This is a genomic window from Psychrobacter sp. JCM 18900 (assembly GCF_904846625.1).
GTDB lineage: Bacteria > Pseudomonadota > Gammaproteobacteria > Pseudomonadales > Moraxellaceae > Psychrobacter.
Window position 1 is genome coordinate 115,343 of the sequence record NZ_CAJHBL010000006.1, and the last position, 57,671, is coordinate 173,013.

General features: G+C 42.6%; 48 protein-coding genes, 2 tRNA genes and 1 pseudogene (2 of these 51 running past the window's edge). 29 read left to right on the forward strand and 22 right to left on the reverse strand.

Translation table 11 applies throughout. From position 1 onward, the window contains the following. Together JMX96_RS11815 and JMX96_RS11820 are read left to right on the forward strand one after the other, a co-directional pair. Positions 1–136, forward strand: partial view of a hydrolase or metal-binding protein gene (locus tag JMX96_RS11815; RefSeq protein WP_201569243.1) — the final stretch only. 776 nt of this gene lie to the left of the window's left edge; 136 of the gene's 912 nt are visible here — the last part of the coding sequence; the start codon falls outside the window, past its left edge; it ends in the stop codon at positions 134–136. A gap of 168 nt (positions 137–304) precedes the next feature. Then, entirely contained in the window at positions 305–595 is a 291-nt protein-coding gene (locus tag JMX96_RS11820; protein ID WP_227677038.1) for a helix-turn-helix transcriptional regulator, read from the forward strand. Between the two features lie 98 nt (positions 596–693). Here JMX96_RS11820 and JMX96_RS11825 read toward each other — a convergent pair whose 3' ends face one another. Further along, entirely contained in the window at positions 694–864 is a 171-nt protein-coding gene (locus tag JMX96_RS11825; protein WP_201569247.1) for a hypothetical protein, read from the reverse strand. Positions 865–1,159: 295 nt separating this feature from the next. On the opposite strand from JMX96_RS11825, the gene JMX96_RS11830 reads away from it, so the two are divergent. The 12 genes and pseudogenes from JMX96_RS11830 (at position 1,160) to JMX96_RS11885 (ending at position 16,164) form a co-directional block, all read left to right on the forward strand. Next, positions 1,160–1,981, forward strand: coding sequence for a hypothetical protein (locus JMX96_RS11830; protein WP_201569250.1), 822 nt, complete (start codon positions 1,160–1,162; stop codon positions 1,979–1,981). A 117-nt stretch (positions 1,982–2,098) separates the two neighbouring features. Then, on the forward strand, positions 2,099–4,543 hold the full coding sequence (locus JMX96_RS11835) for a type I restriction-modification system subunit M (RefSeq protein ID WP_201569251.1): 2,445 nt from the start codon (positions 2,099–2,101) through the stop codon (positions 4,541–4,543). Positions 4,544–4,779: 236 nt separating this feature from the next. Next, positions 4,780–6,240 carry an ATP-binding protein gene (locus JMX96_RS11840; protein ID WP_201569253.1) on the forward strand — a complete coding sequence of 487 codons (1,461 nt, stop codon included), beginning with the start codon at positions 4,780–4,782 and terminating at the stop codon, positions 6,238–6,240. 5 nt (positions 6,241–6,245) lie between these two features. Next, the gene (locus JMX96_RS11845) at positions 6,246–7,535 is read left to right on the forward strand and encodes a restriction endonuclease subunit S (RefSeq protein ID WP_201569255.1); all 1,290 of its coding nucleotides are present in this window, start codon (positions 6,246–6,248) and stop codon (positions 7,533–7,535) included. A gap of 37 nt (positions 7,536–7,572) precedes the next feature. Then, positions 7,573–7,809: a helix-turn-helix domain-containing protein gene (locus JMX96_RS11850; RefSeq protein WP_201569257.1), complete on the forward strand. Its 237-nt coding sequence runs from the start codon at positions 7,573–7,575 to the stop codon at positions 7,807–7,809. 92 nt (positions 7,810–7,901) lie between these two features. After that, positions 7,902–8,048, forward strand: a complete 147-nt coding sequence (locus JMX96_RS11855; protein ID WP_201569259.1) for a hypothetical protein — start codon at positions 7,902–7,904, stop codon at positions 8,046–8,048. A 134-nt stretch (positions 8,049–8,182) separates the two neighbouring features. Continuing rightward, positions 8,183–11,230 carry a type I restriction endonuclease subunit R gene (locus tag JMX96_RS11860; protein ID WP_201569261.1) on the forward strand — a complete coding sequence of 1,016 codons (3,048 nt, stop codon included), beginning with the start codon at positions 8,183–8,185 and terminating at the stop codon, positions 11,228–11,230. Positions 11,231–11,242: 12 nt separating this feature from the next. Then, positions 11,243–12,784: a restriction endonuclease subunit S gene (locus JMX96_RS11865; RefSeq protein ID WP_201569263.1), complete on the forward strand. Its 1,542-nt coding sequence runs from the start codon at positions 11,243–11,245 to the stop codon at positions 12,782–12,784. A 10-nt stretch (positions 12,785–12,794) separates the two neighbouring features. Continuing rightward, entirely contained in the window at positions 12,795–13,298 is a 504-nt protein-coding gene (locus JMX96_RS11870) for a tetratricopeptide repeat protein (protein ID WP_201569265.1), read from the forward strand. 219 nt (positions 13,299–13,517) lie between these two features. Continuing rightward, a pseudogene (locus JMX96_RS11875) lies at positions 13,518–13,778 on the forward strand (DNA polymerase V subunit UmuC); the annotation flags it as partial. A gap of 103 nt (positions 13,779–13,881) precedes the next feature. Continuing rightward, positions 13,882–14,733, forward strand: a complete 852-nt coding sequence (locus tag JMX96_RS11880) for a hypothetical protein (protein WP_201569267.1) — start codon at positions 13,882–13,884, stop codon at positions 14,731–14,733. Positions 14,734–15,444: 711 nt separating this feature from the next. Then, on the forward strand, positions 15,445–16,164 hold the full coding sequence (locus JMX96_RS11885) for a hypothetical protein (RefSeq protein WP_201569269.1): 720 nt from the start codon (positions 15,445–15,447) through the stop codon (positions 16,162–16,164). 95 nt (positions 16,165–16,259) lie between these two features. Here JMX96_RS11885 and JMX96_RS11890 read toward each other — a convergent pair whose 3' ends face one another. The 8 genes from JMX96_RS11890 to rsmH all read right to left on the reverse strand — a co-directional run bounded on the left by JMX96_RS11890 (position 16,260) and on the right by rsmH (position 26,467). Beyond that, complete coding sequence (locus JMX96_RS11890; protein WP_201569271.1) at positions 16,260–16,556, reverse strand: hypothetical protein; 297 nt, start codon at positions 16,554–16,556, stop codon at positions 16,260–16,262. A 378-nt stretch (positions 16,557–16,934) separates the two neighbouring features. Next, positions 16,935–17,882 carry a putative RNA methyltransferase gene (locus JMX96_RS11895; protein ID WP_201569273.1) on the reverse strand — a complete coding sequence of 316 codons (948 nt, stop codon included), beginning with the start codon at positions 17,880–17,882 and terminating at the stop codon, positions 16,935–16,937. 139 nt (positions 17,883–18,021) lie between these two features. Continuing rightward, positions 18,022–19,140, reverse strand: a complete 1,119-nt coding sequence (gene mraY / locus JMX96_RS11900; protein WP_201569275.1) for a phospho-N-acetylmuramoyl-pentapeptide-transferase — start codon at positions 19,138–19,140, stop codon at positions 18,022–18,024. A gap of 3 nt (positions 19,141–19,143) precedes the next feature. After that, positions 19,144–20,589, reverse strand: a complete 1,446-nt coding sequence (locus JMX96_RS11905) for a UDP-N-acetylmuramoyl-tripeptide--D-alanyl-D-alanine ligase (RefSeq protein ID WP_201569277.1) — start codon at positions 20,587–20,589, stop codon at positions 19,144–19,146. 82 nt (positions 20,590–20,671) lie between these two features. Continuing rightward, on the reverse strand, positions 20,672–22,387 hold the full coding sequence (locus JMX96_RS11910) for a UDP-N-acetylmuramoyl-L-alanyl-D-glutamate--2,6-diaminopimelate ligase (RefSeq protein ID WP_201569279.1): 1,716 nt from the start codon (positions 22,385–22,387) through the stop codon (positions 20,672–20,674). 66 nt (positions 22,388–22,453) lie between these two features. Then, on the reverse strand, positions 22,454–24,544 hold the full coding sequence (locus JMX96_RS11915; protein ID WP_201569281.1) for a peptidoglycan D,D-transpeptidase FtsI family protein: 2,091 nt from the start codon (positions 24,542–24,544) through the stop codon (positions 22,454–22,456). Beyond that, positions 24,541–25,023, reverse strand: a complete 483-nt coding sequence (locus tag JMX96_RS11920; protein ID WP_201569283.1) for a cell division protein FtsL — start codon at positions 25,021–25,023, stop codon at positions 24,541–24,543. The genes JMX96_RS11915 and JMX96_RS11920 overlap by 4 nt, the downstream gene beginning before the upstream one ends. A 409-nt stretch (positions 25,024–25,432) precedes the next feature. Beyond that, positions 25,433–26,467, reverse strand: coding sequence for a 16S rRNA (cytosine(1402)-N(4))-methyltransferase RsmH (gene rsmH, locus JMX96_RS11925; protein WP_370587242.1), 1,035 nt, complete (start codon positions 26,465–26,467; stop codon positions 25,433–25,435). A 367-nt stretch (positions 26,468–26,834) separates the two neighbouring features. On the opposite strand from rsmH, the gene gltX reads away from it, so the two are divergent. The 6 genes from gltX to JMX96_RS11955 all read left to right on the forward strand — a co-directional run bounded on the left by gltX (position 26,835) and on the right by JMX96_RS11955 (position 30,945). Continuing rightward, positions 26,835–28,358, forward strand: a complete 1,524-nt coding sequence (gene gltX / locus JMX96_RS11930; protein WP_201569287.1) for a glutamate--tRNA ligase — start codon at positions 26,835–26,837, stop codon at positions 28,356–28,358. A 210-nt stretch (positions 28,359–28,568) separates the two neighbouring features. Continuing rightward, the gene (locus JMX96_RS11935) at positions 28,569–29,087 is read left to right on the forward strand and encodes a hypothetical protein (RefSeq protein WP_201569289.1); all 519 of its coding nucleotides are present in this window, start codon (positions 28,569–28,571) and stop codon (positions 29,085–29,087) included. Between the two features lie 116 nt (positions 29,088–29,203). Further along, positions 29,204–29,569 (forward strand): hypothetical protein, encoded by a 366-nt coding sequence (locus JMX96_RS11940; protein ID WP_101205977.1) that lies wholly within the window; start codon positions 29,204–29,206, stop codon positions 29,567–29,569. A 122-nt stretch (positions 29,570–29,691) separates the two neighbouring features. After that, positions 29,692–29,767, forward strand: a tRNA-Ala gene (locus JMX96_RS11945). 156 nt (positions 29,768–29,923) lie between these two features. Continuing rightward, positions 29,924–29,999, forward strand: a tRNA-Glu gene (locus JMX96_RS11950). A 292-nt stretch (positions 30,000–30,291) separates the two neighbouring features. Then, a complete protein-coding gene (locus JMX96_RS11955) occupies positions 30,292–30,945 on the forward strand; it encodes a LysE family translocator (protein ID WP_201569291.1) in 654 nt (217 codons plus the stop codon). Positions 30,946–31,042: 97 nt separating this feature from the next. Here the strand turns inward: JMX96_RS11955 and JMX96_RS11960 are convergent, their stop codons facing one another. Then, complete coding sequence (locus JMX96_RS11960; protein WP_201569293.1) at positions 31,043–33,880, reverse strand: aconitate hydratase; 2,838 nt, start codon at positions 33,878–33,880, stop codon at positions 31,043–31,045. Positions 33,881–34,176: 296 nt separating this feature from the next. Further along, a complete protein-coding gene (locus JMX96_RS11965; protein WP_201569295.1) occupies positions 34,177–35,247 on the reverse strand; it encodes a DUF3025 domain-containing protein in 1,071 nt (356 codons plus the stop codon). Positions 35,248–35,373: 126 nt separating this feature from the next. Here JMX96_RS11965 and JMX96_RS11970 point away from each other — a divergent pair, with 126 nt between their 5' ends. Together JMX96_RS11970 and JMX96_RS11975 are read left to right on the forward strand one after the other, a co-directional pair. After that, positions 35,374–36,090, forward strand: coding sequence for a metal-dependent hydrolase (locus JMX96_RS11970; protein WP_201569297.1), 717 nt, complete (start codon positions 35,374–35,376; stop codon positions 36,088–36,090). A 59-nt stretch (positions 36,091–36,149) separates the two neighbouring features. Then, entirely contained in the window at positions 36,150–36,737 is a 588-nt protein-coding gene (locus JMX96_RS11975; RefSeq protein WP_201569299.1) for a YchJ family protein, read from the forward strand. A 7-nt stretch (positions 36,738–36,744) separates the two neighbouring features. Here the strand turns inward: JMX96_RS11975 and JMX96_RS11980 are convergent, their stop codons facing one another. The 5 genes from JMX96_RS11980 to JMX96_RS12000 form a co-directional block, all read right to left on the reverse strand. Continuing rightward, a complete protein-coding gene (locus tag JMX96_RS11980; protein WP_201569301.1) occupies positions 36,745–37,212 on the reverse strand; it encodes a type II toxin-antitoxin system VapC family toxin in 468 nt (155 codons plus the stop codon). Beyond that, complete coding sequence (locus tag JMX96_RS11985; RefSeq protein WP_201569303.1) at positions 37,209–38,375, reverse strand: AAA family ATPase; 1,167 nt, start codon at positions 38,373–38,375, stop codon at positions 37,209–37,211. The genes JMX96_RS11980 and JMX96_RS11985 overlap by 4 nt, the downstream gene beginning before the upstream one ends. A gap of 75 nt (positions 38,376–38,450) precedes the next feature. Then, positions 38,451–39,371 carry a class II glutamine amidotransferase gene (locus JMX96_RS11990; protein ID WP_057762068.1) on the reverse strand — a complete coding sequence of 307 codons (921 nt, stop codon included), beginning with the start codon at positions 39,369–39,371 and terminating at the stop codon, positions 38,451–38,453. Next, positions 39,372–39,701 carry a hypothetical protein gene (locus tag JMX96_RS11995; RefSeq protein WP_227677039.1) on the reverse strand — a complete coding sequence of 110 codons (330 nt, stop codon included), beginning with the start codon at positions 39,699–39,701 and terminating at the stop codon, positions 39,372–39,374. Positions 39,702–39,773: 72 nt separating this feature from the next. Next, positions 39,774–40,937, reverse strand: coding sequence for a homoserine kinase (locus JMX96_RS12000; protein ID WP_201569305.1), 1,164 nt, complete (start codon positions 40,935–40,937; stop codon positions 39,774–39,776). Positions 40,938–41,122: 185 nt separating this feature from the next. Here JMX96_RS12000 and hisF point away from each other — a divergent pair, with 185 nt between their 5' ends. From hisF to glmS, 7 genes are all read left to right on the forward strand, one after another. After that, entirely contained in the window at positions 41,123–41,905 is a 783-nt protein-coding gene (hisF, locus tag JMX96_RS12005; protein ID WP_101205985.1) for an imidazole glycerol phosphate synthase subunit HisF, read from the forward strand. A 185-nt stretch (positions 41,906–42,090) separates the two neighbouring features. Then, on the forward strand, positions 42,091–42,612 hold the full coding sequence (gene ribE, locus JMX96_RS12010; RefSeq protein ID WP_201569307.1) for a 6,7-dimethyl-8-ribityllumazine synthase: 522 nt from the start codon (positions 42,091–42,093) through the stop codon (positions 42,610–42,612). Positions 42,613–42,828: 216 nt separating this feature from the next. Continuing rightward, complete coding sequence (gene nusB / locus JMX96_RS12015) at positions 42,829–43,671, forward strand: transcription antitermination factor NusB (protein WP_201569309.1); 843 nt, start codon at positions 42,829–42,831, stop codon at positions 43,669–43,671. Positions 43,672–43,679: 8 nt separating this feature from the next. Continuing rightward, a complete protein-coding gene (gene thiL, locus JMX96_RS12020) occupies positions 43,680–44,711 on the forward strand; it encodes a thiamine-phosphate kinase (RefSeq protein WP_201569312.1) in 1,032 nt (343 codons plus the stop codon). A gap of 3 nt (positions 44,712–44,714) precedes the next feature. Then, positions 44,715–45,320, forward strand: coding sequence for a phosphatidylglycerophosphatase A (locus tag JMX96_RS12025; protein WP_201569314.1), 606 nt, complete (start codon positions 44,715–44,717; stop codon positions 45,318–45,320). A gap of 169 nt (positions 45,321–45,489) precedes the next feature. Next, positions 45,490–46,866 (forward strand): bifunctional UDP-N-acetylglucosamine diphosphorylase/glucosamine-1-phosphate N-acetyltransferase GlmU, encoded by a 1,377-nt coding sequence (glmU, locus tag JMX96_RS12030; protein ID WP_201569316.1) that lies wholly within the window; start codon positions 45,490–45,492, stop codon positions 46,864–46,866. Between the two features lie 182 nt (positions 46,867–47,048). Then, positions 47,049–48,893: a glutamine--fructose-6-phosphate transaminase (isomerizing) gene (gene glmS, locus JMX96_RS12035; RefSeq protein WP_201569318.1), complete on the forward strand. Its 1,845-nt coding sequence runs from the start codon at positions 47,049–47,051 to the stop codon at positions 48,891–48,893. A gap of 302 nt (positions 48,894–49,195) precedes the next feature. Here the strand turns inward: glmS and ahr are convergent, their stop codons facing one another. The 6 genes from ahr to recG all read right to left on the reverse strand — a co-directional run. After that, positions 49,196–50,197 (reverse strand): NADPH-dependent aldehyde reductase Ahr, encoded by a 1,002-nt coding sequence (ahr, locus tag JMX96_RS12040; protein WP_227677040.1) that lies wholly within the window; start codon positions 50,195–50,197, stop codon positions 49,196–49,198. A 279-nt stretch (positions 50,198–50,476) separates the two neighbouring features. Next, complete coding sequence (locus tag JMX96_RS12045; RefSeq protein WP_201569320.1) at positions 50,477–51,412, reverse strand: DMT family transporter; 936 nt, start codon at positions 51,410–51,412, stop codon at positions 50,477–50,479. Positions 51,413–51,501: 89 nt separating this feature from the next. Further along, on the reverse strand, positions 51,502–52,212 hold the full coding sequence (locus JMX96_RS12050) for an AraC family transcriptional regulator (protein WP_201569322.1): 711 nt from the start codon (positions 52,210–52,212) through the stop codon (positions 51,502–51,504). Positions 52,213–52,340: 128 nt separating this feature from the next. Next, positions 52,341–55,430, reverse strand: a complete 3,090-nt coding sequence (locus tag JMX96_RS12055; RefSeq protein ID WP_201569324.1) for an efflux RND transporter permease subunit — start codon at positions 55,428–55,430, stop codon at positions 52,341–52,343. Then, positions 55,427–56,719, reverse strand: a complete 1,293-nt coding sequence (locus JMX96_RS12060; RefSeq protein WP_201569326.1) for an efflux RND transporter periplasmic adaptor subunit — start codon at positions 56,717–56,719, stop codon at positions 55,427–55,429. Before JMX96_RS12060 ends, JMX96_RS12055 begins: the two co-directional genes overlap by 4 nt. Positions 56,720–57,209: 490 nt before the next feature. Then, on the reverse strand, positions 57,210–57,671 hold the 3' end of the coding sequence (gene recG, locus JMX96_RS12065) for an ATP-dependent DNA helicase RecG (protein WP_201569328.1). Its footprint extends 1,890 nt past the window's final position; 462 of the gene's 2,352 nt are visible here — the last part of the coding sequence; its start codon lies beyond the right edge, outside the window — the gene reads right to left on this strand; it ends in the stop codon at positions 57,210–57,212.

A 57,671-nucleotide genomic window follows, 5' to 3' on the forward strand; every position in this document is an offset into this window, starting at 1 on the left:
AGTGGACGAGTTTTATCCTGTGGAGATAGATGATGATGGTAATGATCAGCAGGGTGACTATCAGAATGGGTTAGTAACTAATAACGTGACCAGTATTGAGCAAGGATTACGACAGAGTGTGACGGCTGTGAGCTAGCACGGTTAAAGCAACAGAAAAGCATACGAAAAGAGCTGATTATTCAGCTCTTTTTTTTATGGCTTCAATTAAGGCTAACAGTCGGACTGCATGGGATGCGGTAAAAAAATATAGGACTCGATAAGTATATGAGGGGAAATGCTCTCATTCACTTACCAGGAGATAATCATGAAAAAATTAAATATCAACGATCAGAATAGCAAAGCAAACCTTAGTAACGATCAGAATAGCAAAGCAAACCTTAGCGATGGATATGTACCAAGAATGCTGCCTTTGAAAATAGTGACTTACCACACTGGACTGAGTAGTACTACTATTTACGACATGCTAGATAAAAAATCAAAGCGCTACGACTGCACCTTTCCTATTCAGGTTAAGCTATCAAAAGGACGTGTGGCATGGGTTGAGAGCGAGGTTGCAAAATGGTTAGATGATAAAATAGCTGCTAGGTTTCAGTAGAACAATAAAAAAAATAAGCCGCGTAGAGCGGCTTATTTTTTTTATGTAAAATTATTTATATCTTCGAAAGATAAAGCAGTCTTCTTAAAGTACATAAATCAATCATAACTATCTACATCGATAAATGCACTATAATCTACGCCATCTGGAAAATCTTCGCGAGTTACCCCTTGCTTACGCATCTCACGATCTAAATCCTCTTCCATTTGTCGCTCAGAGTCACTTAACCCTTGGTACCTATCATTATCATCGCCATATGGATCAGACATCGCACTCTCTCTATTTCTTGGTAACTAGGTTAATGCTATTTGGTTTTAATCTGCTATATCAAGAGACTTGTCATCAATATACAAGATTATATTTTTTATGGCTAAGGTAAATTCTGTAAATGAACTTCGACTGATAAGTAGTTATTGATTACTATAAACAAAGATCAATACATGAGCTTTTTATTTAAAATTTTAGTAAGATATAACACGACATATACTGACGTATTGTTTTACTAAGTCCTTGAGGAGTCGAGTTTATTTACTCATAATAAATTATCTTAAAAAGGACACACTCTTGGATTCCTCAACAGCTTCTACACTTTCTATAATACTAGGTATTATTCCATTGGCCATCGGTATGGTTAAATTTCTTTTTTCTACTTTAAAGAAAAAAGGTTTATTAAATCATTATGTAAAAATTGATATTGACAATATTCGACATATTCTAGAAAACTCTAAGTTGAGTGCTCTAGAGCGAAATTCACTAAACGAAAGTCTAATACAGGCCGAGTTTAAACAGGTATATGGAATACCGTTTAATAAATATAACAGGCAAAGAATTATCCGTGCTGAAACATTATCATTGAGGAAGTTAACTCATCATGACTTCCGTAAAGCAAAGGGTAATATATTAGTAAATGGGAATAATATTGTTTTTAATAAGCCACTTTTTTTCTCTTATGAAGCCTGGTCTAATATACAAAAGTTAGGTAAGCGCTTATCCGTTTTCGTTTCAGTCCTTATATTCATTTATCTTTCAGGCTACATCATTGTGCAAGCAACAAAAACTACAACTTTGAATGAAACATTCAGTCGCACCTTTGGTTCAGAACAGTATCTCTTTTTGATATTCATGTTTATAGTTTATGTTTGTTTAGCAGTGTTTATGAATCAGTTATACTTCAATACAGAATCTACAATCAAAGTTAAGAAGTATCTTGATCGCACTAAAAATATGATCATACGTGATTCATTACTAGTTCTACCCAACGTAAACATTATTTATCTTATAAGTCCTCATAGTCTAAAATTCAAAACAGTTGGGCATAAATTATTTTGCTCTAAAATAGGTAATCCATCTGTTTATACTGCCTGTCATTATGCTAACTACAACTAGCAACTATATCTTTATTACTTCCGTCGAGTATATGGTCAACTCTCTATTTGCTTTAACACAGACCAACTCCTTATACTAGACCGTTTGAACCACTTATTCTAAAAACCGAGTAATTCCATGAGTCAACAAGCCCACAAGCAATTACAAACTGTTCATAACAAACTGATCGCCTTTATCTGGTCTATCGCTGATGACTACCTCAGAGACGTGTACGTCCGAGGTAAATACCGTGATGTCATATTGCCCATGGTAGTACTACGCCGCTTAGATAGCTTGCTTGAGCCAACCAAAGAAAAGGTATTGAAAGAGATCAGCCAACAAAAAGAAGAAGGTTTTGATGAAGAAGACGAATTTGGTTTAAGAGATGCTTCAGGCTACGTATTTTATAACACTAGTAAATGGACATTAAAAAGCCTTAGTGAAACAGTCAGTAATAGTCAGCAAATTCTACTGGCAAATCTTGAAGAATACTTGCATGGCTATAGCGATAACGTCAAAGAGATCATTCAGTGTTTTGAGCTGTTTGCCCAATTTGAACATATGGCAAAAAAAGAAGTGCTATATGGCGTGCTTGAACAGTTCGTCTCTCCTTACATGAACTTTTCGCCCAATGAAAAAGTTGATCCTGATGGCAATAAAATCCAAGGCTTAAGTAACTTGGGCATGGGCTATGTGTTTGAAGAGCTGATTCGTAAGTTTAACGAAGAAAACAACGAAGAGGCAGGAGAACATTTTACCCCGCGTGAAGTCATTGAGTTGATGACTCACCTTATCTTTGATCCCCTAAAAGGCAACCTACCGCCAAGCATTACCGTATATGATCCTGCTTGCGGTAGTGGCGGTATGCTCACCGAGTCGCAAAACTTCATTATCGAGAAGTACCAAAGCGAAGACTACGAGCGCAGTATTTATTTGTATGGTAAAGAGATCAATGATGAGACTTATGCTATCTGTAAGTCGGATATGATGATCAAGGGCAATAACCCTGAAAACATCAAGGTCGGCTCTACCCTATCGTCTGATAGCTTTGCGGGTAAATCTTTTGACTATATGCTATCCAACCCACCATATGGCAAAAGCTGGGCAAATGAAAAGCAGTACATTATGGACGGTAAAGAAGTAGGCGACAACCGCTTTACCGTTAAGCTCGCGGACTATTGGGACGTGATCAGTACCGAACCTGCAATCCCAAGATCAAGCGACGGTCAGCTGTTATTCTTAATGGAAATGGTCGATAAGATGAAATCGACCGATAGCGGTAGCCAAGGCTCACGCATTGCTTCGGTACATAACGGTTCAAGTCTGTTCACAGGGGATGCAGGATCAGGTGAAAGCAATATTCGCCGGTACATTATCGAAAATGACTATCTCGAAGCCATCATTCAGATGCCTAACAATCTGTTTTACAATACAGGCATCACCACCTATATCTGGCTGCTATCCAATAACAAACCCAAATCACGTCAAGGCAAAGTACAACTGATCGACGCCAGCCAAATGTATCGCAAACTTCGTAAAAATTTGGGCGATAAAAACTGCGAGTTTAGCCCAGCCGATATCACCGCCATTACTCAAACCTACCTTGATATGGCAACCGTGACGTGTCAGCCCGATGACTTCAACGACAAAGGCGACCCTATCGGTATCGCCAGTCAGGTTTTTGATAATCAGGACTTTGGCTATTATAAAGTAAGTATCGAACGTCCCGACCGTCGTCATGCGCAAATGCGTGATGATCTCATCGCAAGCTTGCGCTTTGATAATCAAATCAGCGATGCTATGAGCCAAGTGTACGATGAGTTTGGTGACGAGCTCTACGATAAAGCTTTCTTTACCAGTCAAAAAGACGTGCTAAAGGAGTGGTCAGAAAAAGAAGCGTTTGGACTGTCTGCCAATCAACGTAAAAAACTGATTAACTTTAGTACATGGCAAGATCAGCGTGCGATACTGGACTATGCCACCGTCATTCGTGATGCGATCAGCGATGATCTAAGTCACGAGTACAGCGCAGATACGCTCTATACTGACTTTAATGTGTTTACTGATTTAGTAAAAAGCACGCTTAAAGCCAATGACATTAAGCTTAAAGCCGCTGAGCATAAACAAATACTCAATGCGGTCAGCTGGTACGATGAGAGCGGCGCAAAGGTAATCAAATCCATCAGTACCCTTAAGTCTGACAAGCTTGACGCATTAACCACGCATTTAGGCTGTAGCATCAATGACTTGCCCGACTTTGGTTATTGTCCTGCCGCAAGCGCGGGGATTGAGGATTCCAAGCCCAACCAATACGTGGTCTATGAATCAAACTCAGATCTGCGTGATTCTGAGTCGATACCACTTGGTGACAGCATTCATGAGTATTATCTCAATGAGGTCAAGCCGCACGTCGATGAGGCATGGATAGATGGTGATAGCGTCAAGATCGGCTATGAGATCAGTTTTAATAAATATTTCTATCAGCATAAGCCGTTACGTTCACTGAGCGAGGTAGCAAATGAACTGGTCGAGCTTGAGAAGCAGGCAGATGGTTTGATTCAAGCCATATTGTCTCATCATTGATTTGCTTGACTGTTGCTTGACTGGTTGGCTATCAAATGACTAAATATAAGTACAAAGGCTAATAAGTATAAGGGTTTACGCTTATCAAAATTGCTTGACCGTTGCTTGACCGTTGCTTGACTAACAAGCTCTCAACTTGCTAAATATAGACAGAAAAGCTTATAGCTAGGCGGGTTTGTGCTTATCAAAATTGCTTGATCGTTGCTTGACTACAATCTATTAATAATGAGAAAACCATGCTTGAAAAAATGGATAAATTGCAATCTTTAACGGTTGAGCTAGCAAAACTACCTAGTGAAACCGAATGGGTAGAGTTTAAGGTAAATAATGAAGACCCTGATATGATAGGGCAAAATATCTCTGCCTTATCCAATACGTCAGCGCTTATTGGCAAAAAACAATCTTATATGGTTTGGGGACTTGATGATAAAAGTCATGACATCGTCGGTACAACCTTTACGCCAAGCCAAACACGAAAAAAAAATCAAGAACTAGAAAGCTGGTTATTACAAAAGCTGACACCAAAACTTAACTTTCGGTTTTATGAATTTGAGCTTGATGCAAAGCCAATTGTTATTTTGGAGGTCCAATCTGCTTTGACCACCCCTGTGCGTTTTGACGGTGTGGAATACGTAAGAATAGGCTCTTACACCAAAAAGCTACGCGACTTTCCAGAAAAAGAACGGGAGCTATGGCGCGTTTTTGATAGAACGCCTTTTGAAGAGCAAAGTGCAATGCACCAACAGAGTAAAGAGCAAGTACTGAGTCTGCTCGACTATGCCAGTTACTTCCAATTGCTTGATGCGCCCTTGCCCGAAAACCACGACGCTATTATAGAAAATTTTGCGGACGACAGTCTTATCAAAAAGACAGATTCTGGATCGTGGGATATTACTAATCTAGGCGCTGTATTATTCGCCCATAAGTTGTCTGATTTTAAGAGTTTAGCGCGCAAAGCGTTACGTATCATCGTTTATCAGGGTAATAACAAGTTAAAGACAGTTCGTGAAATCACTTCAGATAAAGGCTATGCCATTGGTTACGAAGGGGTCATAGAAAACCTGAAACTGATCCTACCCAGTAACGAGATCATCGGCGATGCGTTTCGACGAGAAGTGCCCATGTATCCTGAATTGGCGCTTAGAGAGCTGGTGGCCAATGCTCTAATACATCAAGATTTTAATATTACAGGCACAAGCCCTTTAATCGAAATTTATGCACACCGTATCGAAATCATTAATCCAGGCTCTTCTTTGATTGCCATCGATCGCTTGATGGACAAGCCACCACGCAGTCGCAACGAGGGTATCGCCTCGCTAATGCGGCGTATTGGTATTTGTGAAGAGCGTGGCTCTGGTATTGATAAAGTCGTCGCTGAGACTGAGTTTTATCAACTGCCTGCCCCTTTGTTTGAAATGTCAGATGAGTTTACCAAGATAACTTTGTTTGCGCATCGAGAGTTTAAGGACTTGGATAAAGAGGAACGTATTCGAGCCTGCTATTTACATGCGTCATTAAAATATATCAGCCATGAAGCGATGAATAACTCTACGCTGCGAGAGCGATTTGGGATTGATGTAAAAAATAGTGCCATGATCAGTCGGGTTATCAAACAAGCCATCGAAGCTGGCGTGATAAAAATGTATGATCCAACGGCGGGTACTCGGTCTGCCAGATATGTGCCACATTGGAGCTAACCATAATGAAAATGATAGATGATTTAACACAAATGGATTACCCGCAATATAACAGCTATAAAGACAGTGGCGTGGATTGGTTGGGCGAGATTCCTGAAGAATGGCATACTGAAAAAGGGAAATGGTTATTTAATAAAATGGATCGACCTATTAGAGAAGATGATGGAATCGTAACTTGCTTTCGTGATGGCGAAGTCACTTTAAGGTCTAACCGTAGAACTGACGGCTTTACAAATGCATTAAAAGAACACGGTTATCAAGGTATCCGAAAAGGTGATTTAGTTATTCATCAAATGGACGCTTTCGCAGGTGCAATTGGAGTTTCGGATTCTGAAGGAAAGTCCACACCAGTCTATTCAGTATGCGTTCCTAAAAAACCTGATCAAATATCACCGCACTATTACATGTATTTCATGCGTAGTATGGCTTTACGTGGCTTCATACTTTCTCTTGCTAAAGGAATACGAGAACGTTCAACGGATTTTAGATATAACGATTTTGCTAAGCTAGATCTACCTCTGCCGCCTTACAACGTTCAGATTAAAATAAGTAAATTTATTGAATCAAGAACAACCCAAATCGACCAAGCCATTACTTTAAAACAACAGCAGATCGCTAAGCTTGAAGAGTATAAGCAAATCGTTATCCAAAATGCAGTGACCAAGGGACTAAACCCTGACGCACCGATGAAAGATAGCGATGTGGATTGGATTGGCGATATTCCTGAGCATTGGGAAGTTAAAAGACTGATGTTTGTAACCGAAAATTTTAATAAAAAGGTGTTAGGTTCTGAATCAAAGCTACCTTATCTAGGTATGGAGAGTATTGAGTCGAAGACAGGACAACTATCTAACGAAACTTCAGAAGCAGAAGGTTTAGCATCTTATTTTAAAGAAGATCAAATATTATTCGGAAAACTAAGACCTTACCTAGCAAAAGTGTATCTAACTACTTTTGAAGGACTTTGTTCTACGGAGTTCATGGTAATGTCAGTACGTTCTGAAATCTCAAATACTTTTTTAAAATATCAATTACTATCTAATCGTTTTATCGCACAAATTAATAGCTCAACGTATGGTTCTAAAATGCCAAGAGCAAGTGCGGAATACATTAAGAGGCAGTCAATTACACTACCTCCAACAGAAGAGCAAAAGCTCATTGTAGATTATATTGACTCAATAACTAATAAAGTAAATAAAACCTTATCTAGTTATAACTCGCAAATCGACCGCCTAAAAGAATACAAAACCATCCTGATCAACCAAGCGGTGACAGGTAAGTTAAAGGTCAGCTAACGTCGTTACTACCAACATAGACAGCCAAGTGACCCTCATGCCCAATGCCATCAACCAATTATCTGAGCTGCTTGAGACCAACGAAAACGAAGTCGTTGAATTTAAAGAAGCCAAGACGCAGCATGACTTTAAGAAGTTATGCAAATATTTCTCAGCGCTCAGCAACGAAGCCAACCTAAAGGCTAAGGATTGCGCGTGGCTGGTATTGGGCGTTAATGATGACAAACACATTGTAGGCACACAAGCCTACGCGGAAAGCAAACTGACGAGATAGCAAATTACATCAAGAACAAAGGACTTGATAACCAGTATTATAAGGACATGATCTTACAGTGTATTGGAAGCTTTGAAGCAGTAAAGCGTTCTGTGATTGATGATCTTCTTTTTGATAAACTGCCAGACGTGCTGTCAGAGCAGCAAAAAAAAGCCAAAGTACGAAACCTGCTACAAAGCTTACGTAAAGAGAATAAGATCACGGCAGAGGGTAAGACTTGGATGTTAACAGATGAATAAACGGTTTTGTGTGATTTAGACATTTAGAGTAGCTTTTAAACATTCAGGTTTAATTTTAGACATTTAGATATAGTTTTAGACATTCGTGATAATGCTCTACCCAATCACATTGATAATAATAAAAAGGATCTTACATGGCAAACCAACCTACTACATTTAGCGAACGTGAGCTTGAAGAGCATATCGTCAAAAGCATGGTTAACATGGGCTACATTCAAGGTGACTACAATGACTATGATAAGCAGTTCGCAATTGATAGAGTGCTGTTTTGGCAGTTCTTACAAGACACTCAGCAAAAAGAGCTGGATAAAATTATCAAATTTAACCCGCACGGTTGGCAAGATAAAATCCTGCATAGGCTTGACCGTGTCATCAAAAACAATGGTGTTTTGCATATTCTAAAACACGGCTTATCCGTCGATGACGCCACCTTTAATTTGCTCTACCCTGCCCCACTTGCTAGTAGTAGCCAAAAGATCAAAGATAACTACCAAACAAATATATTTAGCATTACCCGCCAAGTATATTACTCAGCCGATGAACCGCGCAAATCTATTGACCTTGTGCTGTTTATTAATGGCTTAGCCCTTATTACCTTTGAGTTGAAAAGCACGCATAAGAGTCAAACAGCACGGTTTAATGCCCTCAAGCAATATCAAAACGACCGTGACCCAAAAGAGCCGTTATTTAACTTTGCACGCTGCGCGGTACACTTTGCTTTAGATAATCAAGAAGTCTATATGACCACACGTCTGGCGGCTGCCAAGACGTTTTTTTTGCCGTTTAATAAAGGCAACAACGGTGGCAGTGGTAATCCGCTTAATCCTGGTGGCTTTAAGACTTCTTATTTGTGGGAAGAAGTGCTAGCACAAGACAGCTTAATCAATTTACTTGGTCATTTTGTTCGTTTAGGCTGTGACGATCCTGATATCAAAAACCCTAAGATAAATGATAAAACGCTGTACTTTCCGCGTTACCATCAAATGAACGTAGTCAGAAAACTGATGGCTGACGTACAAGATTACGGTGTGGGTAAGCGTTACCTTATCCAGCATTCAGCAGGTTCAGGCAAGTCCAACTCTATTACATGGCTGGCGTATCAACTTATCGAAGCCTATCCCAACCCAAGCGATGATTACAATTCTATCAACGCACTAGATATCGAAAAGCCGCTCTACGACTCCATTATCGTAGTCACTGACCGTAGGCTATTAGACAAACAAATCCGAGATAACATCAATCAATTTAGTGAAGTCAAAGGCATCATTGCCCATGCTCAGCGATCTCGTGATCTGCGTAACGCCCTTGAGTCAGGTAAAAAAATCATCATCACTACTATTTTTAAATTTCCATTTATATTGGATGAAATCAGCGAGATGGCAGATAAAAAGTTTGCCATCTTGATTGATGAAGCCCACAGCTCTCAAGGCGGTTCAGTCAGCGATGACATGAATAAAGCGCTTGGAGTACAAGGTGATAGTGCTGATGAAGCCGACAATTCTAGTGATAATGAAGTAGAAGATAATCAAGATAAGATTATCAAAGCCATTGAAGCCCGAAAAATGCAAGGGCATGTCAGCTACTTTGGCTTTACTGCTACGCCAAAAGATAGCACGCTTGAGAAGTTTGGCATTAAGCAAACCGATGGTAGCTTTGAGCCATTTGATCTGTACTCGATGAAGCAAGCCATTCAAGAAGGCTTTATTCTTGATGTTATTGCTAACTACACTACATTTAAGTCTTATTATCAGATTCAAAAGACCATCAAAGACGATCCTAAGTTCGACACCAACAAAGCACAAAAGGCACTAAAGGCTTACGTTGAGCATACTGAGCAAACCATCAATACCAAAGCTGCGATCATGCTCGATCACTTTATGGATAATATTTATGGCAAGAATCGATTAAACGGTCATGCTAAGGGTATGGTCGTCACGCAAAATATTCCAATGGCGATTCGCTATTATCAGGCACTAACTAAACACCTAAAAGAAAAAGGCAATCCTTTTAAAATCCTGATTGCTTTCTCTGGTAGCAAAAAGGTAGACGGTATTGAATATACTGAACCTACTATGAATGGCTTTGAAGAATCTAAAACTAAAGACAAGTTTGATACCGATGAGTATCGCCTATTGGTTGTGGCCAACAAATATCTAACAGGGTTCGACCAGCCTAAGCTTACTGCTATGTATGTTGATAAGAAGCTCAAAGGTGTACAAGCAGTGCAGACTCTCTCACGTCTTAACCGCTCAGCACCAAAGTATGGTAAGAAAACTGAGGACTTATTTGTACTCGACTTTTATAACACCACCTCAGATATAAAAGCTGCCTTTGATAGATACTACACAGCGACCACCTTATCTGAAGCGACTGACATCAATGTCTTGCATGAGATCAAAGACAATCTAGACAGCAAAGGCGTGTATGAGACGCATGAGGTAATAGAGTATGCCGACCTATTTTTTGGTAACGAGCCTATGGATGTGCTAGAGCCAAAGATAGATGTTTTTGCCGATCGCTTTAATGATACGCTGAACCTAGCAGATGAAACTAAGATCGAATTTAAAATGCAAGCCAAGCAGTTCGTTAAGCTCTACGGTAGAATTGCGGCAATCATTCCATTTAACATGGTCGATTGGGAGCGCCTGTATTGGGCACTAAAGCCATTGATACCTAAGCTGAATGTCAAAACTACTGAAGACAAAGCTATAGACGACCTACTTGATTCAGTGAACCTGAATACATACGCAATTGAGCGTACAACATTAGGGCAAAAAATAACTCTCACCGATGACGCAGGCGAGCTGACACCATCTAACAGTAATCCAATAGGCGTTTACGATCCTGAGACCACAGAAGATGTATTAGACAAAATCATTGAAGATTTTAACAAGCATTGGTTTGAGAATTGGCACGCAACGCCCGAAGAGCAACGTTTTAAACTTGTAAACTTAGTCAAGCGTATCCAAGAGCATCGTGACTTTGAGTATAAATACAATAATATCGAAGATGAGCAAGCACGCAATATGGAGTTTACCAATATGGTCAGAGAAATTGTAGTCTCAGACCGCCGTAAGGAAGTAGACTTTTATAGAAAGTTTGTGGGCGATAAAAACTTCCAAATGGCGTTTATGCATAGCTTAAGAATGTTGGTAGATAGAGAGGCTGGTGAGAAGCGATAAGGAGCAGATTAGATGGATATTTATAAGATAATTGACGATAGACTTCGCTATCCTTTAGCATCTAAAACTGAGAACAAGGATGATTTGGACTATATAGACCATGTGTTAAGTACTCAGGAAAATCAAGCAGGATTAATACTGGGTCAAAACACTATTGATCGTAAAGCTAGTAATAATAGGTTAATCAAAGAGCTAGTATTATCCGATTGGTATATATCGGGAATATTTGACCTATCTAAATTAATGCATCCTTATAGTGGTATCAACTTTAGCTTTTATTGGTTAACTAAAGCCAAGCCTAAACAGGTTTCGTTCTCTATATTCAAGGGATCAGAGACATATAAATATAATAGGCGAAATGTAAAAATTTTGGAAGATCTCGTAGTAAACAGAGCAATCACGCTTAAATACGAACAATACTTAAACTGTCTCAGCACAGTTATAAAGGGCATAAGCCTCTCAGAACTTAATCAACAAAATTGTGAAGCTGAGTTTTTTGAGCGTGCATTGGATGACGTTAATTTTGATAATCTTTCTATCAGATATAATAGCCCTGAAATGGTAGAGAACCGGCTAAAATTAGAAGATGAAACAACATTTCCATTATCTGAAGTAGCAGATATTTTATTTCCACGACAAATTAAAGATAGAATTGGCAAAGTGTGCAAGCCAAAGCATCTCGATAGATTGCCAGATTGTCTAAAATCAGCAGCTGAAAAGGCTACTGATATATTAATCCAAGCTGGAGATATCTTAGTTACTCGAATGGGAAAGTTAAATTTCACATTAGTCGAACATGATTTTAATGAGCCAGTTTTTGCGTCCAACTACTTGTTTGTCATCAGACCTAAAGGTGATTCCATTAATTCCGAATTTCTATTTTTATATTTTAAAAGTAATACGGCACAGAATTATTTCTTGCAGTTTGAGCCTGGCGTTATAGGTCACTTTTTTACTAAAGAGCATATCAACAACTTACCAATAATTATTCCAAGTAAAGATGTGCTGTCTAATGCCAGACCCTTATTCGTAGCACTTTACAAGGATAAAAATCCAGATCATATTGAGATAATTAATAAAGAATTATTCAATACCAAAGTGCCAGAAAAACCCTTTCAAAAAGATTTGATACAAGAAATATTAAGTCATCTTCAGATTGTGAAGCAGCACTTCATTCGAGAAATAATCAAAGGTGATTTAAGTGAGATCGATGCATGTATTAATGCAGGTGCATACAAAAGCGCTCTAATTTTGTCTGGATCGGTTTTGGAAGGAGTGTTACTTGACTGGTTATCTGAAATTGATAAGATCGATTATATCAATTCTAAAACCCATAAGAAAATGCTTGGTGAGATAATATCGGAACTTAAGCAATCTCAACATTTAACAGCATACCTAATAGATGCTGCGTTCAAGATTAGCGGTTATAGAAATATCGTTCATCCCAAAGTTTTTCTACAAAAACGAGTGAGTCTTGATAGAGTAATTGCAGAAGAAATCTTATCAGATTTAAGGAAAATTTTGTCCAAACGCCTGAAGGATAGTTTGACGTGAGGAAAAAACTGTGAAATTGCAGAAAAAATTATTTACTAATAAGCTAGGGCTTTTAGGATTACTATTTGGATTTACATTATCGGCTTCAGCAGTCGTACCAACCATTCAACAAGTTATAGTGTTGGCGGAACAAGGTAATACAATGGCCCAAGCTTCCCTAGGATCAGGTTATAGTCTAGGTAGAGATGGTCTAAGTAAAGATAAAGTGAAATCCTTCTACTGGTTTAATAAAGCAGCTGAACAAGGCCATGCATCATCCCAGTACCTTACTGGTTTTAATTATCGTGACGGCAGTGGTGTCCGCCAAGATTATCAAAAGGCGCTTTACTGGCTCAAAAAGTCCTCTGATCAACGTTATGCACCCGCCCAGTTTTCTCTTGGAATAATGTACAGTATGGGTGAAGGTGTACGTCAAAATAAGTCCACTGCTAAGGAATGGTTTGGTAAGGCGTGCGACAATGGAGCGCAAGAGGGCTGTAATTCATATAGGCGATTGAATGAGCAGGGATATTAAAGTATTCAAACTAAATTAATGAACCTATTACTTACTGCAAATTTCAAACTCTCAAAACAGCCATCGTCGTCTATAATTTTTCAATCCTTAAATTTTAAACCTCTATATCTTTATAATCAAAGGCATATCTAATCACGTTGCTATTCGTGTCTGGATATGCCTTTTTTATGCCCTCCACCTACTGAGTAAGCCATGTAGGCATTTGCTGATTGCAATAGCTTTTATGCCGACTGTGAGAAGCTCTTTCGCCCTGACTTAAATGATAAGGCGGTAGTATTGCTTTCTAACAACGACGGGGGCGTCGTTGCTCACTCAACTGAAGAACAGGTAATCAATATCAAGATGGAAGTGCCATACTTTCAAGTGAAAGAATTCTTCGAGCAGAAGGACGTTACCGTTTTTAGATTCAACTACACCCTTATACTATTTAAGGTTAACAGAAAATTTCAGCTTATGAATAATATTATTATTTTCGAATAATGGTGCTTTTTTTAGATTAAATCTTATTATTTGATATAAACTAACCGAACACTTGCAAATAATTGAATACCTCAACAATTGACTATTAAATAGTAGGTTATAGATGCGTAGAGAACAAAATATATTATTGGTTGCAGATGAATCCTCTCTGATGAAGATATATGATTTTGCGAAATTAATTAAAACTGTCTCCAGTATTAATAATCCAATGTTAAAAGTTATGGCGTTTACACAATTACAGCCAGCATTTAGTATCGGAAAAATTTTCGGTAATAAGAAAATTGATCGAAATGTTATCTTGTCAGATATACAGCAGTTATTAGGTTTAGGAGCTAATGTAAGTCATATGCTTTTAAGTGAAGCAAGCAATGTTTCACTAGGTATGGGAGAAGTTCCTAAAAATAACTGCTTCTATATCTCGCATCCTATAAAAGAAGATATATACATACCTCTGCAAGATTATAATAAGCTGTTGGCAAAAGAAAAGAATAATGTATTTATGGAACTTGCAGCTGCATTAGGTGCAAAGTCCATACACTTAGAAGATGCCAATTTTTATAACAATGAAGGGAAATTAGAGACAGAATTTAGCTCATTCAAGCCTTTAGCAATGAATATCGGTATAAATGCAAATTTTGAAAAGGATGGCAGTATAAAAAGGGAAGTTTATTCCTCTTTCGATAAACCTAGAAGAACGCCAATGATACCTCCACATTTGCAAAAGTGGGTTGATATTGACTCGGACTTAGGACTCATGGCAACTCATAGGTTAAACAATGGTCTTCTCTCACATCAAATAAATTTACAGTTTAACGACAGCTTAGCTGGCGCAGCAGAAGTAGCTGCAAATATTCCAGGAATCAACGAAGGCGTTCGTTTCAAAACATCGGCTAGTAAACACATTTCATCAACATGGGTTTTTAGAGTCGAATATTATTCGATATATGATGAGTAAACTAAAAAGCGTTTTTTAGTGATAGTATATATTCGAGACTAAGTAATTTTTAGGAATATTTAGTTACAATTAATTATAGGACAAATCTTACTGGACGCTCTATATTTAATACTATAATGATGTTGGTCTATTTGATGGTCTAATATAATATTTAAAAACACAAACTTTAAATATATCAATACTTTATATTTATGGTTCGAATCCCTCCTTCACCGCCAATCTTATTCTGCTTAAGCAAAACCTCAGTTTTTCTATCTTGTTCTACCCTTCTCTCAATATTCTTTATATTTTTTAACAGTAAGACTTTCAGTCTATACTCATCCTCTACTGCTGTCTGAAATACTTCTGTTTAGCCTTAACTTCGTGTGTTGTATGAGATCTAATAACTATATATCTAATTGAATAACACATTGATTGACCAAGCTAAAAATTTCTTACCATGGGCTGAGAGTGACTCATAAAATGAGTAGATACTCTATTACGATTCGTTTTATTATCAGCTTAATTTTATCTCTAGACCCTTATACGAAAAGGCTTTGAGTTTTCCTGTGGCATTCAATCTAGCTTTGTATCTATATTTACCATCATTGCTATTCCGTACAAAAATGTAATCACAATAGGGTCTCTGACACTCGGCAGATGCCATTATCCAAAAATTGGATTATAGTAGATATCGGTAGTATTTATTTAAATAAACTAAAGGATACAACGATGAAAACACTAGGAATGTGTATCGCAGCAGGACTCGGATTGAGTGCTTGCGCTACTGGCATAGGCGGCACGGCAACAGGTAATACCAATCAAAATAACAACTCTGCTAACGTAGTCACTAAATACCCAGTTGAGACTGCCTTACTCAATATCTATACCAAACAACGTAGTGAAAAACTGGTCGCTACTGTGGGCGGCCAAAACGTAGCCGCAGATATTCAAATCACCCCTAAAGGCAGCATGCGCTTTAATAATAAAATGGTACAAGGCGCAGAAGTCAGCACAATCAACACAGTGAATCAGCAGATTACGGATCAGTCCGTCGCTATCAATTACTTTACGCTAAATCCATTGGTGTTCCATGGTTTTACGGATAGTACGGGTGAGTATTCAATCGCTAAACAAACGACTAGTATCCCTCAAATGGCTACTGTAGGCGACTCAAATCAGCTCATCACTGAAAACGTATATGCTGACAGCAGTATGCGTCAGAAAACCGCCACTTATAAGCAGGACTGGTCGCTCACACAAGATACAAATAACACGGCGTGGCTCTGTATAAAAACTTCAGGCAATCTACTTTTGACTTCTGATGCTGCAGGTACGTCTTCAGAGTGCTATAAAATCAATGCCAAAGGCGATGTTTCAAGTAGTAAAGTCACACTCACTCAGCCTAATAAAAGCGGCATATCCAAATCAATGACGTTTATCAGTCAGTAGCATTTGCTCAATTAGTAACGATCAATAGTGTCATATAAGAACAAAAAAAATAGCGCCTCATTAAGGCGCTATTTTTGGATAGTAAAATCGGGTTTTTACGAGCGACGGTCATGGTTATTTTTGTCATGATTGTTTTTGTCGTGGCTGTTTTTAGCATGAACATTTTTGGCTATTGCTTTGTGCTTAGCAGCCACTACGTTCGCTTTGTGATGTGACTTTGCTGCCTTAGCTTTGGCATGCTTATAGTTATTACTCGCTTTATTGCTGCTGTGTTTTTGTTGCTGTACTTGAGCTGAATGATGCTTATCAAAATTAGGCGCGGCATTGGCTTGACCCACCATCGACAAACAAGCAGTAGCGGCTAAAATCGAACTAACTAGTATCTTTTTCATCATTTTATTCCTTTGAATTCATATTTAGAGTCGTTATAGATAATTCACTTAGTGTTAAATGAACTATCGTGATAAAGCTTTACTCTATCGACAAAGAGAATGATAAATGATTCTAGTATTAAGTAGATTTATGAAACTTGAAGAAAGGTTGCGATTGTTACGAGGGCATGCGCGCTTAAAGACATGTTAGGTGTTGGCGTAATGTCTGGTTAAGTGACAGCGTATTTACGCTTTATCGGTAAGCATCGTAGACAGGATATTTATAAAAACGCGAATGAATAGCTGGTTGATAACGAATGCAAATACGGACACGGTGGAGTTACTGGCTAATGTTTAAAACGAGCATAGCAATACTCTATACTGCTATGCTCTAAATGGCTAAACAGACGTTTTCTGCAAAATATAAACCACAAACTTTGCCTTTGTGCTAAATGCTTCTTTCTCTACTGCTGCCAGTAGTGCTTGTCTTTTTTCGCTGCGGGCACGGTACGCATAAGGTGTCATCGTCATCAAATCAGCCAAATCCTCTGCGGATAATGTCAGCTCTGTACTGACACGGCAGGTCTCAACCAACGTAAAATATGGTGCCAATTCTTGCAAGAATTTATCAGAATCATGCTCACGCACATCATCAAATAGCGCATCACGCATTGTTGCCAAATGCCCGATATCAGGTTTGGCAATGATTAAATAGCCACCATCCATCAATACATTATCAAATGCCTCGGGCAAAATAGGGCTAAAGATACTACTAATCCCCGTCATACTGTGCGGGTGTAATGGTAAATGTGCAGCACTGGTCACTAATGGATAGACCGCTGTCGTTTTGGCAGTATCTTCTTTACGCGGCTGATACCATAGACGACCTGCTATTTTACTGACTTTGGCCAGCTCAACCACTGCAGGCTTACTGATGTCAGCGGCTATCAGTGTGTCTATAACATCCGATCCCATTTGCGCCATTGCCTGCGTGTAATAGCCTTCTCCGCAGCCAATATCAAGCCAATTGACTGGCTTATTATCTTGCTTATCTATTAACTCATCGTTAGATAGTAACTCTGTCATTTTTTGGCTAATTAGGTTTTGTAGCGGTGCGTAGTGCCCATGATTCAAAAACCGCTTACGCGCATCGATAGATTCTTGGCTATCACCAGGTGCTTTGGACTTTTTTTGTTGTACTGGCAGCAGGTTGACATAGCCTTGACGCGCTACATCAAAGGGATGTGAAGTCTGCTTAGGGTGCAAACTGCCATCACAACGCCAAGTATCTGCAGCAGGCTGTAGTGGTGACTGACAAAGTGGACAAATAAATAACGACACGGGCATCTCAAAATGATAGCAATATGCTTCGTATTTTAACAAAATTCATGGGTTATGAGCGACAAAAAGCCGTCTCAATCACGATTGAAACGGCTTTTTGGAGTTTTGCAAATTGATATCTATATAGATATTTGGCGGTTATAGCCTAACGCAGTTTTAGCGTCATTAGCCCAAGGATGACAAGAATAATGGCAATAATCCAAAATCTTGCCACCACTTGCGTTTCTTTCCAGCCAATTTCTTCAAAATGATGATGCAGCGGTGCCATACGGAAGACGCGTTTTTTGCGTAGTTTGTACGAGCCAACTTGCAACATCACCGATAGCGCTTCTGCGACAAACAAACCACCCATAATTGCAAAGGCAATCTCTTGACGGCTCATCACGGCGATAGTACCTAGCATTGCGCCCAGTGCTAGCGCGCCAACATCACCCATAAAGACTTGTGCTGGATGCGCGTTGAACCATAAGAAACCCAGACCTGCTCCGACCATTGAGCCACAGACGATAATGACTTCGGAGTTATAAGGAATATAAGGCACATGCAAGTAATCAGCAAAGCGTACATCGCCTGATACATAAGCCATCGCGCCCAAACCTGCAGCAACGAGAACGACTGGCAAAATCGCCAAACCATCCAAACCATCGGTTAGATTGACTGCGTTAGAAGCGCCATTAATTACAAAGTAGGTAAAGATGATAAAGCCAATACCAAATGGCACCGCTGAAAATGGAATCATCCAGTCTTTGAATACTGGCAATAGCAGATCCTGCATCTCGCGCGTGGTGTTGATATCGGGTTGTAGCGTGGCAATATAATACAAAGACACACCGACAAATAACGCACCCATAGATAGCCAAAAATACTTTTTGCGAGCGATTAAGCCTTTTGGATCTTTGTACTTAATTTTCAGCCAATCATCAGCCCAACCTACGGCACCGAAGATAACCATAACCACAAGCAAAATCCAAACATAAGGATTGTTTAGTCGTGCCCATAGTAGCGTCGATATACCAATCGCACTTAGGATCAATACCCCGCCCATAGTTGGCGTACCCGTCTTGGCTAAATGCGATTGAGGCCCATCATTACGAATGGCCTGACCATATTTGAGCGAACGCAAGTGCCGAATGACACGGCCGCCAAACATCATACTAAATACAAGGGCGGTAACAACTGCAAGCAATGCTCGCAGTGTCAACGAAGAAACCGCAGAAAACGGCGTATAATACTGGCCAAGCCAGCCGAACAACCAAACTAACACCGCCTACTCCTCTACTAGCGCATGAATAAGTGTTTCCATTCCCATGGAACGAGAGCCTTTGAACAACACAGTACAAGGCTTAGCTTGTTGCGCTTGCAAATACGGCTGTAAATACTGTAATAAACTGTCTTTGTCTACAAAAGCATGAGCACTAATATCAGACACCTCTTGCGCACCCGCGACGGTATAAGGAGCATACTCGCCAACACAAAGCAGCACATTGATACCTGTAGTCGCAATAGTACGGCCCAAGCTTTGATGCTCGCTAATAGCAGCCTCTCCTAGCTCACCGATATCGCCCAGCACCATGACCTGCGTACCTGTTTGCGCAGCCAATACTTTAGCAGCGGCACGTACCGAATGAGGATTGGCATTATAAGTATCATCAATGAGACGATGCATACCAAGTATCTGGCTATTTAAACGACCTTTAGCAGGACGCGCATTTTCGAGCCCAATCACGATATCACTTACTTCAATATTTAGTGCATGCGCACAGGCAGCAGCAGCCAAGGCATTATTAACATTGTGCTCACCTGCTAATGGCAAGTTGATATCATGGACTTGGTTACCGATATGTAGCTTAAATTCGCTACGTTCAGGCTCTACGTCTAGATGGCTTGCACTTACATCCGTATTACCAAAGCCAATCACATGCGAAGTATGCTTTTCAGCAATACGACGCAACTGATTGGTAAAATCATCCTTATCAGGAACAATTGCAAACTGTGCGTCCGTCAACGTATGGTAAATCTCTGCCTTGGTTTGGCAAATACCTTCACGGCTACCAAATTCACCCAAATGCGCTGTACCGATGTTTAAGATACAGGCCACATCAGGCTGAACAATTTCAGTCGTATAAGCAATCTCGCCAATATGGTTTGCGCCCAACTCTAAAATAGCATAACGATGATGATCTGATAGCTCAAGCAACATCATTGGTACACCCAAATCGTTATTGAGGTTACCACGAGTGATTAAGGTCGGTGCCAATCTACCAAAAATACTGCCTAGCATTTCTTTGCAAGTGGTCTTGCCGCTAGAACCCGTAATAGCAATCACGGTTAAATCTGTATGCTGCTGACGACGATACGCTGCCAATTGACCTAGTGCCAAACGAGTATCGCTGACTACCAATTGTGGAATAGCATTTGGGCCGGACAACAAGATAGGACGCGAGACGACAGCGGCAACAGCGCCTTTTGATATTGCTGTCTCGATATAATCGTGACCATCAAAATTATCGCCACTTAGCGCCAAAAATATATCGCCTGGCTTTATCGTGCGGGTATCGGTGGCTATACGTTTACTGGACAAGGCCGTCTGTTCTGCATGGCCTTGTGGTAGTTGCCAATGCCCATCGAGCGACGTGGTCGCTGCGAGCAGATTGTCCATTTGCCAGACATAGAGCCCTTGCGACTGGGCAGTATTATCGGTGTCGGCTGTCATAATGATTACCTTATATGATGACTACTTAATTTTTATATTTAATGATCGATTTTTACTAATACATGTATCGAAAGCCAATCAACTACACACGGTCAGCTTGATTCAATGCCTGCTGCAAAACAACACTATCATCGAAATCATAGCGAACGTTGTTAATCTCTTGATAGGTTTCATGACCTTTACCTGCGATGACCACAATATCGTCTACACCTGAGTGATTAACTGCATATTCAATAGCGGTTTGGCGGGCAGGCTCGATATGGGTTCGTTGATATTGCTCAGCTGTCATACCAGCCTGCATATCTTGCAAAATTACATTTGGGTCTTCGGTACGTGGATTATCCGCGGTCAAAATAACTTGATCAGCACCTGCCAGACCTGCTTGCGCCATCAACGGTCGCTTGCCTGTATCGCGATCTCCGCCGCAACCAAATACCGCCCATAGCTGACCTTTACAGTGGGTTTTTAAACTTGCCAGCACTTGGCTTAGCGCATCTGGAGTATGTGCATAATCAACGATAAAGCAGCCATCATTTGACGGTACACGCTGCATACGCCCAACTGCACCTTGCAACTGTGCAACAGCAGGTGCAATACGCTCAATATTTATGGCCAAGTCATCATCAAGTGCTACGACGGCTGCTATCGCTGCGAGCAAATTGGCTACATTGAAGCGACCTAATAATGGACTGACAATCTCTATGTTGTCAGTTCTCTCATTGCCAAAATTAGTACTCAGATTTATTTTGACGCCTTGCAGACTTGGTATGATATCAGCGGCAACAAAAGTAGCAGCTTTTGATGAATCCAAACTGTATGTCCATACCGTTAAACCGCTGACGTTTGCCGTATCTAACATAACCTGAGCATGCTCATCATCGATATTAATAATGGCATGGGTCAAATCTGGGAAATGGGCTTTATCAAACAGCTTTGCTTTGGCAGCGGCATATTCTGCCATATCAGCATGATAGTCTAAATGGTCACGGCTCAAATTGGTGTAAATCGCTACAGTGATAGGCATACCTTGTAGACGTTGCTGATCCAATCCATGAGAGCTAGCTTCTAAAGCCAATATTTCTGCCTGCTCTGTTCCCATTTGATATAAGAACTGTTGGACAGCTAAAGCATCGCCCGTGGTATGACTGGCTTGTACTAGAGCACCAAGTCTACCATTACCTGCCGTACCCATCACTGCGCTACTCTGACCCATCAACTGGGTAAGCTGTGCCACTAATTGACTGATGGTTGTTTTACCATTTGTACCAGTGACCGCAACCACGGTCGGTAGAGTCACTGGCTGCTGATATTGCAGGCGCGCTTGAATTAAGCTACCTAAAAAGTCGCGAATGTTAGGAACATATAAGACAGGGCATGGTAATGCTGCTAGTTGCTGAGGTGCATTAGCAATACTATCTGTCTTAGGTTCACTATTGGTATTTAAGAGGTTGTTTGCTTCGCTCAGCAAAACAATAGGGTCAATTTCTGAGAGAATAAACGCGGCTTGTTCAGCGGCTTGTAGTAGATAATCGCGACTTTTTTGAGGGTTGGCTGTTTGACTTTTTAACAGGATAAATACGTCATTCGCTTCCAATTGGCGATTGTCTAAGCGAAACTGTTGAAATGGAATATGGGCAATAGACTGGGATTGAGCTAAACCCGCCTGCTTGAATGCTTCCTGAATCGATGTTGCTATCATCGCTGTAAGCTGCTCAGCCAGTTTTTGCTGCTGGCTTTTATTGGCATCTATAAGCTGTTGTAAAGTAACAGTAGCGCTATCTAGCGATGATATAGTCATAGATAAATCCTAAACAGTTAAAACGTGTCAGCTCAGTAGAACTGGACATTTAAAATAATTGAACGCTTACTGCGCTTCCGTTTTTAGTGGCTTATCCAAAGGCACATTATACAATCGTAATGCTTCTTTCATCACATTGTGGAAAACAGGTGCGACTGTGAGACCAGCATAAATCTGACCACGTGGGTCTTCGATAAGCATTACGCCTACCAGCTTTGGATTAGATGCAGGTGCCATACCAGCAAAGACATTACGATACTGATCCGTATAGTAACCACCTGCTGGGTTGATACGGCGCGAAGTGCCCGTCTTACCTGCCACGCGATAGCCATCAATAGCGGCGGCTTTTGCCGTACCACCAGGCTCTGTGACGCTTTCGAGCATTTGCACGATAGACATCGCTTGCTCATGCGCCATAATGCGTCTGCTTGGCTGGGGTTTGTCAGTTTTGGTCAAGGTCAATGGATGCATGACCCCGCCTGCCGCCAACGCTGAATAAGCCTGCGCCACCTGCGCTAGCGTCGCTTCCATACCATAACCATAACTGATCGTTGCACGACGTGAGGTCTCTTTTTCTTCTGGCGTCACGACTAGCCCACTACCTTCTCCTGGGAACTGTAACGGAGTCTTTGAGCCGAAGCCAAACTGTCGTTGCATATTGGTGATGGCATCGGGCGGTAGCGACAATGCAATTTTGGTGGAGGCAACGTTACTAGACTTCTGTAGTAGCGTGGCCATGTTAATCATGCCCAAGTTGTTATGATCTCGAATGGTATAGCCACGTACGCGAATCGAACCAGGATTGGTATCAATCAAGGTCGTTGGCGTATATTTGCCCGAGTCTAGCGCTGCCGCCACGGTAAACGGTTTCATCACCGAGCCTGGCTCAAACACATCTAGCAGTGCGCGGTTACGCTGGTTTTCACCCGTCATCTCATTAAGGTTGTTTGAGTTAAACGACGGCCATGTTGATAATGCCAACACTTCACCAGTCTGCACATCAACGATCATACCCGTTGACCAGCGTGCTTTTTGTAAGCGTCCAGCCTTTTCTAGCTCTTTATACAGCAAATACTGTAAGCGCGAATCAATCGTCAACGCCACATCTTTACCGGGTACTTCTGGCTCGATTTGTTTGATTTCTTTTAGGCTGTTTTGTTTGGCGTCTTTTAGAACTAAAACTTTTCCGTCATCACCCGCCAGATCTTTTTCATACTGACGCTCAATACCAGCACGGCCTTCGTAACCGCCTTCAGGATCTTTGGCGTTTTGACCCATAAAGCCCAGCAGCTGTGCATTAGACTGTGGCTGTGGATAATAACGCTGAAAGAAATTCTTTTCGTAGACGCCAGGGAAATCAAGCGAGCTGACGCTTTGGGCAATCTCAGGTGTAACCTTATTAAGCAGTGGCAAATAGTGCGAGCCTGCGCCAGATGGCAAAGCAGCTTTTACGGCTTTCTCATCGGTCACATCGATACTGTCATCAATAGCCGTGACTTTTTTCAACTCATCGACCGAGATATTTGCAGCAGCGGCTAGCTTTGTCAGGTCCATATTATCTAGGCGCTTTTGCATACGCGCCTGTAATTGTGGACTGCTAGGATTGGTAATGATAATGCGCTTTAGCTCGTAATATTCACGAGAATAATCATGCGGACTAAACGAAACTGTCGCGAGCGGCGCACTGACTGCAAGCGGTAGATTATTACGATCGGTAATCATACCGCGATAAGACTTTTGGGTGCGCTCACTGGTAATGAGCTCATTGCCTTTATCTTGATAAAACTGTGCGTTGGCAACCTGAATATAATAAGCGCGGCTAATCAATAGCGCTAATATGACTAGCGCTAGACCCCAGACCATACGAAAACGGTTTTTGTCTTGTTCGAAACCACCAAGAGCAGAAGCACCTGACGCTTTGCTCGAAAAAACCATTTTACTTTTGCGGTTCTTTACACTGGTATAAGCGCCTTGGGTGTCGCTTTTTTTAATGCGACCAAACAATTTGGCCTTACGATTGCTTGCAGCTTTATCGGGCTTGCTACTCGTTTGACCAGATTTAGCAGCACTGGCTCGGCGGAGAGGTTTGGTTACCTTGCCGCTGGCTGGTTTCTTACTAGTGTTTTTTGCGGTGGATTTAGGCTTTTTCTCACTCATTGTCCTGCCTCCGTCGCTGGTTCTTCAGGAGAGATGTCCGTAGAGGCACGTGGCCCAATAACGTCAGTCAAATCTTCATCTGAGTCTTCCGTAACCACTGGCACCAATGCAGTCGCAACACCAGGCTGGATAATCAGCTTATCCTTTAATGTTGGCGAATACATGCCCAATTCAGCAACCGCTCGACTGGCAATCTGCGGTGTAGCGCTAAAGGTTTGCTGCTCAATCAATAGACGCTGATGCTCTACTTGTAGTTTACGTTCTTGTTTTTTCATGTCTTGCAAGGTTTTGTAGTCCTGATGATATTGCTGAACTTCTTCGGCAGTTTTGATACCACTCCATACAATCGTGGCTGCCAATAGCAGTAGCACGACCACATAAATGCTCACCACATTAAACCGGCGCACGAACAGCTCGCCGACATCGGTATTATAAGGTGTAGCAGTGCGGCGATTCGCAGGTTTGTCAGATATTGCCATGACGATCTCAAAAAGGTGAACGTAAACGATAGAGTAGATAACGGATTGCGAAAGATGAACGTGTCATTATTCGGTCATACCATCGATAAATATAAAACCAAAGACACTTATAAGTGTAAAAACTAAACCTAAAAAACCGAACATAGAAAATATATTCAATAGCTAATATATTTAGTAGCCATAAATCATTACAACTCATGGCTATCAATATGTCATACCAAAACCAAACACGTTGAATGGCTGTACTATATAAAACCATTCAACTATTAAGCAGATAAAAACTAACTGCTGAGCCTAACAGACAATATTTACAGATTTTTAACAGTGGCGTAGCCATTAGGACATTTGCGCATCATTTAGACAAACATTAGCAATCTTATTCGACTATGACTTGTAGCATCATGTTGTTCTATGATTTTGTTGTCTGCTCATAAGCTGTGTCAGCACGCGTTGCCATACGCAGCCATGCACTACGCGCGCGCGGGTTCTGACTCGTCTCAGCTTTGCTTGGGCCAACACGTTTTGGTTTGCTAAAATAGCGTGGACGATTCGGCGGCATTGGCAGGTTTTCGTCTTCTGGATACTGCCCTTTGCTATGGCGCTGCAAAAACTGCTTGATACGGCGATCTTCTAATGAATGAAAGCTAATGACCGCAAGCTGCCCACCTGATTTTAAAATAGGAATGCTTTGCGCTAAAAAGTCGTCAACATCGCCCAGCTCATTATTAATAAAAATACGCATGGCTTGAAAGCTTTGTGTGGCTGGATGTTTACCGCGTTGCCAGTTGGGATGCGCCACTTTGATCACTTCTGCCAACTCAAGCGTAGACTCGTAGCTTTCCATCTGTTTGATAGCGCGGGCAATACGGCGGCTATGACGCTCTTCGCCAAACTCATAAAGCACATTGGCCAACGTTTCATCATCGACTTTTTCAAGCCATTCCGCAACTGATTGGCCACGACTGGTGTCCATACGCATGTCTACTGCCCCGTCGCGCATAAAGCTAAAGCCGCGACTACCATCATCAATCTGCGGTGATGAAATGCCCAAATCTGCCATTAATCCATCAACTTCATTGATGCCCATAGCAGCCAGACTGTCGGTCAACGTTGCAAAACTATCATGAACCACACGCACACGGCTGTCTTTGCTTGCCAGCTCTTGCGCCACGCTAATGGCTGTCGGATCTTTGTCAAAGACAACCAGTGTTGCGTCATCGGCGAGTTGACTTAATAGCAGTCGGCTATGGCCGCCACGGCCAAAAGTCGCATCAACATAGATACCACTTATATTTAAGCTATGTTGGTCGCCTGCTTTTTGCTTGGGCAAGGATTTTACACCCAGTACTGCTGCGACAGTCTCTTGCAGTAACACCGCATCATGGACAAAACTCAATTCATCAGACGTGATATCGCCCTCATGACGGGCGTGAGTAACATCCAGATCGACATCTTGCGTAGACGCATCCTTTACAGCAGAAGGACTAGACACTGACTCAGAGAGATCAGCGGCGGCAGAGGGACTGGCTTTCGATTTTGGCTTAGACTTTGATAGGGACACAAACAACTCAATAGATGACGACCATACTGGCCAGTAATTAGATGAAAATAAACAAGTTATGACTTGCTTAGCATTATTATCGCAAGGATACACCTGTAGTCAAGCACTAGAAGGGCTTTTCATTAAAAATATCACATGTCTCTGTTATACTAGCGCTATATTTTACGCTATTTCTTAACATCGACTTCATATCTTTCATCGCTATTTATACTGATAGCTTATATCGATAGCAAACTTTGAGACTTTTACCATGCAAACCTCTACTGACAGCACGCGCCCTGTGCGCACGCGTATCGCCCCATCGCCAACTGGCTTCCCACACGTAGGTACTGCCTATATTGCCCTGTTTAACTTGGCTTTTGCCAAAGCTCACGGTGGCGAATTCATCTTACGTATCGAAGACACTGATCAGACTCGCTCGACTGAGCAATCAGAACAAATGATTTTGGATGCCCTACGTTGGGTTGGTCTAGATTGGAGCGAGGGCCCAGATATTGGTGGCCCACACGCCCCTTATCGTCAGAGCGAGCGTAGCGATATCTACAAAAAACACGCCGAGATACTCATAGAAAAAGACCATGCGTTCCGCTGTTTTTGTACCAGTGAAGAGTTAGACGCCATGCGCGCTGAACAAATGGCCAATGGCGAGACTCCTCGTTATGATGGTCGCTGTGCTCATCTTGCTCCAGAAAAAACCGAGCAATTGGTAAGCGAGGGCAAGCCGCACGTGATTCGTATGCGTGTACCGGCCGAAGGCACTTGTCAGGTACAAGACATGCTACGTGGCACCGTTGAGTTCCCTTGGACTCAAGTCGATATGCAAGTACTGCTAAAAACAGACGGCATGCCAACCTATCATCTAGCCAATGTCGTCGATGACCATCTGATGGAAATCACTCATGTGATGCGTGGTGAAGAGTGGTTGAACTCTGCGCCTAAGCATCAACTGCTATATGATTATTTTGGTTGGGAAATGCCGACCCTTTGCCATATGCCACTACTGCGTAACCCTGATAAATCAAAGCTGTCTAAACGCAAAAACCCAACCTCTATCACCTACTATCGTGATGCAGGCGTGCTGCCTGAAGCGCTGTTAAACTATCTTGGTCGTATGGGCTACTCAATGCCTAATGATGCTGAGCAGTTCACACTAGAAGAAATGATTGCCAGCTTTGATATTCAGCGTGTGTCGCTTGGTGGCCCTATCTTCGATATCGAAAAATTAAACTGGCTCAATGCAGAATGGCTACGTGCGCTTAGCCCTGAAGAGCTAAAGAATAAAATCCTTGAGTGGGCTAGCAACAGTGACAAACTGACTGCTATCGCAGCCGCGATTCAGCCACGTATCGAGCTATTGTCTGATGCGGTTAATTGGGGTGGTTTCTACTTCCAAAACCTACCTGATATCAATGCTGAGAGCTTCACTCATAAATCACTCACGCCTGAGCAAATTATCGAGATGCTGCAATTAGCGCTTTGGCAATTAGAAGTCTTACCAACGTGGTCAGAAGAAAACATTTATGCCACGCTAAAAGGCCTTGCTGCTCACCTTGATATTAAGATGCGTGATTTTATGGCGCCGTTCTTTATCGCTATCGCTGGTAGCACCTCGTCGACGCCAGTCATGAACTCTATGGCGATTATCGGTGCTGATATGACCTTGACTCGCTTGCGTCACGCCGTTGATGTATTAGGCGGCCTCGGTAAAAAGAAACTGAAGAAACTTGAGAAACAAGCGGCAGAATTGCCAGACTTTTTGGCTGCTGCTGAGTAGTACCACTGGAGCTTTCATTATTAAAAACCACCTAAATCTCTACTCATTAAAACATCCTTGAAAGAAATTTGTTCGATAAATTAAAATTAACTAGCGTGGATTTTGCAATGGCAAGGTCCACGCTTTTTTTATCAAAAATTTGAGTTTCTCAATAAAACCAAAATGTTGTAGACTCTTACTTTAACCTTGCATACTTTGGCTCATTTGGAGATGAAAGATTTGAAAATTACAAAGCTATTAATATCGTTATTTTTAGGCAGTATGGTTTCGACACAAAGCTATGCCACAGAAATCGAAGACTTTATGTCATGGGCACAGCTAGGTGATGGAACAGCATGGATCAAATACACTAGTGATTATAGTGACGATGCTAAATTTTTTGAAGCCCAGATTAGTCATTCATCAGTAGGAAATCAAAGACTATATTTCTCCGACCTTTCTTCTTACGGGGATAGCATTTGTAGTTACGAAAGCACTGTTCCCAAAAACAGTACTATTATATTTAATGGGCAAGCAGTAAAAATGTTGCGTTGGTGCAAAAAGTACTCAAACTCTAGTAATTACTATCTTAGTTACACTCCTGAAACAGCTCGTGGTCACAGCTATGTTGTCAATCTATTCAAAGTAGCTACTACACCTATCGAGATTCAATTCAACAATGAGAGAACATACTTCCCTGTAATAGGATTTACTAAAGCATGGAATAGTGCCGGTGGTAATGCTATCTAACAATCTATTTCGGATAGTATGTTTATAAAACTCACAAGTTCTAGATAAGAACCTATAAAATAGATGGACTTTATATTTTATAACTCGCTAAACCTTCTTATGAACTGGAACTAAACATGGCCGCCAAAACCGTCACGATAGAAAGCAAAGACTATGTCTTTAACACCTTAAAAGAAGCCCAGAAATACTATGATGCCATCGTAAAGGAGCTATTTGATGCAACTTTGACCCTGACCAAGGGCCAAGACTTCGAAGATTTAAAATGGATATACAGCACTTACTGCGGTTACACCAAGCATAATCTAGATAAATTGGGCGAATATGACATCATTGGCGTCAAAGGCATCAGAACTATCCGAGAAAAAGGCGGTCAATATATGCCAACTGAATGCTGTGCGATTATTTTTTCTGATGGTAGCGAAGAAGAGTTTTATACTGATAAAGCCATCAAAGAGATCGCACTTAAGCAAAATCCACGCTAATTTGGGCTTATTGAGCCTTTAAAATAGGCTAAAACACTTTTTTTTGCATATTTATGCATTATTTTTAAAATAGTTGTTGACAAGACTGCCGCTCTTACATAAAATACGCACACTCTTAGCGAGGGGCTATAGCTCAGTTGGTAGAGCACTTGCATGGCATGCAAGGGGTCAACGGTTCGACTCCGTTTAGCTCCACCATACTTATTTATAGCAACGCTCAGTATTACTGAAACGTAATAATAAATACTCGCTAGTAGGACGATATCAGCACCTAGGCAATGCTTGCTCTATTTATAGATAAGCTATCTGATATTGTGAAGTACCGTTATAACCACTGGTTATAACACTCTATGCGTCCCCATCGTCTAGAGGCCTAGGACACCGCCCTTTCACGGCGGTAACGGGGGTTCGAATCCCCCTGGGGACGCCACTATTCGGCGTCACTTATTAGCACTCTTGCTCAGCATCAGGTTAGACTAATAAGCGAACAATAAAAAAACCCAGTCATCATACGGTGACTGGGTTTTTTTATGCCTGTCATTTCTCAACATCCTCTATTCTATTGTCGTTAGCTTATTATTAATATCTGCTAGCTTACTGTTGATAGCACTATTGCCAACCTATCTAATACTCGTTAATATCGACCTGACAAGCGTATTTATAAAGTGCAGCCACATACTATAAATGATGGGGCTTAGCGTGATTAAAGGGAAGTGATTGCGATGTTTGGTATCGAGAATTATCTAGGGTTTATCTTGGCGGCTATTTTATTAAACCTAACGCCAGGTACGGATAGCATGTACATCATCACCCGTAGTATTTCACAAGGACAAACAGCAGGGTTTTATTCTGTTCTTGGCATTACTTCGGGTATTTTGGTACATACTTTATTGGCGGCGCTAGGATTGTCGGTATTGCTTGCCAATTCCCCTACGGCGTTTATGATCGTCAAATATATCGGTGCGGCTTACTTGTGCTATTTGGGTCTAAAAATGCTACTGAGCAAAAACTCGAACTCAATAACGAACCGTTTATCCAAAGATCAGGATGTGACTAGCCAAAAGGCTGTAGATGGTTGGCAAATATATAAGCAAGGTGTGTTGACCAATACTTTTAACCCAAAAGTCGCTTTATTCTTCTTGGCGTTCTTCCCTCAGTTTATCGACGCTAGTTATGCTTATGGCATGCTGTCATTTTTGATGTTGGGACTGACTTTTGCCACCACAGGCTTTATATGGTGCTTGAGTTTGGCGCTGCTGGCGTCAAAGTTCAGCAAAAAACTAAGAGAGAATCCAAAAGTTGAATCCATGATGAATAAAATAAGTGGTGTCGTATTTATGGGGCTAGGAATTAAGCTGTTGACTGAAAAAGCTTGAAGAGTAAAGTAACAAGAAAAAAACATCTTCCATAGAAAAGCCCAATCCCCTACTTTGAAGGAAATTGGGCTTTTTTCATACTAAGTCTAATACATTACTAGCCTGCTTCTTTGCTCTCAGCAGCCAATTGACGTAGTACATAGTGCAATACGCCACCATGACGCACATATTCGCGCTCTTTTGGCGTTTGTAGACCAACATTTACCTCAAAGGTTTCTGCCGATCCGTCAGCACGCGTAGCCGTAACCGTGGCCGTTTTACTCTCGCCATTGTCCAGACCTGTGATGCTGAGCACTTCAGAACCATCTAGTTTGTATGTCTCCGCATTTTGACCGTCTTTAAACGTCAATGGCAACACGCCCATACCGACTAGGTTTGAACGGTGAATACGCTCAAAAGAGCTGGTCAATACGGCTTTTACGCCGAGCAAGATAGTACCTTTGGCTGCCCAATCGCGGCTAGAGCCTGAACCATACTCTGCCCCACCCAATACCACTAGCGGACGCTTATCTTCTTTATATTTCATCGCTGCGTTATAGATGGGCATTTCTTCGCCATCTTGTAGCGTAGCGCTGTCATTCTTGAAGTAGTAGGTATAGCCTCCTTCTTTACCGCCCATCATGGTATTTTTGATACGGATATTGGCAAAGGTACCACGAGTCATGACTGCATCGTTACCACGGCGTGAACCATAGCTATTGAAGTCTGCTTCCATCACACCGCGCTCTTGCAAGTACTTGCCTGCTGGTGAGTCTGGATCGATATTACCTGCTGGTGAGATATGATCGGTGGTGATTGAGTCACCAAATAGACCTAAGATGCGCGCGCCTTCGATATCAGGAATGCCTTCTGGCTCCATGGTCATACCATCAAAGAACGGTGGGTTTTTAATATAGGTCGACACTTCATCCCATGGATATAGTTGGCTATCCGCTGAACTAATTGCGTTCCACGCTGCACTACCGTCAAATACTTCGCCGTAGTTCTTGCGGAACATATCAGCATCGATATTGTTGGCAATTAGCTCGTTGATCTCTTCCGAAGTTGGCCAGATATCTTTTAGGAATACATCATTACCGTCTTGGTCTTGGCCTAGTGGATGAGTGGTCAGATCGATATCCACTGTACCTGCCAACGCATAGGCAACCACTAGCGGTGGTGATGCTAAATAACTGGCTTTGACATGCGAGTGAATACGACCTTCAAAGTTACGGTTACCAGATAGTACCGCTGCCGCGACTAAGTCGTTTTCTTCAATGCCTTTTTCGATCTCTTCTGATAATGGTCCTGAGTTACCGATACATGTCGTACACCCATACCCTACTAGATAGAAGCCTGTTTTCTCTAGCTCATCCATCAGATGAGTTTTTTCTAAATAATCGGTCACCACTTTAGAACCTGGTGCGAGCGATGTCTTAACCCAAGGCTTGGCTTTAAGACCTTTGGCAGCCGCTTTTTTGGCCACTAGACCTGCACCAATCATTACTGCTGGATTGGAAGTATTGGTACAAGAAGTAATAGCAGCAATAACTACCGATCCGTCTCGTAGTTTGTGTTGCTTATCATCGATACTGACATTTGAAAAAACATTGTTGGCTGGCGCATAACCTGCATTGTCATCACTGGTATCAACTTCGATGTTCGGTTCAGCTGCCAAGTGTTCCGCTTGCTCTTGCTCTCCACCTTCTTGATCAAAGCGTACCTTGCCTTCTACTTCTGACTTGCGATCTTTGGTCATTTTTTCTAGCGTTTCGCCAAACTTCTCATGCATATCAGACAAATTGATACGCTGCTGTGGCAAGTTCGGACCAGCAAGTGCTGGCTGTACTGACGACAGATCTAGTTCTAGCTTACTTGAATAAGTCGCTGCAGGTGTATCGGCATCGTGCCATAAGCCTTGCGCCTTAGCGTATTTTTCAACCAGTTCAATCTGCTCTTCGTCACGACCTGATAGACGCAGATAATCAATTGCCATTTGATCGATTGGGAAAATACCACAAGTCGCACCATACTCTGGTGACATATTGGCAATGGTAGCGCGATCCGCTAGCGGCATACTATGTAAGCCTTCGCCATAAAACTCGACGAACTTGCCCACTACGCCATGTGCACGCAGCATTTCAACGACACGTAATACCAAATCGGTTGCGGTGACGCCTTCGGTTAGCTTGCCTTTTAACTCAAAACCAACTACTTGTGGAATCAGCATCGATGACGGTTGACCTAGCATCGCCGCTTCAGCTTCGATACCGCCCACACCCCAACCAAGCACGCCAATACCATTAATCATCGTGGTATGGCTATCTGTACCAAACACTGTATCTGGATAAGCCGTCAGCTCGCCATCGACGTCTGCTGCCATCACAACACGGGCTAAATATTCAAGGTTAACCTGATGCACGATACCTGTCGCTGGCGGTACCACGACGAAGTTTTCAAAGGCTTGCTTGCCCCAATGCAAAAATTCATAGCGCTCATTGTTACGCTTAAATTCAATTTTTTCGTTCAAATCTAGCGCATCTTCGCGGCCATAAGCATCGACCTGTACAGAGTGATCAACGACCAGCTCACTAGGGATAAACGGATTGATCTGCTCAGCCTTACCGCCAAGCTCGACCACTGCATCACGCATCGCCGCCAAATCGACTACTGAAGGTACACCAGTGAAATCTTGCAATACCACACGCGCTGGCATAAAGGCGATTTCTTTTGACGCCTCAGCCCCTGCATCCCAGTTGGCAACCGCTTCAATATGGTTTTTGCCAACCGATTGGCCGCCGTCTTCGTTACGCAATAGATTTTCTAACACCACTTTCATACAAAATGGTAGTGTCTTGATATGCTCATAAGTTTCGGTCAGCTTTGGCAGGCTGTAGTAGGCATGTTCCTTGCCAGCAACCGAAAGGGTGTCTTTTACATCAAAAATATCACTCATGATAGCTTCCTTATCGTTGTTATAAATCCTGGACATAAATTATTATAAGTTTATGTATGACTGGTGGCTCAATAAATGATTGATCTGTTTTGAATCAATATCACAGTTTCGCAAAACTGTCTGATATGAGTCAGTGTTAACAAAAGAGATAATCATATCTGTAGTGATTAACAGAAACTCCCTTTTACCATAACAAACATACAAGGCTTTGTTAACGTCTGGACGTTGTCGAATCGTGGCACAATCGTAAACGTAACAACGGTTTAGCGAGCTATTTTTAAGCAATACCTTTCTATTTATTTTTTGTCTTTTTTACGTCGTCCACTGCGGAATACATAGCTGTCTTCATAAAAGCCAGTATCTGCATTTTCTGCCCAAAAATGCGGCACCCCTAAAATCGGTAGCGGCGCAAGCTGGCGCGGTTTGACTTCATCATTGGACAATAATGTGTCCATGTATTCGGCAACTTTGTCATCCAAATAGCTCATACGTCCAGCTAACGATAAGGTAAAGAATTCTTGTGCAACGTGAATGACAATGCCGTGAGCGCATAGAGGTTTGCGAGGATGTACCAACTGCTCAAGCAGTGCATGGCCGAAGATATAGACTGCGGCTTGAGCGCTGTTATCAGGCTGGGTTGGGTTGTCCCATTTAGCACGTGGTTTCACCAAACTTGCCTGCCAGTCAAAATCAACCAACGCCTCACCGATACTAGCATCAGAAGTCACCAGCACTGCGCCATTTTCATCAAAGACAGTAATAGTGTCGCGTACACGCCCTCGACGCTCACTAATGCCCTGCTTAGCGATTTCTAGCATATGGTAGTAATTGAGCATAGCTTTAGTCTTCGGAAAGGTCAGCCAAATACTGCCATTAAACAAGTCATGCAAATTATCACGCGTCGGGATGTTGCCAGTTGTGCCGATGAAATGCTCATAGGCCTCCCCTTCAGGCAATGCGTTTTGAGAGACGAACTGTAGCGTTTGAGATTTGTGGTCGTGAGCAGGTTTGGTATGCGGTAAGGGCTGTCGTAAGTGATCAGCTTGTTGTACCATCGACGTTTTTAAGACTTTGGCAACCGTGTCAGGCGTATTGATGTCAGAAGCATTTATATCGTGCTCATTTGGGGTTTTCACATTATCCAAACCTTCTGAACCATTCGAACCATCCAAGCTATTTCTCTGTGATTTCGAGCGACTAAGCCGTTCAATCGTGTTGCTGATATAACTCAATTGAGTAATATGAGACAGCCACGGCACTTGCCAATCAATAGCAGCAAAGCTGTGATCGAGCTGACCTTCTACTACAGGTAGCTGCTTAGTATGAGTATCAGAGTTAAGTGTGGCGGGTAAATCACTGGCAGGCATAGAAGCTCTCTCTTACAGGCTATCTCTATTAGACGTATGGATGGTCTATGGTATCATGGTGCGCTTTTTTACTGCTAGATACGCCGCTCGAAAGGACTTTTTGAGCGCTATGGATGAATGAGTTTTATGGCAAATTTTAATACCCACTTAAATGTCGCATTTATGGTCAGCGGCACACTGAGTTTGACGGTTTATAAAGCTGGATTGATTGATGATTCGGGGTTTTTGGTGTGTGTGGCGCTTGGTACTATCGGTGGGTTGCTGCCAGACTTGGATTCTGATAATTCAACACCGATTAAGCTCGGTTTTAATATCACCTCGTTCATATTTGCTTTTGGGCTGGTCATGCATTGGCGGAGTGACTTGAGCTTACTGGCACTGATAGTATTGTGGCTGGCAGGCTACGGTTTTATGCGTTATGTCGTCTTTCATATTTTTACTACTATGACGGTGCATCGCGGCGTCATCCACTCTGTGCCGTATATGGCGATACTGGGATTGGGTCTGACGTGCCTAAGCTATTATGGCGTGCACCTACCACTGACGACCAGTTGGTTTTATGGGCTGTTTTTATTTGGTGGCGCAATGGTGCACTTATCATTGGATGAACTGTATAGCGTCAATCTGTCCAATATGAAAATGAAACGCTCATCGGGCACGGCGATGAAGTTTTATCAGCCAAAAGACAAATGGTGGTATCTGCTCTTATATACTATCCTTGCACTACTGGTATACGCCGCCCCACCTTTTGAGATGTTTTGGTCACGACTGAGCGACCCTTCCGCATGGGCGCAGCTCAAAGTTGGTATATTGCCAGAATTAATAAAAAGCATGCTGCAATAAATTTATCATAAGACCACTGAGCCTAAACGAATAAGCCCAAACAAAAAGTAGAGTAACTCATGCAACCTTACCCAGATACTTGCCCTTGCCAAATTAATCTAACAGCAGAGACGACAGACGCTCCCCTATCCTATCAAGACTGCTGCCAGCCATATCATGATGCTTTTTATAATGGTGCTTTTTATAATGACGAGGTAGACAAAGCAGATGGTATAAAAGCGGAGACAGCCGAACGGCTTATGCGTACGCGCTATAGTGCCTTTGTGCTCATAAAACCAGAGTATATCGTCAAGACCACAGTGCCTGCTCAGCAAGCATTACTTGATGTTGCAGCGATTGAAAGTTGGGCCAAAGAGACAGATTGGGCAGGACTAGAGATAGTAGAGCACACGCCAAAGCTGGGTAAACGTCACTCACAGGTTGAATTTAAGGCTCACTTTAATGCCAAAGATAATGCAGGTGATTTAGCAGGAAAAATACAGGCGCATCATGAGCTGTCCACCTTCGTAAAGGTAAAAGACAAAGCAAATAATGATACGCGCTGGTACTTTTTAGATCCTACGGTTGCGATGACTGTCAGCCAAAAGCAACCATGTATTTGTGGTTCTGGAGAGAAATTTAAACGATGCTGTGGGCAGTTTATTTAATAAGATGCTAAATTATCTTATTCAGTCTATAAAGTTTGTATAGATTTTCAAGCTGTGGCAAATGCTTGTCGTTAGATAATAGTTCTATACCATTTATTTTGGCTGTTGCAAAATGAAATATATCAAACTGGCGCTTGTCGATATTTTTATTCACATTAGCATTATCTGCTTCAAATTTATCTAATCGATATAAATCCGCAGCCAAATCTGCTACATCTTTGCTGATGTCTAAAGTGGTCAGCCCGTTCATGACATTAATATATTTTTTAATCTCACTTTCTTGCGTTTTCCACATAAAGTATCTTAAAAACTCATAGCGAATAAGTGGAGTTATCACTACTTCTACATTGTTTAATGCTATTTCACTACGCAAATTTTTTAAATTCTGTAAAAGCTCAGTATCATTTCCATCACTTTTGCCTTCGAGCAGACCAATCAGATAATTTGTGTCTAAAAGTTTCTCTTTCTCTTTCATGATTGCCCTGCCTCTAACTGCTTAATTTTTTCATCCAATAAGCTTAGTAATGCTTGCTTCGCTTCTGTTTGCTGTGGAGCATTGTCACGAGCCAGCTTAAGCTTGTTGATATCAATATCAAAAGCATCTTTTAATAAATCTACAAACGCTACATTGTTCGGATGCGCTATCAACTCTGTTTTGACCACGCCGTCTTCTTTATTACGGTACAACTCATAGGCTTCGCCATGTTGTAACTGACTTAAAACAATAGCGGAATGGGTGGTGATATAAAACGTCGTATTAGGAAATAGACGTTTTAAAGTAGGAATAATAGTCGCTTGCCACTTGGTATGTAGATGGCTTTCTATTTCATCAATGAATACCACGCCTTTAACACGAGCAATATTGGTTTCATTGGTGAAGTAGCTATAACCTGCGATGATAGATTGCATGATTTTTAGGATTGAAGCAAAGCCACTGGATAATTCTGACAACTCTGTTTTCTTACTCTTTACATTAATAAAAACGCGATTGCTACCTGATATTTCTAAAAAATCTGGTTCAACACGTTCATCTATCTTATTGAGCAGGCTCAATAAAGCTGTGATTTCTAGCTCTCGATTGTCTTCTTTAGCCTGATAAGGATTGGCAGATTGGGCGCGCTGAATAATCCATTCATGAACGTCAATATCCATGTTTGTAGACTGAAAAGCCTCTTCACTAACGAATACCCTCTCTAAATACTTATAATACTTTTCTCTTCTCTGTTCATAACTACCAATTTCATTGATACTTCTTCGATCCATATTCATATCACCGCGCCCTTGAGCACCTATAAATACAGAAGGCGTTGTATGATACGGTGTAGATATATTAAAATTCAAACTTGATGCGGAAGAACTTTTATGTATCCAAGGGTCTTTCAATACATTAGATAAATCTAAATCGTATTTATCAGACTTTAACAAATTAAACAGTTTATTTTCAAAACGAAAATTTGCTATCTCATTTATAAAAAATTTATTATGAATAAACACGGTTGAAAACAACGCCTCTAAGCACTTCGTCTTTCCGATGCCATTCTCACCAATCAGACAATACACTCTTTGGTCAGGTTGAAAGCTAAGATGTACATCACCGACACCTACTAGCTGTTTTATTTGAATGTCATTACCTAACATGGCTTCACCTAATTTTTATTAAACTATTAGTTTGATAATCTAACAGCGAACTTAGAAATACAAGTCGATCAACCGCTAAACACTCGCTCCAACGGCTCGTGCAATCGCAATGCCTTCGTCCACTGTTAAAAACTTGCGCTGGCTTGGGCTATCTTTATAAATGACATCACCGTCTTGAAAAATTAAGCATTCATTGACGGCCAACTGTTGCCATTTTTCATTTTCAGTCAATGGTACGGTGACTAAAATAGTAACTTTATCCGTATCTGTAGTCACATCACCAAAATTAATCGCCATATCATCATCAGCGAGTTTAGCTTCACCAAATGGCGCTTTACGCGTGAGATAAAACAGTAAGCTGCCCGCATAAGCCAGTTGCCACCTGCCATTCGATATTAAGCAATTAAACAACCCATTGGCAGATAGATAACGACATTGCGTAGTCAAAAAATTAAACAGCGTCTTGTCATCAGGACGCGATTTAAAGCTACTTTTTAGACGATTGACCAAATAACAGAATGCCATTTCAGAATCAGTTGAACCGACTGGCTGACAGTGTGAGGCATTGCCGTTGTCTTGTAGACGCTGACACCGTTTGATAAATTCGCTATTCATCTGCCCATTATGCGCAAATACCCACTGCTCGCCCCAGACTTCACGGACGAATGGATGGGTGTTGGCCAAGCAGTTTTGCCCTTGCGTTGCCTTACGAATATGCGCAATGACATTCATGGCTTTGATTGGGTAATTATTGACCAAATCGGCGACTGGCGACAGATGGCTTGGACGATTGTCATGAAACAAACGCAGACCCGTTGAGTCATTTGCCGTCTCATCGTTGGTTTTGTCATTATTGCTACATTCGCTACGTTCAAAAAAGGCAATGCCAAAGCCATCTTCATGACTGTCCGTCATCCCGCCGCGCTTGCGAAACCCTGCAAAGCTAAAGCCAATATCCGTTGGGGTATTACAGTTCATTCCTAAGAGTTGACACATTTAATCGTTACCGCCGTTATTGTCGTCTATTATTGGGTTGCCTTGAGGATCGTTGCTTTGAGCGGCAGATAGCGCTTCAAAGTCAGCATCACTCATTTTATCCAGTAAGGCAGCACCATCAGTTGGGATGGTATCCAAAATGCGCTGAGCGCTTGCCAGATCGGTACTTTCTACCCAGAGAACGATACCCGAGTTCATACCAGGGATAGCGCTGAGCGGTTGCAAGGACACGGTGATGCCGTTATTACGTAGTAGGTTGGCGTGCAGCTCACCTTGCATATTGGTATCGTAGCGCGCCAGTTTGTGCCAGTTGTCAACTTGATCGGTCATGGGGTCGCCTCTAAGGTTTCGGTACTAAAATTAGTACTAGCATTGGTACTAGAATAAATGAATAAGCAATGCTTACGATAATTGATCCAACGTATATTCTTTGATTGCAAACTCACTACTATTTAATGTTTCCTGCGCTTGCTCAGCTTGCGTGATACTGCTAAACACGCCGACTATTTGATGATCTGGTTTGCTTAATAATACGAATACGGTATTTTGCGATTTTTCAACATGCGTCCAATGGTAAGCGGCCAGACGTTTCATCAAGTCAGGGTTTTTGACCATGATGTTGTCACCCGTACGGCCTTCGGTACGATTGTAGTGAATCACATTTAGACGTAATAACCAGAAAATCACCGCGGCTTTTGCTAGCATAACAGGTAGTGCACACTTTTCATCACTGTTTAGCGGGCGAATCGATTCATAACCTTGTAAGAACGCCGCCATTTTGCTCCGGTCAAAGTTAACGGATTCGCCTTGTTCTGCAACGCCCCACGTAGTACAAAAATCATTGATAGTAATGGCAATATCCATCACGTAATGCTCGACACTGACTTCGGTGAAGTCCAATAAACCTGTCAAACGCGCTTCGCCTTTTTGTAGATTCCATAAGGTATTGTCGGCAAACATATCTAAATGGCACAGGCCTTTTGGCAAGGTTGCCAGTGGTAATTCTGAATAAGAGCGCCAGATATCGCTCATCAGCTTGGCTTCGTCACCTGGCATGAACTGCATTTCACGGTCGCGTACGTCTGCCCATGGGTACAAAGGCACGCCGTACTGCTCACTTGGCTGCAATGCTTGTAGCGTTTCATGCAGCATTGCTAATGCCGCACCAATGTCATGACACATTGCTTGCGTGGTTTGATCGGGATGTGAGCCTGCTAAGCACGGCACTAGCGTAATCGCTTTGTCTTCATAATGGATGACATAGCGCTTATCATCACCATCCGTTTGCGAACCATTTGATTCAACAACGGCTAGTGGTGCGGCGACTGGTAGTTTGCCATTTAATTGATTAAGAATAACGGCCATTTTTTCGATATCAGCGGGCGGACGCTCTTCAAATAAAGTGAATACATAAGAGTATGTGTCATCTACATCGTCAGTCGTTTGAATAAACCAGTTTGAGTTTTTAATACCTTGAGTGATCGGAATCGCACGGGCAAACGACACGCCAAAGCTTTGGCAAAAGGCGGCAAACTGGTCATCGGTTAACTGGGTATAGACGGACATGACATCTCACTTATAGCAATTGGATAAGAAGTTAAATAGGATAAATTTATGCGGTAATGACAGCAATTGTACCGCGCATGATAAAACTATGGTGAAAAGCGTAATAATCTTGCGAAAACCTGCCTGAAATAGCAGTGATTTTGCTAGACTAGCGCCTATGAATTGATTATAAGGTGAAAGACCCTATGTTAGCAAAGCGTATCATTCCTTGCTTGGACGTTGACAATGGCCGTGTGGTCAAAGGCGTGCAGTTTGTCGATATAAAAGACGCAGGCGATCCTGTCGAAGTAGCCAAACGCTACAACGAACAGGGCGCTGATGAGATTACTTTTTTGGATATTACTGCGACCAATGATGAGCGCGATACCACTTATCATACTGTTGAGCGCATGGCAGAAACGGTATTCGTTCCGCTGACCGTTGGCGGCGGCGTGCGTAAAATCGCTGATATCCGCAATTTGCTCAATGCTGGCGCGGATAAAGTTGCCATTAACTCAGCAGCCGTATTTACGCCGGAGTTCGTTGGTGAAGCCGCGCAGAAATTTGGCAACCAGTGTATCGTCGTTGCTATCGATGCCAAACGCGTCGCTGATATCAACGTCGATGGTATCGTCGTACCACGTTGGGAGATTTTCACTCATGGTGGCCGTAAGCCAACGGGTATCGATGCCGTTGCTTGGGCGAGCAAAATGGCAGAGCTGGGCGCTGGTGAATTACTGGTCACCTCGATGGACGGTGATGGCACCAAAAAAGGCTACGACTTGGCGCTGATGCAGCAAATTACGAGCCGCGTTAATGTACCAGTTATCGCCTCAGGCGGCGTCGGTAATCTACAACATTTAGCAGAAGGCGTACTAGAAGGCGGCGTTGATGCCGTACTTGCCGCCAGTATTTTTCACTTCGGTGAATACACGGTATTGGAGGCCAAAGAGTATATGGCAGCGCAAGGAATACAGATGCGTCTTTAGCACGCTCGTAATATACAAATAAAACCCAAAAAAATGCTATCATAGCGCTAACCATTTATTTTCGTTCAATTAACTAGGGCAACGCCAAAATAATAGGCGACCGAGTCGATTGAACGCATCAGACTATTTAGCTATTTATTGACGCCTATATTTCAATTGAACGCTTATTAAGCAAAGGATTTTTTATGTCGAACTTACAACAGCAGCGCAACGACGTGACTCATATCGATGGCAACCTACATCAAAACGCTGATGCTCGCATTGGTATCGTTGTCGGTCGTTTTAACGGTTTTGTCGTTGAGTCATTAGTTGATGGTGCAATCGATGCCCTACTCCGTCATGGTGTATTGGGTAGCAACATTACCGTTGTCCGCGTTCCTGGTGCATTCGAGCTACCACTTGTGGCCCAGCGTGCTGCTGAGTCAGATCGTTTTGACGCGATTGTGGCACTGGGTGCAATCATCCGTGGCAGCACGCCGCATTTTGATATTGTAGCTAGCGAATCTGCCAAAGGTTTGAGCGCTGTGGCAATGGATTATAACATCCCTGTTGCTAACGGTATCATCACTACTGACAGCATCGAGCAAGCTATCGAGCGCTCTGGTACTAAAGCGGGCAACAAAGGCTCTGAAGCTGCGATGGTTGTACTAGAAATGATCGCTGTTTTGTCACAGCTAGATATTGATGACAGCATCGATGAAGCGTAAGCTTTAAAGCTCAAATTTATTAGTTTAACTGGTGCTGCTATTTAGTAATAACAGCACCTTATAGCACTAGCCAGCTATCGAAACAATTGGCTACTTTTTGAATTTTCGCCGTATTTCTATACCCTTTAAAAATTTGAATCAGCATAGCTAAAAAGCTAATTTGTTAATTTATATTTTGACTGGGTATCATCTCAAAAATTTAGGTACAGACCCCCTATGACTGACCAACTCAAGCGCGCTATTAGCGCTGCGAAAACCGCACAAGCCAATGATGGACAAGCTGAAGCTACCCGTATAGCGAGCAGTAGTGCGGGTGATCAAACATTCGATATGAGTGAGTCTTCTTACAAGACCAGTCACACTGCTATCCGTAAGGCACGTCGCTTTGCGATGCAGGGCCTATACGAATGGCTCGTTACTGATCGCCGCTTTGATGTAGATGGCAAGCTTGGCTGGAAAGCCAATGCTCCGCACGATATTGCTGCTCGCACGCGTGCAACCAATGCCATGCATACCGTCCATATCGGTTATTATCATGAAATGATGCGCGACATCCCAGAGCAAATTGAAGCGCTCGATGCGCTTATCAGTCAGCATCTCGATCGTGAGGTTGATAAGCTAGATACTGTTGAGCACGCTATCTTGTTGATTGGCGCGTATGAGCTACAAAACCGTGTAGAGATTCCTTACAAGGTCGTGCTTGATGAAGCAATGAAGCTGAATAATCACTTTGGGGCGACTGATGCTCACAAACTGATTAATGCAGTACTGGATAAAATGGCTGGTGAGCTGCGTGCTTTAGAAGTGCAAGCAGATACCAATGCCAATCTACGTACGTCACAAAAAGCGGCGGCTAAACAGTCTGAAGCAAATCCAGTGGATAGCATCGAAACTGCTGCTGAAACAGAAAGCACTATCGTCGATGAGCCGACTGCATCAAACAAGCCGCGTATCAGTGCTAACAAAGCTAACGTTAAACGCAGTAGTGCCAGTAAAGCCAGTGCAAATATCAGTGACTTTAAGGCGAGCAAGAAAAACGCTAACGATACCAAAGACTAAGATTAACCATGAACGAGTTTGAGCTGATTGAGCGTATATTCTCACAGATGCAGGCCACGCATGCGCCATTAACGGGTATCGAAAAGGGTATCGGTGACGACGCGGCGGTGATGGCATTGCCAGCAGGCTCACGCTTGGTTAGCTGTATTGATACACTGGTTCAAGGTCGTCACTTTCATGCTGACTGGCAAAGAGTCGACGAATTAGCGTTTGCGATTGGCTATAAGGCAGTCGCCGTTAATGTCTCAGACATTGCAGCTATGGGTGCGACGCCACATAGTATTATGCTAGCGCTGGCACTACCTGAACGTCTGGCAAATCACGAATGGCTTACTGAATTTGCCAAAGGGCTGTTTCATGCTTGCCAACTGTTTGGCGTGACGCTGATAGGTGGTGATACGACACGCAGTGAGCGTTTAGTACTTAGCATCAGCGCGCAAGGGTTGCTCGCCGCAGATACACCAGCCATTTATCGCTCAGGTGCACAAGTGGGTGATAAGGTTTATGTCTCAGGCACCCTTGGTGATGCCGCTTTCGCCTTGCAGCATCCTGACAGCGCACGAGGTATCGAGTTAGCACATCGTCTACATATGCCAACGCCGCGTATTGCGCTAGGTGCAGCATTGGCAAAGATGGGTGCAACAGCGATGATAGATATTTCCGACGGCCTTTATCAAGATCTTGGTCATATCTGTCAGCAAAGCTCTGTCGGCATGCGCATCCATTTAGACAAGCTACCGAGTAGCGAGTTATTATCTACTATCGATTTGTCTGATCGCTTGTTAGGTCAGCTAGCGGGCGGCGATGATTATGAACTGGCATTTACTTTGCCTGCGCATATTAAACCTCCTACTTGCAATACACCTGTCACCTGTATCGGCGAGGTAATTGCATTAGCAGATCCGATAGCGATAGATACCAAGTCTTCTAATAACTCACGTCTTGAACTGTTTTATAAAAATCAGCCAATGACGCCAACTCAGCCCGCACCATTTCTGACGTGGCCCAATCTTACTGGTTACCAACACTTTACAGGCTAATCCATGACTGATCACGACTTATCTAAGCCTGACATCCGTAAAGCAAATGACTGCCCACCATTACCGGTCGGTGCCAGTATGCTTGACCGTGTGGTTTATTGGCTTGGGCTAGGTTTAGGTAGTGGTCTGCCGCGCCGTGCACCTGGCACTTGGGGTACCGTTGGTGGGCTGATTGTGGGCGTGCCCCTCATGAGTCTAGGTTTTATTCCTTTTTTACTGCTGACTATTTTATCTTGTTTGGTTGGTATCTGGATCTGTGGGCGTACTTCTGAATTAATGCAGGTGCACGATGATCCACATATTGTGTGGGATGAATGGGCAGGCATGTGGATTACCTTATTACCGTTATCTTACATTTTGTCTTATTTATTTCCTAAGCCTGAAAACACATTGTCGTTAATGATGATGCCTATGTTTTGGGGCTGGCTACCGACAGCCTTTATCCTATTTCGCATATTTGATATCTTAAAGCCGCCACCGATCGGCTGGGCAGACAAAAAAGTTGCTGGCGGTCTTGGGGTAATGTTAGATGATATTATTGCAGGCATCATGGCAGCGGTCATTTGGTTGGTTATTTACATCATTGTGATGATGTTCATGTCTTTTTGATATTAGCGCACAGAAATATTTACTACAGTTTTAGCTGTCTTATATATTTGATTTTACTTACTTAAGTTATTGGTACTCAAATTACAAAGCCTGCACATCACAGCGTTTTTATAAATGAGCATTTGCGCTATAATCCAATATTATATTTTGTTACATTTGCGAGCCTATTATGACATCTCCTCTTTCTGTAATTATTTTAGCTGCCGGTAAAGGCACACGTATGCAATCGGCAAAGCCAAAGGTATTGCAGACATTGGCTGGGAAGTCTTTATTAGGTCATGTGCTAGATACTTGTCATCAGTTAACTGTTGATGAAACCATCATTGTTCATGGCTTTGGTGGTGATCAAGTAAAGTCAGAGATTACCAATCAATATACACAAGCATCGATTACTTGGGTTGCTCAAACTGAGCAATTGGGAACTGGCCATGCGGTCAAAGTGACACTGTCTGATTTACCCAAGTCAGGACAAAGTCTTATTCTTTACGGTGATGTGCCATTGGTCAGCTGTCAAACGCTAACGGCATTAAAAACTGCCAATATTGATGGCATGTCGATGCTGACGCTGACGGTCGATAATCCGTTTGGATTGGGTCGTATTAAGCGTGACCAAGCCGGTAATATTGAAGCCATCGTTGAACAAAAAGATGCCAATGCTGAAGAGCAAAGTATTAAAGAAATTAACAGCGGCATTTACTGCGTCGACAATGCGCTACTGCACAAATATTTGCCTGAGCTCTCTAACGACAATGCACAGCAAGAATATTATCTGACGGATATCGTTAAAATGGCAGTCGCCGATGGTATTACTATCGCGGCGATTGAGCCTGAGCATACGTTTGAGATTGAAGGAGTTAATAACCGCCAACAGCTTGCTAGTCTAGAGCGCACTTGGCAGCGCAAGCTAGTTGCTGATTTACAAGAAGCTGGCGTACAGTTTGCCGACCCTACTCGTGTCGATATTCGTGGTACGTTGAGCGCTGGTCAAGATGTGTTTATTGACGTCAATGTGGTATTTGAAGGTGACTGTACCTTGGGTGACAACGTCTATATCGAAGCAGGCTGTGTCATCAAAAATGCCCAGATTGGTAATGCCTGCTACATCAAAGCGTATTGTGTGATCGATCGCGCTGATATCGGTGCTGGTGTTGATATCGGGCCTTTTGCGCATTTGCGTCCTGATACCGTACTATCTGATAACAGCAAAGTTGGTAACTTTGTCGAAATTAAAAAATCGACTATTGGTCAAGGCAGTAAAGTAAATCACTTAAGCTACGTCGGCGATGCGACTGTCGGTACAGGCGTGAATATCGGTGCTGGTGTCATTACCTGTAACTATGACGGTGCTAATAAATCGCAAACCATCATTGAAGACAATGCTTTTATCGGCTCCAATGCTAGCTTAGTTGCGCCAGTGACGATTGGCGATACTGCTACCGTTGCTGCTGGTTCTGTGATTACTAAAGACGTTGATCGTAGTGCGTTAGCGTTTGGCCGTGCGCGTCAAGTACAAAAAAATGACTTTCAACGACCCACTAAAAAATAATTGCTCATTGGTGGTTTAGCCAACCTCAGTCATTTTTGAATAAACCTAAGCAGTACGGCAATCTTTGTGGTGCTGCTTCATCATATTTATCTGTTGATGACTCATCATTAATGACCCACCAAATTATTTGATCTTGCAACATTATATATTGAACTACTAAAATTTGAATCTAAGGAATAGCCATGTGTGGAATTGTAGGCGCCGTTGCTGAGCGAAATATCGCTAATATCTTACTTGAAGGCTTAAAGCGTTTAGAATATCGTGGCTATGACTCAGCTGGCCTGACGGTTATTCGTGATGGTGAACTACACCGTGAGCGCCAAGTAGGTAAAGTACAGGCACTGGTTGATGCCGTTGCAATCAATCCAGAGTTTTTTAATGGTTACATCGGTATTGCTCATACGCGCTGGGCAACTCATGGTGAGCCAGCACAACGTAATGCGCATCCACATGTGTCAGGCAAAATTGCGGTCGTTCATAACGGTATCGTCGAAAACTATGCTGAACTAAAAGAAGAGCTAATAGCCAAAGGCTACGTGTTTACTTCACAGACAGATACTGAAGTTGTGGCGCATCTAATCCATGATATCTACAAAAAAACGCCTGACTTGTTAGAAGCGGTCCGTACCATTATCCCGCTACTGCACGGTGCTTTTGCATTGGGTATCGTACACGTAGATTGCCCTGATGAGCTCATTACTGTACGTCTAGGTTCACCTTTAGTGATTGGTGTCGGTATCGGTGAGAATTTTATCGCATCAGATCAGTTGGCTTTGCTGCCGGTGACCAATCGCTTTATGTATCTAGAAGAAGGTGATATCGCCAAATTAACTCGTAATAGCATTCAAGTTTATGCAGATGGTGTTGAAGTCCAACGTCAGATACATGAGATTGATGCAACTCAGCACAATGCCGATAAAGGCGAGTTCAAGCATTATATGCTCAAAGAGATTTACGAGCAGCCAGATGCTGTCGCTCGTACGATAGAGATGGCTTTGGATAATAGCGAAACGACTAAACTACGCGACGATTTTTTACAGCGTCATGAGGCACTATTATCAGGTATTCGTCATGTACAAGTGATTGCTTGTGGTACCAGTTATCATGCCGGTATGGTCGCAAAATACTGGTTTGAGAGCCTTATTCGTATACCTTGCTCGGTCGAGGTTGCCAGCGAATTCCGCTATCGCAATCCTGTTGTCGTCGATAATACTTTGGTCATCTGTATTTCTCAATCTGGTGAAACGGCTGACACCTTATCAGCGTTACGTGATATTCAGAAGCAAACGCCAGCAGGCTTAGTCAGCTTGGCACTATGTAATGTACCGACTTCATCGCTGGTACGTGAAACAGATATTTTCTTACCGACGTTGGCAGGACCTGAGATTGGCGTCGCCTCTACCAAAGCATTTACCACTCAGCTTGTGGCTTTGATATTATTGATATTAAAAGTTGGTGTCACGCAGAAACGCATGACTGACGAACACTTAAATACGTTATTAAGTGAATTACATCAATTACCAGGACAACTCTACGCCAGCTTAAACCTTGATGGTCCTATCAAGACTATGAGTGAAAGCTTTGAAGATAAGAAAAGCTGTCTATTTTTAGGTCGCGGGCTACAGTTCCCGATTGCTCTAGAAGGTGCCCTAAAGCTAAAAGAAATTTCTTACATTCATGCAGAAGGTTATGCGGCAGGTGAACTCAAACACGGTCCATTGGCATTGGTCGATAAAGACATGCCCATCGTCGTACTAGCGCCCAAAGACAGTATGTTTGATAAATTAAAAGCCAACATGCAAGAAGTGCATGCACGTCATGGCGAGCTATTTGTATTCGCTAGTGAAGCTAGTCAGATGGTCGCGGAAGATAGACTACACTTAGTATATGTACCCGATGTTTGCGAGACGCTCGCCCCCATCGTCTACAGCGTGCCTGTGCAATTGTTGTCATATCATGTAGCAGTAATGCGTGGCACAGACGTCGACCAGCCACGCAATTTGGCAAAATCAGTCACGGTAGAATAAGAAAATCACTCTACGACAGCTCTGAAAAAGACAAGTATTTATCCCTGCTATTGTCAACTCAGTAGCAGGGGTTTTTTATGATTTTAAAACGACCTACTAGTAGTTTAAAAAAGTAATAATAATTGCCTGAGCAAAAATTAAATAAAAATACTTAGACCCAGTTCCAAATAATTCGCATATTTTAAAAACTGGTGAAAAGTAGAATTTCGATACAAAAAAAATAGTGACACTCTATCTATTAATTAGAGTATCACTATTATTGCGCTTATTTGAGGGCTACATTGAGTTGCCTGTAACGACGTTTAGTCTCTTTCTAGCACCACTCTATAGCGAGCATTACCACTCTCTAATCGCTCAAACGCTTCATTAATCTCAGACATTTTGTATGTTTCAGTGACTGGCTGAATATTATGGCGCGCAGCAAAATCTAGCATTTTACGCAGCATCGATGGTGAGCCAACTGGCGAGCCTGATAGACTGTTCTGAGCCATAATCATTGGTGCAGCCGATATCTCTAGTGGCGCTTCCAACAGTCCAACAAAATGCAGCTTACCTTTTGGTCTTAGCGTCTTGATCACGACATCCCAGTTCATATCAACGTTCACTGTTGAGATGATTAGATCGAAAGAACCTGCGGCTTTTTCAATTTCGCTATCATCTCTTGAGTTTAGTGAATGGTGAGCGCCCATCTCTTTTGCTTCTTCCATTTTTGATTCACTGGTAAATGCCGTCACTTCACAGCCCCACGCATTGGCAAACTGCAATGCCAAATGACCCAAGCCACCAATACCAATTATAGCCACTCTAGAAGTTGGTTTGATGTCGTACTGCATAAGTGGGTTAAACACTGTGACACCGCCACATAGCAGTGGTCCTACCGCGTTAAAATCAAGCCCTTCAGGTATCTTGATGACGCTAGTATCTTTTGCGCGTACTTTATCTGCAAAGCCGCCGTGGTTACCAATGATCGTACCTTCTTGCTCAGGGCATAGGTTGTGGTCTCCATCAATGCATAGATCACAAACGTTACAATACCCTTTGTGCCAGCCAAGTCCGACTTTATCGCCCAACTCTAGATGCTTGACATGCTTGCCCTTATTAAGGACTTTACCTGCAACCTCATGCCCACCGACAAACGGATATTGAGTCATACCCCATTCGTTTTGCCACATCGATAAATCACTATGGCAGATACCGCAGCTATGTACTTCGATTTCTACTTCGTGATCGCCTAGAGCACCTGGGTCATATTCATAAGGCTCAAATTTGCCACCTTTCTCTTTTGCTGCATATGCGTTAATCATAGTTATTCCTTATTTTCTAGTTTTTTAAAGATTAGTTTATAGCGATTGGTTTATCGTTCTAGAAGCTATTAATATGTTAGTAAAATTAAAATAGCGCTATAAGAGGTAAACAATTTCTTCAATTAATTTGGTTGGACAGACTATAGCAAAGACTGACCTACTTAATCCATTCAACTTACCAGTTTTAGACTAACGTCATACAAAGAGTCATACTTAACAGGCGGTAACTCATCAAAAACACTGCTTATCGTCAGCAACATTGTTTTGCTAATTGTTTGATTACTTATATAGTGCACGTCTTCTTCGATAACCTGTTAGTTTTGGCGTCTTCATTACCTGCAATAAAAGACAGCCTATCATGAGTGACATTCCTAGCCAGCCGATAGGAGAGAATGTTTCACCGATTATAATGGTAGCCAATATAGTGGCCACAATAGGTTCTAATAACGTGATAAGCGTCGCTTTGCTCGCCTCAATCACTCTCAACGCTTGACCAAAAAGTAAATAACCAAAGAACATCGGCGCAATTGCCAGATATAGGGCAACGCTTATATGTTTTGCATCCAAAAACAGGTTTTCCCCTGTTAATAATAATGATGGCAACAATAAGATTGCCGACAGACCAAACATACTGGCCATTGCTGATTTAGAATTTACCCCGTTCTCTATCATCTGACGTGCTGTCCATGAATATGTGGCATAGGTCAATCCTGCGACTAATCCTAATAAAATGCCTAATATTCGATTATTTGCTTGTGCGTTTATATCTAAATATTGGGTTTTCCCTAAAGTCAGAAAAATAACACCAACCACACCAAATATAAAACTTACCACCCATCGACTAGTGACTATTTTATTGCTAATCAGACGCTCCATGATAATAGTGAAAAATGGTGCGCTAGCAATTGAGATCACTGTACCAATAGCGACACCTGCCAATCTCATAGAGGAATAAAAAGCTAAAGGATAGATAGCAACGCATAGGCTACCGATGAATAAGAGACTGGGCTGAGAAAATAATTTTTGCCTATCGCTTGATAAATTATTCTTAGCATTCAATACTAGCAATACACCGCCCACCCCCATCGAAAACGCACCAACGGCTAATGGACTAACATCAGGTATAAAAGCAGAGGCTGTACCTGTCGTTCCCCAAAGGACACTGGCAGCTATCACACATAGAACAGCACTTAGACTAGATTTATTCTGCAGCATAGTAGCTACCTCTAACGTTATAATGAATAACATTATTATAGAGAGTTACAGAATAGAATTTTTGCAGATTAGACGGTTTGTATGTCTGGTTAGACGTGTTTTAATTTGGAAGGGGCAATACCAAAATATTTAGAAAATCGGCGGCTAAAAGCGCTAACATCCGTATAACCAACCAGTTCGGCTATGATAGCGATAGGTGAATCAGTATGTAGTAATAAAGCTTGCGCCTTTTGCATCCTGATCTTTGTGATGTACTCAGTGACAGTTTGGTTTGTTTGCAGTTTGAAGTTCTTTTTGAACTGCGTAGCACTGAGACAAGAGATATCCGCCAACACTTCGACAGAAAGGTTTTTAGCAAAATTGTGGTGAATATATGCGACGACTTCTCTAATTCGAGCATCATATTGCACAAATAGATTTTGTTGTTCTAGGAGTTTATAAAAGGTATCAAACATCAGTCTCTCAACTTCAGGATTGATTTGATACCTTAACTGATTTTCTGAAAACTCCAAAAATGCCAACAATGGCGAACTTATAGAAAAGACAACTTGTGATGAATGAAGCACATTGTCTGGCAAGAAATCTGTATCCACAACGATAAACTTTGCATTCTCCTCAGCGCTGAAATAGTGCTTTTCATTTGCCTTGACGACAACACATTCGCTTGGAATCACTTTTCCAGTATAGCTCCCAACTTCGATATTGATTACCCCTCGCAAAGGCAAAACAATCTGATGAAAGCCATGAGAATGCCCTCTAGTCTGACGAGTATATGACCTAATTGAGAGCGTGTTAATCATACATCGTTTTCCACATTGCTATTATTGTGTCGTGTCTTAGCTCACTATTGGCTCACTATTGGCTCACTATTGGCTCACTATTGGCTCACTATTGGGTTAGCTATTTGGCTATCTATGAAAAGTGACTATTAGAGGTCGCTAGGTTTGCCATGTGGAGCTAGCCATTTAGCAAACCATCCTGATAGGTCATCCATCAAGGTATAGACGACAGGAATAACAACCAAGCTCAATAGCGTAGAGGTCACCAGACCACCCAGCACCGCTGCTGCCATCGGTCGCCTAAAAGTAGGATCTGCATCGCCCCAACCAAATACTAGAGGCAACATACCTGCACCCATCGCAATGGTCGTCATGATAATAGGCCGTGCACGCTTACGGCATGCATCTACGATAGCCTCAAAACGCGCCAGCCCTCGGCGCTGGGCAATCAACGCGTAATCGACCAGCAGGATTGAGTTTTTGGTCGCAATACCCATAAGCATAATAAAGCCAATCATCGAAGGCATTGATAAGCTACTATTGGTAATAACTAAGCCAACAAACGCCCCACCGATCGACAGAGGTAAGGCCATTAGAATGGTAAAAGGCTGCAACAAACGACCAAATAGCAGAATAAGTACGCCTAAAATACAAACTACCCCGACGGACATCGCAATGATAAATCCACTAAAGAGGTCTGCCATGTTTTCTGCTTGGCCCTGATCAATGATGGTAATCGAAGGCGGCAATTGTTGCATGGTCGGTACTGCTTTGACCGCTTGTACCAAATCGCCAAGCTCGCCACTCGCAGGTTGTACCGTGATACTAATGGCACGCTCTCGATCCAATCTACTAATCTGCGCAGGCCCAGTGCCAAAGTCTAGTGTAGCAACCTCACCGACGCGCACGCCTTGACCGGCAGGCATAGTACTCGGCACGTACAAACCCTCTAGCTGGCTAACATTTTGCTTAGCCACATCCGGCAGACGTACGACGATTGGTACTTGACGTGTATCAAGATTAAGCTTGGACAATTGCTGTTCGTAGTCACCTACGGTCGCCACACGTAAAGTCGTAGCGATATCTTGCGTCGTGACCCCTTTATCCGCCATTGCCAACCTATCTGGCGTTACTGTTAGCTCTTGGCGTGGCAGACTGCGATCACTGGTCACAGCGCCTGCACTTGGTAGTCCTCGAATCTCAGACATGATTTTTTGTGCAGTTTGTTCAAGCAATTGCGGATTGGTACTGGTCAATGAAAAGTTATAACCGCTCTCACCACCACTTGATAAGCCGACTGTAAACCGTGCTCCTGGCACTTCTGTCATCAGTTTGCTAATTTTGCGCTCTATCTCTTGCTTGGTGCCTCGTTCTGCACGCGGAGCAAGCACGATATCCAAGCCCGCGATGTTTTCAGCCTTACCGCCGCCACCATCTGACGCACCCATCGATGCCTGCGCCTCTCCCACTGAAGTAAAGATATTGGTCACCTCAGGCATGGCCAAAATACGAGCACTCGCTAGCGCCGCCACGCGCTCAGTATCTGCCAACGACACGTCAGGTGTCAGCTCAATAGCCACTCGAGTTTGATCGATATCATTATCAGGGATAAATGACGTCGGTAGCAGCTTAACCAGAGCTAGCGATGCCACAAATAAAACAAGTGTTGCACCCATGGTTATCCAGCGATGATGTAGGGTCCAAGACACAATTTTAAGATAGTACTTCATCATCGCGCTTTGTTTTTCGACGTGCTTTTTCTCAGGTCGTAAGATATAAGCTGCCATCATGGGGGTAATTAGGCGCGCCACCATCAGCGAGGCAAAAATTGATAAGGCAGCCGTCCAACCAAACTGACGGAAAAACTGTCCAACGATGCCGCCCATAAAGGCCGTTGGTAAAAACACCGCAATCAAAGTAAAAGTAGTGGCGACGACGGCGAGACCGATTTCATCAGCAGCTTCCATCGCCGCTTCATAAGGCGTCTTACCCATACGTAGATGGCGTATGATGTTTTCGACTTCAACGATTGCATCATCGACCAGCACCCCAATGACCAATGATAATGCCAGCAGTGAGATGATATTAAGACTAAAGCCAAACAGATACATACCCAAAAAGGTTGGAATGACTGATAATGGCAAAGCGACCGCAGCAACGATAGTCGCGCGTATATTGCGCAAAAACAGGAAGACTACCACTACAGCCAACAGCCCACCTTCGATGAGCATTCTTAACGAGGCTTCATAATCTTCTGCAATGGGTGTGGCTCGGTCATAGACTTTTTCAATACTGATATTACCGACATCAGCGGTCAGCTTGGCAAGCTCCTCATCAACCAGCTCCATCACATCGACTTCACTGGCACCGCGCGAGCGAGTGATGTTAAATGCCACTACGGTTTGACCGTCTAGCTTGGCAATCGAGCTTGGATCTGCTGCGCCATCAGTGATCTTTGCCATACGTCCTAAAGCCTGTGTCCCCCCTGTAGGGACAGCTACTTGCAAATCGTTTAGCTCATTTGCTCGCTCAACAGCACCGAGAACACGGATGGTCTGAGTCGTATTGCCAACTTCCGCCTCCCCACCAGAACTGTCTTGCTGGATACCAGCGATTTGCTGTGATAATTGCGAAATAGAAAACTTTAGACCACTTAACGCAATCGGGTCGGCAGCAACCGTAATCTCACGCTGCAACCCGCCAACACGGCTCACGGTACTAACGCCTGGTATGTCAGATAGCCGCTTGGTAACGGTATCATCGACAAACCACGATAGATCCTCCACGCTCATATTTTCAGCAGCGACAGAGTACGTAACTACTGGAAACCCAGCAGTAGATACTTTGGTAATAATAGGATCGTTAGCTGCCGCTGGCAGATCACCACGTACTTCGCCGACTGCTGACCGCACATCGTCTACCGCTTCTTGAATGTCTTTTTCTAAGGTAAATTCAGTGGCAATGGTTGCCGCACCCGTCTGTAGCGTGGTGCGAATATGACTCACGCCTTCGATACTGGTCAGTTTATTTTCGATCTTCTTTGCAATATCGTTTTCGAGCTGTGAAGGCGCAGCACCCGGTAGCGTTACCGTGACTACCACCGCTGGCAAGTCTATATCCGGAAACTGCTGGACTTTCATTTTCATGAAACCGTAAATGCCGCCCAACGTCAGCAGCACAAACAGCAAGATAGCAACGAGCGGATTTTTGATCGAATAAGCGGAGACGTTTAAGCTCATGGCTGTGCCTGCACTGGCTTACTGGTTTGGGTTACACCATCAACAACACGCACTAGGTCACCATCATTTAAGAAGCTACCACCCTGTTTTACGATACGACTGTCACTTGGCAAAGGCTCTAGCACTGCTACGCTCTCGCCCAATCGCTCACCCAATGTCACTCGCTGCTGCTTGATACGTCCCATCGACCGATCGTCTCGAGTAGTCGATTCGGTAACGAGCATCACATAATCATAACCATCATTACTGACTACTGCGCTATTAGGAATCGTTTGCGTACTAGTACTTCCTAATAGGAACTCGCCTGTTTGATACATGCCCGCACGTATCTTTGAGTTGGCAGCTAGGCTGGCATAAATCGTAATTTGGCGGTTGTTGTCTGCGGTTGGTGCGATGCGGTTTACTTGCCCCATCACTGTATCACCACCCGGCAGACTGACTTGTACAGGCGTACCGACGTTTATATCCCCGATAAGCTTAGGATCTATATCTGCTCGCCATTCCAAAATGCCGCCTTTGATAATCGTAAATAATGGATCCCCGCCTGCCACCTGCCCAACTTCTACCATTTTTTCACTGATAATACCGCTGACAGGAGCGACGACTTTTGCGTTCTCTAATGTTAAACGCTGATTGCTCAAACGAGCTTTGGACGCTTGCAAAGAAGCTCTGGCACGTACTTCCGAGGTACGGTAGCGGTCGGCTTCTTGTTTGCTGATGGCATCGATATCGATCAATGGCAGCACACGTGCAGCATCAGCGCTGGCATTGGCAAGGGTGGCTTCCGCTTCTGCGACATCTGCTTGCGCCTGTAGTACTTGCTGCTCCATAGCATCAGTGTCGAACACAGCTAAAACTTGACCCGCTCTAACCCGGTCACCTTCTTCGACCAAGATACGCTCGATAGCCACACCATTGACTTTTGCACTGACGTTCGCAGTATCCTTAGCATTAATGGTTCCATCGGCACTGAGCGTGCTGCCGATATCATCTTGGCTTGGACTGACTGTTTCTACTGAGAGTACTGATTGCTCAATACTAGCATCGCTACCAGTTGCCTGATCGTTTGCGACAGAATTAGAAGTTGCTGACTCATCTGTAGCTGCATTACTATCATTGCCCCAGTACTTCCCAAGCAGCACCCCTATCACTAGCACGGCTGCCAATACGGGCCACAACCATATTGGTGGTTTTGCAGATGGCCTTTTAGATACAGTGTCAGGTTGACGATATGGCGGCAACTCAGATTCAGCTGACGGCTTAGGATGGGTTTCTTCAAAATCGCTCATGATAACTCTCTGTAGGTACAGTCAATATTGAAATACTCGATATAGAATGACTAAAAATATCAATCAGTCACAGCAATAATAAAAAGTGGCACGCAATCGAAGCAATGTTTGGACAGCCTGATATAGGGCTATGAGCGTTACTTACAGAGAGTATTACGATGTTCTCTAAAGCACTGTTTATTATTATAATAGTTCATCAAATTATCGAGAATAGCATATATTTAGTCATCATCTTATTTTTATATATAGCGTCTAGCGTTCATAAATTTAATTGAAACTTAGATCGAATATATGTGCAATGTTCAAGGCATATCGACCAATTTAAAGAAATAAGATCGCGTGCAGCCAGTCGCTGAATATCTGATGTATTCAACGACTGACTATGGATTGAGTATCGTCTATAAATAATTTTAACGTTGTGGCCATGCTGTTTGATTATATCCAGAGCTAGGTTCAATGACATACTGAACCCATTTGCCGATACTAAACACTAAGCATTGGTATAGCGACTTGCTTCAGGCATCCAGCGATGAATCAGTTGACTGACATCTGTTTTTCGCGCAGGGTCTGCTATCAGGTGCTTCGCTAACCGCTGAGCAATGGCAAATAATTGCTCATCACGGATTAGATCAGCCAAATAGTAGCCAACATTACCCGTTTGACGTTTGCCTAACAGCTCTCCTGGCCCACGTAGCTCTAAGTCTTTTTGAGCAATGACAAAACCATCGGTACTATCGCGTAGGACGTTTAGTCGCTCAGTACCTGTCTCTGATAGCGGCTTTTGATATAGCAGTACACAGAAGCTTTTAGTCGAGCCACGTCCGACTCGCCCGCGCAGCTGATGCAATTGTGATAGCCCTAAACGCTCCGCATTTTCGATAACCATCAATGACGCATTGGGCACATCGACCCCTACCTCGATGACAGTTGTCGCAATCAATAAGTCCAGATT

Bases quoted from the DNA above. Each gene is read 5' to 3' on its own strand.
- JMX96_RS11915 (WP_201569281.1), bottom strand. From the start codon at position 24,544: ATGAGTGAGAAAAAGCCTAAATCCACCGCAAAAAACACTAGTAAGAAA.
- JMX96_RS11840 (WP_201569253.1), top strand. From the start codon at position 4,780: ATGCTTGAAAAAATGGATAAATTGCAATCTTTAACGGTTGAGCTAGCA.
- JMX96_RS11820 (WP_227677038.1), top strand. From the start codon at position 305: ATGAAAAAATTAAATATCAACGATCAGAATAGCAAAGCAAACCTTAGT.
- ahr (WP_227677040.1), bottom strand. From the start codon at position 50,197: ATGATTAACGCATATGCAGCAAAAGAGAAAGGTGGCAAATTTGAGCCT.
- JMX96_RS11975 (WP_201569299.1), top strand. From the start codon at position 36,150: ATGCAACCTTACCCAGATACTTGCCCTTGCCAAATTAATCTAACAGCA.
- JMX96_RS11955 (WP_201569291.1), top strand. From the start codon at position 30,292: ATGTTTGGTATCGAGAATTATCTAGGGTTTATCTTGGCGGCTATTTTA.
- JMX96_RS12050 (WP_201569322.1), bottom strand. From the start codon at position 52,212: ATGATTAACACGCTCTCAATTAGGTCATATACTCGTCAGACTAGAGGG.
- nusB (WP_201569309.1), top strand. From the start codon at position 42,829: ATGACTGACCAACTCAAGCGCGCTATTAGCGCTGCGAAAACCGCACAA.
- JMX96_RS12025 (WP_201569314.1), top strand. From the start codon at position 44,715: ATGACTGATCACGACTTATCTAAGCCTGACATCCGTAAAGCAAATGAC.
- JMX96_RS12000 (WP_201569305.1), bottom strand. From the start codon at position 40,937: ATGTCCGTCTATACCCAGTTAACCGATGACCAGTTTGCCGCCTTTTGC.
- JMX96_RS11960 (WP_201569293.1), bottom strand. From the start codon at position 33,880: ATGAGTGATATTTTTGATGTAAAAGACACCCTTTCGGTTGCTGGCAAG.
- thiL (WP_201569312.1), top strand. From the start codon at position 43,680: ATGAACGAGTTTGAGCTGATTGAGCGTATATTCTCACAGATGCAGGCC.
- JMX96_RS11885 (WP_201569269.1), top strand. From the start codon at position 15,445: ATGAAAACACTAGGAATGTGTATCGCAGCAGGACTCGGATTGAGTGCT.
- glmU (WP_201569316.1), top strand. From the start codon at position 45,490: ATGACATCTCCTCTTTCTGTAATTATTTTAGCTGCCGGTAAAGGCACA.
- JMX96_RS11825 (WP_201569247.1), bottom strand. From the start codon at position 864: ATGTCTGATCCATATGGCGATGATAATGATAGGTACCAAGGGTTAAGT.
- ribE (WP_201569307.1), top strand. From the start codon at position 42,091: ATGTCGAACTTACAACAGCAGCGCAACGACGTGACTCATATCGATGGC.
- JMX96_RS11835 (WP_201569251.1), top strand. From the start codon at position 2,099: ATGAGTCAACAAGCCCACAAGCAATTACAAACTGTTCATAACAAACTG.
- JMX96_RS11940 (WP_101205977.1), top strand. From the start codon at position 29,204: ATGGCCGCCAAAACCGTCACGATAGAAAGCAAAGACTATGTCTTTAAC.
- JMX96_RS11910 (WP_201569279.1), bottom strand. From the start codon at position 22,387: ATGACTATATCATCGCTAGATAGCGCTACTGTTACTTTACAACAGCTT.
- JMX96_RS11980 (WP_201569301.1), bottom strand. From the start codon at position 37,212: ATGAAAGAGAAAGAGAAACTTTTAGACACAAATTATCTGATTGGTCTG.
- JMX96_RS12045 (WP_201569320.1), bottom strand. From the start codon at position 51,412: ATGCTGCAGAATAAATCTAGTCTAAGTGCTGTTCTATGTGTGATAGCT.
- JMX96_RS12060 (WP_201569326.1), bottom strand. From the start codon at position 56,719: ATGAGCGATTTTGAAGAAACCCATCCTAAGCCGTCAGCTGAATCTGAG.
- JMX96_RS11970 (WP_201569297.1), top strand. From the start codon at position 35,374: ATGGCAAATTTTAATACCCACTTAAATGTCGCATTTATGGTCAGCGGC.
- hisF (WP_101205985.1), top strand. From the start codon at position 41,123: ATGTTAGCAAAGCGTATCATTCCTTGCTTGGACGTTGACAATGGCCGT.
- glmS (WP_201569318.1), top strand. From the start codon at position 47,049: ATGTGTGGAATTGTAGGCGCCGTTGCTGAGCGAAATATCGCTAATATC.
- JMX96_RS11845 (WP_201569255.1), top strand. From the start codon at position 6,246: ATGAAAATGATAGATGATTTAACACAAATGGATTACCCGCAATATAAC.
- JMX96_RS11905 (WP_201569277.1), bottom strand. From the start codon at position 20,589: ATGACAGCCGACACCGATAATACTGCCCAGTCGCAAGGGCTCTATGTC.
- JMX96_RS11865 (WP_201569263.1), top strand. From the start codon at position 11,243: ATGGATATTTATAAGATAATTGACGATAGACTTCGCTATCCTTTAGCA.
- JMX96_RS11880 (WP_201569267.1), top strand. From the start codon at position 13,882: ATGCGTAGAGAACAAAATATATTATTGGTTGCAGATGAATCCTCTCTG.
- JMX96_RS12055 (WP_201569324.1), bottom strand. From the start codon at position 55,430: ATGAGCTTAAACGTCTCCGCTTATTCGATCAAAAATCCGCTCGTTGCT.
- JMX96_RS11995 (WP_227677039.1), bottom strand. From the start codon at position 39,701: ATGACCGATCAAGTTGACAACTGGCACAAACTGGCGCGCTACGATACC.
- JMX96_RS11890 (WP_201569271.1), bottom strand. From the start codon at position 16,556: ATGAAAAAGATACTAGTTAGTTCGATTTTAGCCGCTACTGCTTGTTTG.
- gltX (WP_201569287.1), top strand. From the start codon at position 26,835: ATGCAAACCTCTACTGACAGCACGCGCCCTGTGCGCACGCGTATCGCC.
- JMX96_RS11920 (WP_201569283.1), bottom strand. From the start codon at position 25,023: ATGGCAATATCTGACAAACCTGCGAATCGCCGCACTGCTACACCTTAT.
- JMX96_RS11850 (WP_201569257.1), top strand. From the start codon at position 7,573: ATGCCCAATGCCATCAACCAATTATCTGAGCTGCTTGAGACCAACGAA.
- JMX96_RS11895 (WP_201569273.1), bottom strand. From the start codon at position 17,882: ATGCCCGTGTCGTTATTTATTTGTCCACTTTGTCAGTCACCACTACAG.
- JMX96_RS11990 (WP_057762068.1), bottom strand. From the start codon at position 39,371: ATGTGTCAACTCTTAGGAATGAACTGTAATACCCCAACGGATATTGGC.
- JMX96_RS11935 (WP_201569289.1), top strand. From the start codon at position 28,569: ATGAAAGATTTGAAAATTACAAAGCTATTAATATCGTTATTTTTAGGC.
- JMX96_RS11860 (WP_201569261.1), top strand. From the start codon at position 8,183: ATGGCAAACCAACCTACTACATTTAGCGAACGTGAGCTTGAAGAGCAT.
- JMX96_RS11985 (WP_201569303.1), bottom strand. From the start codon at position 38,375: ATGTTAGGTAATGACATTCAAATAAAACAGCTAGTAGGTGTCGGTGAT.
- JMX96_RS11965 (WP_201569295.1), bottom strand. From the start codon at position 35,247: ATGCCTGCCAGTGATTTACCCGCCACACTTAACTCTGATACTCATACT.